Annotated in this window: 49 protein-coding genes and 2 pseudogenes (1 of these 51 cut by a window edge); 29 read left to right on the top strand and 22 right to left on the bottom strand. The window is 69.4% G+C overall.

Annotated elements, in window-relative coordinates:
- Nucleotides 1–77: 77 nt before the first annotated feature.
- The 5 genes from ACK1X7_RS02405 to ACK1X7_RS02385 form a co-directional block, all read right to left on the bottom strand.
- Entirely contained in the window at nt 78–1082 is a 1005-nt protein-coding gene (locus ACK1X7_RS02405) for an endonuclease/exonuclease/phosphatase family protein (RefSeq protein ID WP_390794305.1), read from the bottom strand.
- 161 nt (nt 1083–1243) lie between these two features.
- Nucleotides 1244–2125, bottom strand: a complete 882-nt coding sequence (locus ACK1X7_RS02400; RefSeq protein WP_398159249.1) for a fructosamine kinase family protein — start codon at nt 2123–2125, stop codon at nt 1244–1246.
- A complete protein-coding gene (locus ACK1X7_RS02395; RefSeq protein ID WP_385151121.1) occupies nt 2122–2586 on the bottom strand; it encodes a low molecular weight protein-tyrosine-phosphatase in 465 nt (154 codons plus the stop codon). The genes ACK1X7_RS02400 and ACK1X7_RS02395 overlap by 4 nt, the downstream gene beginning before the upstream one ends.
- A gap of 141 nt (nt 2587–2727) precedes the next feature.
- Nucleotides 2728–3915 carry a GDSL-type esterase/lipase family protein gene (locus tag ACK1X7_RS02390; protein ID WP_385151124.1) on the bottom strand — a complete coding sequence of 396 codons (1188 nt, stop codon included), beginning with the start codon at nt 3913–3915 and terminating at the stop codon, nt 2728–2730.
- Between the two features lie 142 nt (nt 3916–4057).
- On the bottom strand, nt 4058–4627 hold the full coding sequence (locus tag ACK1X7_RS02385; protein ID WP_385151127.1) for a TetR/AcrR family transcriptional regulator: 570 nt from the start codon (nt 4625–4627) through the stop codon (nt 4058–4060).
- A 71-nt stretch (nt 4628–4698) separates the two neighbouring features.
- Between ACK1X7_RS02385 and ACK1X7_RS02380 the strand changes: the two genes are divergently transcribed.
- The gene (locus ACK1X7_RS02380; RefSeq protein ID WP_385151130.1) at nt 4699–5190 is read left to right on the top strand and encodes an FBP domain-containing protein; all 492 of its coding nucleotides are present in this window, start codon (nt 4699–4701) and stop codon (nt 5188–5190) included.
- Between the two features lie 81 nt (nt 5191–5271).
- On the opposite strand, the gene ACK1X7_RS02375 is transcribed toward ACK1X7_RS02380, so the two are convergent.
- The gene (locus ACK1X7_RS02375; RefSeq protein WP_385151133.1) at nt 5272–5694 is read right to left on the bottom strand and encodes a spore-associated protein A; all 423 of its coding nucleotides are present in this window, start codon (nt 5692–5694) and stop codon (nt 5272–5274) included.
- Between the two features lie 518 nt (nt 5695–6212).
- Here ACK1X7_RS02375 and ACK1X7_RS02370 point away from each other — a divergent pair.
- The 3 genes from ACK1X7_RS02370 (at nt 6213) to tpg (ending at nt 9341) form a co-directional block, all read left to right on the top strand.
- Nucleotides 6213–6452: a hypothetical protein gene (locus tag ACK1X7_RS02370; protein WP_014057972.1), complete on the top strand. Its 240-nt coding sequence runs from the start codon at nt 6213–6215 to the stop codon at nt 6450–6452.
- Nucleotides 6453–6573: 121 nt separating this feature from the next.
- Nucleotides 6574–8781 carry a telomere-associated protein Tap gene (tap, locus tag ACK1X7_RS02365; RefSeq protein WP_413114576.1) on the top strand — a complete coding sequence of 736 codons (2208 nt, stop codon included), beginning with the start codon at nt 6574–6576 and terminating at the stop codon, nt 8779–8781.
- 5 nt (nt 8782–8786) lie between these two features.
- Nucleotides 8787–9341 carry a telomere-protecting terminal protein Tpg gene (tpg, locus tag ACK1X7_RS02360; protein WP_385151139.1) on the top strand — a complete coding sequence of 185 codons (555 nt, stop codon included), beginning with the start codon at nt 8787–8789 and terminating at the stop codon, nt 9339–9341.
- Nucleotides 9342–9377: 36 nt separating this feature from the next.
- Here tpg and ACK1X7_RS02355 read toward each other — a convergent pair whose 3' ends face one another.
- Nucleotides 9378–9905: a YceI family protein gene (locus tag ACK1X7_RS02355; RefSeq protein ID WP_385151142.1), complete on the bottom strand. Its 528-nt coding sequence runs from the start codon at nt 9903–9905 to the stop codon at nt 9378–9380.
- Nucleotides 9906–9977: 72 nt separating this feature from the next.
- Entirely contained in the window at nt 9978–10871 is an 894-nt protein-coding gene (locus tag ACK1X7_RS02350) for an NAD(P)-dependent oxidoreductase (RefSeq protein WP_413114575.1), read from the bottom strand.
- 61 nt (nt 10872–10932) lie between these two features.
- Here ACK1X7_RS02350 and ACK1X7_RS02345 point away from each other — a divergent pair, with 61 nt between their 5' ends.
- The 5 genes and pseudogenes from ACK1X7_RS02345 (at nt 10933) to ACK1X7_RS02325 (ending at nt 13633) form a co-directional block, all read left to right on the top strand.
- On the top strand, nt 10933–11283 hold the full coding sequence (locus ACK1X7_RS02345; protein WP_216340756.1) for a winged helix-turn-helix transcriptional regulator: 351 nt from the start codon (nt 10933–10935) through the stop codon (nt 11281–11283).
- A gap of 98 nt (nt 11284–11381) precedes the next feature.
- Entirely contained in the window at nt 11382–11753 is a 372-nt protein-coding gene (locus ACK1X7_RS02340) for a hypothetical protein (RefSeq protein ID WP_398159247.1), read from the top strand.
- Entirely contained in the window at nt 11695–12105 is a 411-nt protein-coding gene (locus ACK1X7_RS02335; RefSeq protein ID WP_413114574.1) for a DUF6924 domain-containing protein, read from the top strand. Before ACK1X7_RS02340 ends, ACK1X7_RS02335 begins: the two co-directional genes overlap by 59 nt.
- A gap of 338 nt (nt 12106–12443) precedes the next feature.
- Nucleotides 12444–12614, top strand: a pseudogene (locus ACK1X7_RS02330) (MFS transporter); the annotation flags it as partial.
- 434 nt (nt 12615–13048) lie between these two features.
- A complete protein-coding gene (locus ACK1X7_RS02325; RefSeq protein ID WP_390794296.1) occupies nt 13049–13633 on the top strand; it encodes a MarR family winged helix-turn-helix transcriptional regulator in 585 nt (194 codons plus the stop codon).
- A 41-nt stretch (nt 13634–13674) separates the two neighbouring features.
- Here ACK1X7_RS02325 and ACK1X7_RS02320 read toward each other — a convergent pair whose 3' ends face one another.
- Both ACK1X7_RS02320 and ACK1X7_RS02315 read right to left on the bottom strand, forming a co-directional pair.
- A complete protein-coding gene (locus tag ACK1X7_RS02320; protein ID WP_385151155.1) occupies nt 13675–14415 on the bottom strand; it encodes a class I SAM-dependent methyltransferase in 741 nt (246 codons plus the stop codon).
- A gap of 66 nt (nt 14416–14481) precedes the next feature.
- The gene (locus ACK1X7_RS02315) at nt 14482–15525 is read right to left on the bottom strand and encodes an alpha/beta hydrolase (protein ID WP_390794295.1); all 1044 of its coding nucleotides are present in this window, start codon (nt 15523–15525) and stop codon (nt 14482–14484) included.
- Nucleotides 15526–15694: 169 nt separating this feature from the next.
- Here ACK1X7_RS02315 and ACK1X7_RS02310 point away from each other — a divergent pair, with 169 nt between their 5' ends.
- The 3 genes from ACK1X7_RS02310 to gap all read left to right on the top strand — a co-directional run bounded on the left by ACK1X7_RS02310 (nt 15695) and on the right by gap (nt 22416).
- On the top strand, nt 15695–20260 hold the full coding sequence (locus ACK1X7_RS02310) for a hypothetical protein (RefSeq protein ID WP_413114573.1): 4566 nt from the start codon (nt 15695–15697) through the stop codon (nt 20258–20260).
- 64 nt (nt 20261–20324) lie between these two features.
- The gene (locus ACK1X7_RS02305; RefSeq protein WP_361510264.1) at nt 20325–21272 is read left to right on the top strand and encodes a GlxA family transcriptional regulator; all 948 of its coding nucleotides are present in this window, start codon (nt 20325–20327) and stop codon (nt 21270–21272) included.
- 145 nt (nt 21273–21417) lie between these two features.
- A complete protein-coding gene (gap, locus tag ACK1X7_RS02300) occupies nt 21418–22416 on the top strand; it encodes a type I glyceraldehyde-3-phosphate dehydrogenase (protein ID WP_385157195.1) in 999 nt (332 codons plus the stop codon).
- A gap of 76 nt (nt 22417–22492) precedes the next feature.
- On the opposite strand, the gene ACK1X7_RS02295 is transcribed toward gap, so the two are convergent.
- Nucleotides 22493–23344 (bottom strand): helix-turn-helix transcriptional regulator, encoded by an 852-nt coding sequence (locus ACK1X7_RS02295; protein ID WP_385157192.1) that lies wholly within the window; start codon nt 23342–23344, stop codon nt 22493–22495.
- A 141-nt stretch (nt 23345–23485) separates the two neighbouring features.
- Between ACK1X7_RS02295 and ACK1X7_RS02290 the strand changes: the two genes are divergently transcribed.
- From ACK1X7_RS02290 to ACK1X7_RS02260, 7 genes are all read left to right on the top strand, one after another.
- Entirely contained in the window at nt 23486–23755 is a 270-nt protein-coding gene (locus tag ACK1X7_RS02290; RefSeq protein ID WP_385157189.1) for an Atu4866 domain-containing protein, read from the top strand.
- A 65-nt stretch (nt 23756–23820) separates the two neighbouring features.
- Nucleotides 23821–25269 (top strand): MFS transporter, encoded by a 1449-nt coding sequence (locus ACK1X7_RS02285; RefSeq protein ID WP_390794293.1) that lies wholly within the window; start codon nt 23821–23823, stop codon nt 25267–25269.
- Between the two features lie 270 nt (nt 25270–25539).
- On the top strand, nt 25540–26709 hold the full coding sequence (locus ACK1X7_RS02280; RefSeq protein ID WP_390794292.1) for an ATP-grasp domain-containing protein: 1170 nt from the start codon (nt 25540–25542) through the stop codon (nt 26707–26709).
- A gap of 256 nt (nt 26710–26965) precedes the next feature.
- Nucleotides 26966–29704 (top strand): alpha/beta fold hydrolase, encoded by a 2739-nt coding sequence (locus ACK1X7_RS02275; protein ID WP_398159243.1) that lies wholly within the window; start codon nt 26966–26968, stop codon nt 29702–29704.
- Between the two features lie 43 nt (nt 29705–29747).
- Nucleotides 29748–30704, top strand: coding sequence for an NAD-dependent epimerase/dehydratase family protein (locus ACK1X7_RS02270; RefSeq protein ID WP_390794290.1), 957 nt, complete (start codon nt 29748–29750; stop codon nt 30702–30704).
- Nucleotides 30705–30726: 22 nt separating this feature from the next.
- Nucleotides 30727–32673 carry an aminotransferase class I/II-fold pyridoxal phosphate-dependent enzyme gene (locus ACK1X7_RS02265; protein WP_413114572.1) on the top strand — a complete coding sequence of 649 codons (1947 nt, stop codon included), beginning with the start codon at nt 30727–30729 and terminating at the stop codon, nt 32671–32673.
- A 31-nt stretch (nt 32674–32704) separates the two neighbouring features.
- Nucleotides 32705–33133: a hypothetical protein gene (locus tag ACK1X7_RS02260; RefSeq protein WP_385157089.1), complete on the top strand. Its 429-nt coding sequence runs from the start codon at nt 32705–32707 to the stop codon at nt 33131–33133.
- 54 nt (nt 33134–33187) lie between these two features.
- Here the strand turns inward: ACK1X7_RS02260 and ACK1X7_RS02255 are convergent, their stop codons facing one another.
- Nucleotides 33188–34969, bottom strand: a complete 1782-nt coding sequence (locus ACK1X7_RS02255; protein ID WP_413114571.1) for a carbamoyltransferase family protein — start codon at nt 34967–34969, stop codon at nt 33188–33190.
- 278 nt (nt 34970–35247) lie between these two features.
- On the opposite strand from ACK1X7_RS02255, the gene ACK1X7_RS02250 reads away from it, so the two are divergent.
- The 3 genes and pseudogenes from ACK1X7_RS02250 to ACK1X7_RS02240 all read left to right on the top strand — a co-directional run bounded on the left by ACK1X7_RS02250 (nt 35248) and on the right by ACK1X7_RS02240 (nt 36618).
- Nucleotides 35248–35748 carry a GNAT family N-acetyltransferase gene (locus tag ACK1X7_RS02250; protein ID WP_385158060.1) on the top strand — a complete coding sequence of 167 codons (501 nt, stop codon included), beginning with the start codon at nt 35248–35250 and terminating at the stop codon, nt 35746–35748.
- A 245-nt stretch (nt 35749–35993) separates the two neighbouring features.
- Nucleotides 35994–36356: pseudogene (locus tag ACK1X7_RS02245) on the top strand (SDR family NAD(P)-dependent oxidoreductase); the annotation flags it as partial.
- Between the two features lie 100 nt (nt 36357–36456).
- The gene (locus ACK1X7_RS02240) at nt 36457–36618 is read left to right on the top strand and encodes a 2Fe-2S iron-sulfur cluster-binding protein (RefSeq protein WP_385158064.1); all 162 of its coding nucleotides are present in this window, start codon (nt 36457–36459) and stop codon (nt 36616–36618) included.
- Nucleotides 36619–37153: 535 nt separating this feature from the next.
- Here ACK1X7_RS02240 and ACK1X7_RS02235 read toward each other — a convergent pair.
- Complete coding sequence (locus ACK1X7_RS02235) at nt 37154–38644, bottom strand: long-chain-fatty-acid--CoA ligase (RefSeq protein ID WP_413114570.1); 1491 nt, start codon at nt 38642–38644, stop codon at nt 37154–37156.
- A gap of 320 nt (nt 38645–38964) precedes the next feature.
- Between ACK1X7_RS02235 and ACK1X7_RS02230 the strand changes: the two genes are divergently transcribed.
- The 7 genes from ACK1X7_RS02230 (at nt 38965) to ACK1X7_RS02200 (ending at nt 47474) form a co-directional block, all read left to right on the top strand.
- A complete protein-coding gene (locus ACK1X7_RS02230) occupies nt 38965–39987 on the top strand; it encodes an AraC family transcriptional regulator (protein WP_390794286.1) in 1023 nt (340 codons plus the stop codon).
- 362 nt (nt 39988–40349) lie between these two features.
- Complete coding sequence (locus ACK1X7_RS02225) at nt 40350–41408, top strand: 3-keto-5-aminohexanoate cleavage protein (protein ID WP_385145955.1); 1059 nt, start codon at nt 40350–40352, stop codon at nt 41406–41408.
- 105 nt (nt 41409–41513) lie between these two features.
- Nucleotides 41514–42485: a quinone oxidoreductase family protein gene (locus ACK1X7_RS02220; RefSeq protein WP_385145957.1), complete on the top strand. Its 972-nt coding sequence runs from the start codon at nt 41514–41516 to the stop codon at nt 42483–42485.
- A gap of 40 nt (nt 42486–42525) precedes the next feature.
- Nucleotides 42526–43446: a TauD/TfdA dioxygenase family protein gene (locus ACK1X7_RS02215; protein ID WP_385145959.1), complete on the top strand. Its 921-nt coding sequence runs from the start codon at nt 42526–42528 to the stop codon at nt 43444–43446.
- Nucleotides 43447–43476: 30 nt separating this feature from the next.
- Nucleotides 43477–44808: an MFS transporter gene (locus ACK1X7_RS02210; RefSeq protein WP_390794285.1), complete on the top strand. Its 1332-nt coding sequence runs from the start codon at nt 43477–43479 to the stop codon at nt 44806–44808.
- A gap of 23 nt (nt 44809–44831) precedes the next feature.
- Nucleotides 44832–45389, top strand: coding sequence for an RBBP9/YdeN family alpha/beta hydrolase (locus ACK1X7_RS02205; protein WP_390794284.1), 558 nt, complete (start codon nt 44832–44834; stop codon nt 45387–45389).
- A gap of 93 nt (nt 45390–45482) precedes the next feature.
- Entirely contained in the window at nt 45483–47474 is a 1992-nt protein-coding gene (locus ACK1X7_RS02200) for an acetoacetate--CoA ligase (protein ID WP_390794283.1), read from the top strand.
- A gap of 84 nt (nt 47475–47558) precedes the next feature.
- On the opposite strand, the gene ACK1X7_RS02195 is transcribed toward ACK1X7_RS02200, so the two are convergent.
- The 9 genes from ACK1X7_RS02195 to ACK1X7_RS02155 form a co-directional block, all read right to left on the bottom strand.
- Nucleotides 47559–48047, bottom strand: a complete 489-nt coding sequence (locus tag ACK1X7_RS02195; RefSeq protein ID WP_385145967.1) for a YeiH family protein — start codon at nt 48045–48047, stop codon at nt 47559–47561.
- Between the two features lie 14 nt (nt 48048–48061).
- On the bottom strand, nt 48062–48406 hold the full coding sequence (locus ACK1X7_RS02190) for a hypothetical protein (protein ID WP_385145969.1): 345 nt from the start codon (nt 48404–48406) through the stop codon (nt 48062–48064).
- A 201-nt stretch (nt 48407–48607) separates the two neighbouring features.
- Nucleotides 48608–49069, bottom strand: a complete 462-nt coding sequence (locus ACK1X7_RS02185) for a MarR family winged helix-turn-helix transcriptional regulator (protein ID WP_385146003.1) — start codon at nt 49067–49069, stop codon at nt 48608–48610.
- 139 nt (nt 49070–49208) lie between these two features.
- Nucleotides 49209–50066 (bottom strand): class I SAM-dependent methyltransferase, encoded by an 858-nt coding sequence (locus ACK1X7_RS02180; RefSeq protein ID WP_413114569.1) that lies wholly within the window; start codon nt 50064–50066, stop codon nt 49209–49211.
- A gap of 11 nt (nt 50067–50077) precedes the next feature.
- A complete protein-coding gene (locus ACK1X7_RS02175) occupies nt 50078–51244 on the bottom strand; it encodes an ATP-grasp domain-containing protein (RefSeq protein WP_413114568.1) in 1167 nt (388 codons plus the stop codon).
- Nucleotides 51245–51428: 184 nt separating this feature from the next.
- The gene (locus ACK1X7_RS02170) at nt 51429–52925 is read right to left on the bottom strand and encodes a purine-cytosine permease family protein (RefSeq protein WP_385145975.1); all 1497 of its coding nucleotides are present in this window, start codon (nt 52923–52925) and stop codon (nt 51429–51431) included.
- Between the two features lie 79 nt (nt 52926–53004).
- A complete protein-coding gene (locus ACK1X7_RS02165; protein WP_390794281.1) occupies nt 53005–53763 on the bottom strand; it encodes an enoyl-CoA hydratase/isomerase family protein in 759 nt (252 codons plus the stop codon).
- Nucleotides 53764–53897: 134 nt separating this feature from the next.
- A complete protein-coding gene (locus tag ACK1X7_RS02160; RefSeq protein ID WP_413114567.1) occupies nt 53898–55070 on the bottom strand; it encodes an acyl-CoA dehydrogenase family protein in 1173 nt (390 codons plus the stop codon).
- A gap of 111 nt (nt 55071–55181) precedes the next feature.
- Nucleotides 55182–56973: the 3' portion of an acetate--CoA ligase family protein gene (locus ACK1X7_RS02155; RefSeq protein WP_385145981.1), read on the bottom strand. 284 nt of this gene lie beyond the right edge of the window; 1792 of the gene's 2076 nt are visible here — the last part of the coding sequence; its start codon lies off the right edge, out of view; it ends in the stop codon at nt 55182–55184.

The raw sequence follows: 56973 nt of genomic DNA, 5'->3' as shown, positions 1-56973 counted from the left end.
CGCGGGTCCTGGGACCGCTCCCGAGGAGGCGCCCGGCCGCCGTCATCCCCTCGGCTGTCACAGCTCGACGGGCGGCTTCAACCCAGCGCGATCCGGGCGGCGATCGGCAGATGGTCGCTGCCGGTGGCGGGCAGGGTGCGAATGTGGCCGACAGCCGCCGAACGGGCCATGACCTGGTCGATCCGGGCCAGCGGAAAGCCCGCGGGGAAGCTGAAGGCGAAACCCCGCTCCGCGACGTTCAGCCGTGAGGTCAGCGGGGACAGCCCACGGTCGTCGACCGTGCCATTGAGGTCGCCCAGCAGGATCAGCCGATCCCGCTTCTCGGCGGCGATGGCCTTGCCCAGCAGGCCGGCGCTCTCGTCACGCCAGGAGGACGCGAGGCCACTCGCCCGTACGCGGACCGACGGCAGATGCGCGACGTACGCCGCGATCTCGCCCCGCGGCGTATGGACCACGGTCCGCAGCCCACGACTCCATGCCTCGGTGATCCCTTGGGGTTTGATGTCCAACGGCCGGGCGTCGGTGAGCCGATGCCTCGACCAGAGTCCGACGGTGCCCCGGACGGCGTGGTACGGGTAGTCCGGGGCGAGGGTCTTCTCGTAGACCGGCAGCGCCCTGGGCACCAGCTCCTCCAGCGCGATGAGATCGGGCCCGGCGTCGGCCAGGGCACGGGCCGTACCCGCCGGGTCGGTGTTCTCATCGCTGACGTTGTGCTGCACCACGACCAGGTCGTGCGGGCCGGGCTTTGCCCCGGGCAGGAGGAGCCCGCCGAAGAGGTACGCCCAGGCCGCGACCGGCAGGAGCAGGGCCACCAGCGCGATGGCCGAACGGCGCAGCAGCGCCAGGCCGAGCAGCACCACGACCACCAGGCCGAGCCACGGCAGAAACGCTTCCAGCAAACTGCCCAGGTGCCCTGTGGAGTTGGGCACCACTCGGTGGAACGCCAGCAGCCCGGCCGACAGCACAGCCAATACGGCGAGCACTCGCCCCCGCGTCCAGGCCGACCCGCCACGAGCCCACCGCGCCACCCGGCGTCCCGCCCGCACTGGCGACGCCGCACCGTCGTCCACCTGCTCCACCATGGCTTTCCATCCGTTGCCTTCCGCACCTCAAGACGGGCCATCAGGCGCATCGGTTTCTGGTGCGGGGCGTGAGATTCCGGTGACGGTGGCCCGCGCGCCTCCTAGGAACGGATCTTGTGCTTTCCCGTCCCTCCTTCAGCCGCTATGCGGAATCGCGCAGGTCACTGAGCCAAGGCCGCCCGGGCCACCGTGAGTGCCTGCCCGGCGTAGCCGCGGCCGAACAGCACCGTGTGCACCAGCAGGGGGAAGAGCTGGTGCAGTCCGATGCGGTCGGCCCAGCCCTCGGCGAGCGGCGCCACGTCCTGGTAGCCGTCCAGCACCTGATCGAGATGCGGGCAGCCGAACAGGTGGAGCATCGCCAGATCGGTCTCCCGGTGGCCACCGTGCGCGGCCGGGTCGATGAGCCACGCTTGCCCGTCGGCGCCCCACAGGACATTGCCGTTCCACAGGTCGCCATGCAGCCGGGCGGGTGGCTCGGCGGGTCCGGCCAGCTCGGGCAGCCGCTCGCACGCGCGCTCGATGACCTCGGCCTCGCCGTGGCGCACCGTGCCGTCGTCGACGGCCCGGCGCAGATAGGGCAGCACCCGGTGTTCGGCGTACCAGCGCGGCCAGTCGGAGCCCGGGACGTTGCGCATCGGGGCCGGCCCGATGTACGCGTCCGTGGGGCCGTCCGGTGGCGGGGCGCCGAACGCGGGCGCGCCGACGGCGTGCAGGACGGCCAGGTCGCGGCCGAATCGGGCCGCTGCCCGGGTGCCTGGTCGGCCGATCGGCACCTGGTCGGTGACCAGCCAGTCCCGGTCGTGGCCGTGCACCACCGGGACGCGGACCGTGCCCGTGTCGGCCAGCCAGCGCAGCCCCGCCGCTTCGGCCGGTGCCGCGCCGGGACCGTCGCCGCGTTTGACCATCACCGTCTGCCCGCCGTCGAGGGTGACTTCGGTGAGCGTTGCGGACAGCGGGCGCCGACCGGTCACCGGGCGGCCGGTGAGGCGGGCCGCCGCGGCGCCGGGGTCCTCGCCGGTCCCGGCCGCCGGACGGGCACTCATGGGCCGAGGCGCTCGCGCACCCAGGTCAGCAGGCCGGGCATCGCGGCTTCGATCATGGTCAGCACCTCGTCGAACCCCTCCGGGCCGCCGTAATACGGGTCGGGCACGTCCAGATCACCGGTCGCGGCCGGGTCGAAGGACCGCAGCACCCTGACCCGGGACGGATCGTCGACCCGTCGGCGCAGCGCCTTCGCATGGCCGTGGTCCATCGCCAGGAACAGGTCGGCGTCGCTGTGCTCGGCGCCGATCTGGGCCGCGACATGCTCGACCGGGTAGCCGTGCCGTGCCAGCAGTTCACCGGCCCGTTCATCGATGGGCTCACCGGCGTGCCAGGGGCCGATGCCGGCGCTGCTGACCCGTACCGCGCCGTCGAGTCCGGCCCGGCGCAGATGCTCGGCGAAGACCAGCGCGGCGGACGGCGACCGGCAGATGTTCCCGCTGCATACAAAGCAGATGTGCACGGCCACCAGCGTAGGGCCTGGCTTCCCGGTGGCGCGGGGGCGCACTGCCCGTCCGGACCGGCCGGACCTGGCCATTGCACCGGCCGGAACCCGGCGCCGTACTGGACGGAATGCGGCGTCGGGCCCTGCCGGAGCCCGGCGTCAGGCGCTGTGGTCCGCGAACGGACCATCGGCGGCGAAGGCCAGCGCCGCGAACCGTTCCCCGATACGGCGGTGAGTGGCGGCGTCCGGGTGCAGCTCGTCGGGCAGCGGCAGCTCGTCGGCATCGGTCTCGCCGTAGAGGTCGAGGCCGTCGAGGTAGTGGAGGTGGGGGTCGTCGGCCGCCCGCTGCTTCACGATCCGGGACAGCTCCTCCCGGATGACGCGCAGCGTCAGCTTCCCCGCGGCGCGTTCGGCGGGGTCGCCGGTGGCCTGGAACCGCAGCTTCCCGGCGCTGAGCGCGGTGACGTCGAAGGCCGCGGGGCCGGGCGTGTCCTCGTGGATGGGGCACAGGATGGCGGAGACGACCAGCAGTGGCGTGGTGGGATGCCCCTCGCGGATCGTGTCGAGGAAGCCGTGCACCGCCGGAGTGAAGGCGCGCAACCGCATCAGGTCGGCGTTGACCAGGTTGATGCCGATCTTGATGCTGATCAGGTCGGCCGGGGTGTCCCGCATCGCGCGGGCGGTGAACGGGTCGAGCAGGGCGCTGCCGCCGAGGCCCAGGTTGATCAGTTCCACGCCGCCGAGGGAGGCGGCGAGCGCGGGCCAGATGCCGGTGGGGCTCGCGGCGTTGGAGCCGTGGCTGATCGAACTGCCGTGGTGGAGCCACACCTTGCGGCCCTGGTCCGGTACGGGCTCGATGGGGGCGTCGGTGCGCAGCGCGACGAGTTCGGTGGTCTCGTTGTGCGGCAGCCAGATCTCGACGGTCTTGACGCCGTCGGGCAGCTCGGTGAAGCGGAGGGTGCCGACCGGGCCGGGGTGGCTCTCGGCGCTCCCGGTGGCCAGGTCGATGGCCAGCGTGTTGCCGCCGCTCACCGAGGACTGCCCGGCCAAGCGGCCGTCGACGAGCAGGTCGTACACGCCGTCCGGACGGGGCGGGGCGCCCGTGTAGACCCGCTTGGTGGGCAGCGTGTCCAGTTCGACGGCGGTGGCCCGGGTCCGGAAGACCAGCCGTACGCCGGAGGGCTGGGCCTCCGCCATGGCGAGTTGCCCGTCGGTGTTCTGGGCACGGGCCCAGGCGGGCAGCCGGTGCGGCAGCACCCCGTGCGCCGTGTGCTCCAGGTCGAGGGCGCCCCGCAGGATGTCCGCGGTGATGGGTGTGGTGATCCAGTCGTGCTCGGTGGTGTGCATGGTTCCAGCCTGTTGATCACAGATATGTGGATGGATGGATGGATGTGGGGGCGAGCGGACGGATGGATCGGTTGGGCCGATGTGCTGATGTGCCGATGTGCCGCGAGGCTGATCGCATCCGGCATGCCGCCGCGCCCCTGAGTCAGGGCGCGGGCCAGTTCCGCAGCAGGGCGTCGAGGGCGTCCAGGGTCCGCGACCAGCTTTCCTCGCTGTCGGGGGCGCTGTGGCTGAATCCGCCCGCCAACTCGAGGCTGACGTAGCCGTGGAAGACGCTGCCCAGCAGCCGGACCGCGTGCGTCTGGTCCGGCTCGGTCAGGTCGTAGCCGCGCAGGATCGCCCGCGTCATCTGTGAGTGCCGGCCACCGGCGCTGGCGGCCGCCGCCTCCGGGTCGAGCCTGAACTGGGCCGCGGCGTAGCGGCCGGGATGCTCGCGGGCGTAGTCACGGTAGACGTTGGCGAAGGCGGTCAGGGCGTCCTTTCCGGCCCGCCCGGCCAGGGCCTCGGCGGCCCGGTCGGCGAGCTCCTCCAGAGCGAGCAGGGCGATCCTGGTCTTGAGGTCCTGGCCGTTCTTCAGGTGCGAGTAGAGACTCGCGACCTTGACGTCGAACCGTCTGGCCAGCTCCGAGACGGTCACCTGGTCGAAGCCGAGCTCGTCGGCCAGCTCCGCTCCCGCCTGGGTCAGCCGTTCCGTGGTCAGTCCTACCCGTCCCATGCCCTTCCTCTCCTTCGACAGAAGCGATTATGCATTTGCCTAACGCCTTTAGGCAAATTAGCCTGCGTTATATGAAGCCGCTGAGTGAGCAAGAGATCCGTGCCGCGTTCGTGAACTGCACCAAGGGCGAGACGAAGCGCCTGTCCGTCCCGCGCGACCTGGCCGACCGGCCCTGGGGTGACCTGGACTACCTCGGCTGGCGAGATCCTCAGGCGCCCGACCGCGCCTACCTGGTCACCGAACTGGACGCCCGCCCGATCGCCGTCGCGCTGCGCTGTCCCGGCCCCGCCTCCTGGCAGGCGCGGCGCAGCATGTGCTCGATGTGTCTGACCGCCCACACGGGCGGCGTCTCCCTGATGGTCGCGCCGAAGGCGGGGAAGGCGAGGCAGCAGGGCAACTCGGTCGGCGCCTACATATGCAGCGACCTCGCCTGCTCGCTGTATGTGCGGGGCAAGAAGGACGCGGGCGCCGGCTCACGGCCCCAGGAGTCGCTCACCCTGGAGGAGAAGATCCAGCGGACCGCGGCGAACGTGGCCGCGTTCCTCGCCAAGGTGACGGCATAGCCCATACCGCCCGGTCGCGGAGCGGTGCCCCGCACGCCATCGCGTACGGGGCACCGGGCTGCGGGGCGCGGACGGTGGGTGTCAGCCGCAGTTGGTCTCGGCCTTCTCGAAGCGCACACCGTCGATCCAGCCCCACCAGTCCACACAGGTGCCTCGTGCGCTCACGTAGATCGGTCCCGCGTAGGAGCGGTAGTTGCCGCTGTCGTAGATGTCGTGGATCTCCGTGTCGCTCCGCGAGAGGTAGATGGACATCGGAACCGGCTCTCCGGCCACGTTCCGGATCGCGACCAGGCAGTTCTTGCCCGTGGCGGAGCTGTAGGTGAGATACGCGGTGCCCTTGTCCCCGACCTCGGTGGAGTTGACGACCGTATAGCCGGAGCCGCAGGCGCCGTTGTACGCGACGCGCGAGGCGGCCGCGGAGGCCCCGGGCGCGGCGGCCATGAGGGCGACCGTGCCGGCGCCGGTCACTGCCGCGATGGCCAAGGCGCGCTTGAGGTGACTCATTGGTTCCCCGTTCGTGTGATGTCGGTGCTGTCGGCTGAAGTGCCGCGGGTTGATTTCCCGGTTGCTACGACCCGCCACCCGGCGCATGAGTTGTCCCCTCGCGCCGTTACGGGTCTGTCCGCACTGTCACCAACGCGTAACGGCGGCAGGGTCCCGCGCCGCTGCCAATCCGTTGGACGGGAGCGGACTGCTCGTACAAGAAACGTGAGCCGAAAAGGGACTGACGGTCACCGAGCGGCCAGTGGAAGGGATATCGAACTTTTTGGAACCTGTGTCCCTGGAGAGGCGTACCACGCATGCCGCCCGTTCACCTCCTCGCGGCCCCTCGTGCTATCGACGCGAGTAGACCGGACATGTGGTGTGGTGTTTTGGTGGAGGGGATGGGGGTGTTTTCTGGTGCTTCTTCGGTGCTTATGCCGGGCGGGCCGTTGTTGCTGGGTGGGGGCGTCCCCGGCGGTTCTGGCGATGGTGTCTCTCTCTTAGACTGTGCCGGTCCCCAAGTTGATCGGAGCACTCCTATGCGTCGCCTTGCCGCCGCCCTTTTGGTAATGACCGCTTTTGCCTCGCTCGCCGGCTGCGCGCAGGATTTCGACCGAGGCCCTGATGGGACGGTCTCCGACAAGGTCAAGGACGGAAAGAAGTTCTACTTGGTCGTCGATCCGGCCAAGGGTGGCGACGAGAAGAAGTTCCGCGTCAGTAAGTACGACTATCACGACTGCAACCGAGGTTCGAAGTACCCCAAGTGTGTTGACGATTAATCAGCTCGTCGTCGCCTCGGCTCCGCACTCCCACCGCGTTCGCGACAGGAGTGATTGAGCGTGCGATGAAGTGTGCGTTACGGAGAGCGATGGGGATAGGGTTTGCCCGGAGGTGAGCCCTGTGCCCGCTGAGGACGAGTTGTTCAGCGCTGTCGACGCGCTGCTGGAGCAGGTCGCCCAGGACGAGCTGCCGGCACCCGCGGAGCGCAAGAGGCTGCGCGAGGCCGCGGGGCTGAGCCAGGCCGGGATCGCCAAGGCGCTGGACATCCGCCGGGAAGCGGTGGGCAACTGGGAATCCGGCAGGACCGAGCCGCGGCAGCCGAAGCGCGCCGCCTACGCCCGGCTCCTGAAGGGCCTGGCCGCCCGCTTCCCCGCCCCCGCCGAGGAGGCATCGGAGACAGCGGCCCCCACCGTCCCCGAGCCGTCCTCTTCCGCCCAGCCCGCGCCGACGCGGACCCCGCCCCCGGGCCAGGGTCATTCCCCCGAGCGGAGCCCTCAGCGGCCCGGGGCGACCGTCACGCGGAACACCACCCGGCGACTCGCCCCGGCCCCGGCGCAGCGGGCCCGCCCGCCCCGGCCGTCCACACCCCGGCGCCCGGACGCGACGGAGCCGGCCGGGACCGCCGCCGCCACCTCCGGCGTGGACCCGCGCTTCGCCAACGGCCCGCTGGCGGTCGTGGATGTCGTGGACGGCCAGGTCTGGGCGTACTGCCCCGGCGGCCTGGTCCTGGACATCCCGGCCAAGTCCCTCCCGTCTCTGGTGGAGTGGAGTCTGACCGAGGCGCGGCTGGGCGCACCGCGGCTGAACCGCAACGGCAGGGACGCCGACCCGGTTCTGGTCCTCACCGACGCCGCCGCGGTGCGCTTCGGCCTCCCGGCCCGGCTGACCGACGAGGAGCGGCGGGCCGGAAGGCTGCCCGAGGGCCATAAGGTCCTCAAGGAACTGGAGCGGGCCGACTGGCGGCTCACCCGGCGTGGGCTCGGCCCGTGGGCCCGGATCTACCGTCCTGCCGAGGGCTCGCGACGCGCCTGCGTCCAGCTCTGCGTCCTGGGCTGGGACGCCCTCGATACGCGCTCCTGGGGCGAGGCCGCGCAGTTGCCGCCCGCCGATCTGGTGCATCTGCTGGGCACCTACGCCGACCGCGTCATGACCCCCTGCGGCTCCACCGCCGTCACCGGCCTGGAGCTGATGACCGCTCTGCACCCGCCCACCCGCGCCGGTGAGCCGGACAGCGGCGGCCGGCGGCACAGCGAGCACAACCCCGGCTCGCTGGGCACCCAGCCGGTGCGGTGCGCGCCGCCCGAGGCCCCGGACGGTCACCCACTCCTGGCACACCTGTCGCGTTTCCATCAGCGCACCCCCGAGGAGGTGCTGGTGGAGGAGGCATACGACTGGGCCCGCCCGCTCACCGACGACGAGTGCGCCAAGCGCTTCGTGGTCGGCATCGACGTCAACATGGCCTTCGCCGCGGCGGCCAACGGCACCGTCTTCGGCCTCGGCGAGCCCGTACACGCCAAGCGGCCGCCGTTCGACCCGAAGATGCCCGGCTCATGGCTGGTGGATCTCTCCCACGTCGCACTGGATCCGCGCCTGCCGAGCCCCTTCACCCCGACCGGGGAGCGGCCGGCGGGGCCCGCCTGGTACGCCACGCCGACGGTCGCCTACGCCGTCGAACTCGGTTACGGCGTCGCCCCCATCGAGGCGTACCTCCGCCCGGACAACGGGCGCTACCTGGACGCCTGGTACTCCCGGCTACGGGACGCCTATATCGCCACGATGGCCGACCTGGGGGTCACCACCGGCATGGGACCGGAGGAGTTCCTGACCGCGATGGACGGCCACCGGCGGGCCGATCCGCAGATGGCGATCGTCCTCTCCGCGATCAAGGCGACCGTCAAGGGCGGCATCGGCAAGCTGCGCGAACGCCCCCGTGGCGGTGGCTGGCGCCCCGGCCAGCCCTGGCCCGCGCTCCAGCGCCCGACCTGGCGGCCCGACATCCGCGCCGCGGTCATCTCCAAGGCGCGGGTCAATATGCACCGCAAGATGCTCAAGACGGCGACCGCCACCGGCCAGTACCCGGTGGCGGTCCTCTCCGACTGCGCCGTCTACCCCTCCGACGGGCCCGGCCCGCTGGACTTCCTGCCCCACAAGGACGGCAAACCGCTGCCGGGCGGCTTCCGGATCGGAGTGAGTCCGGGGATGGTCAAACACGAAGGCACCCAGACCACCCTGTGGGCCGAGGGCGTGCGCGAGGAGCACGGCGACGACCTCAACCTCGCCCGGTACATCAAGGACGGCCACGTCACCGCCCCGGACAACGGAGAGTAGAGACGATGGGCAAGCTCGCGGAGAGCCTGGACAAGGCGGTGGAAGGCACCTTCACCCGCCCCGTCCCCAAGTCGGCCGGTGCGCAGATGCGCTATCTGGTCAGGCAGCTCAAGGGCACCCGGCCGGTGGCCGACCTGCTCGGCATCTCCCAGCGCACCGTCGAGCGCTACGTCAAGGACCAGCTCAAGCGCCCCCGCAAGCCCCTCGCCACCCGCATGGACCGCGAGGTGAGAAAGCGGTGGCAGCCGCAGATCCGCGCCAGGGCCAAGCAACAGGCCGCCACCACCGGCGGCCTCATCCTCGACACCCGCGCCCGCTTCGGCTACACCGCCGCCCCCGGCACCACCGACGACGCCCGGCTGCGCCACATCACCCAGGCGCTGCCGCCGCAGTACGCCGCCCGCCTCTTCGACGCCCAGGAACAGGGCGCCGCCGAACAGCAACTCCTCGACATCGCCGCCGAGGGCCTCCAGGAGATCTACTTCAAGGACCGCGGCCGCCGCGCCCAGGGCCTGCTGGTGGAGTTCACCGACATCGACTACATCGAGGTCGACCTGTAAGGGGCGGAATGATGTGCCCGGGCCGGATCGATGTGCTCAGCGGTCGGCGACGATATCCAAGGTGATCTTCAGGCGGCGAGCCGCCATACCTTTGGCCTTGCTGACACCGAAGGCGTATCGGTCGATGGTGGCGGTGCCGTTGGCGGTGATGCGCTTGCCCTCGCCGACCATGCTGCCGATCGCGACGACTACCGGCTTGGTCACTCCGCAGACCGTCAACTCCCCTCGCAATGAGGCGCCTTGGGCGGATTGAGCCAGGCTCTGGCCCCGGAACTGGATCGTGGGGTGTCGCTCCACGTCCAGGAAGTCGGACGACCTGACGTGGTCGTCGCGCCGCTGAACGCCGGACGCGAAGCTGGCCGCGTCCATCTCGACGTCCACCGACGACGCTTCCGGTGTCTCGGCGATGGTGATCCGGCCCTGCCTGATGCCGAACGTCCCATGGACCGGGAGCAGCCCCAAGGCGCGCGTGGTGAAGCGCACGGTCGAAGCGGCCGGATCGATGACGTAGGTGCCTGCTGCTGGTAAGGACAGTTCCGCGGCGCTGGATATCGACATGTTCATAGCCTCCGTTTGCTGAAGTCCCCCTCGGGTGGACGAGGATCTCGCACACACGGAGGCTGCACCAGACCCCCTTCAACTAACGCTGCGGCCCAGCACCTCGGCGACGCGGATGAACCCGTCCGTACCATGGCCCAGCCCGATGGCACGGCGGGCCATGCCCTCGGCCGCGCGCATCACACCCGCGTCGATGCCATGGCCCTCGGAGGTGTGCACGATATGGGCCATCGACGAGACCGCCGAGGTGATCGGGTTGCCTTCACCGGAGAAGGTGCCGCGGTCCACTTCCTCCGCGGCCTGCTCGAAGAGCGGCGGGAGGATCGCGCCGATGCCCTTGGCGAAGGGCGCCAGCTCCCGGGCGCCGACCCCCTCCGCCCGCGCCACCGCCAGGGCGTGCGCATAGCCCGCCATCGCCGTCCAGAAGATGTCGAGCAGCGCGATGTCGTAGGCCGCCGCCCGGCCGATCTCCTCGCCGAGGTGGGTATGGGTACCGCCCAGCGTGTCCAGTACGGGCCGGTGCTCCTGGTAGAGCTCAGCCGGGCCGCTGTGGATGAACACCGCGGCAGGCGTTCCGATGGTGGTGGTCGGCGTCATGATCGCACCATCGAGATACCGGATGCCGCGCCCGGCCGCCCAGTCCGAGGTGTCCCGGGCCCGGTCCGGAGTGTCCGCGGTCAGGTTCACCACGGTGCGTTCCTTGAGCGCCTCGGCGACCTCGTCGCGCCGCAGGATCGCGTCCGACGCGTCGTAGTTCACCACGCAGACCAGGGTCAACTCGCTTGCGGCGACGGCCTGTTCGGCCGATCGCGCGCCGACCGCCCCGCGCTCGATCAGCTCCCGGTCCCTGCCCGGCGTCCGGTTCCAGACCGTGGTCCGCAGCCCGGCGTCCAGGAACGCACCGGCCAGGGCGCGGCCCATCGGCCCCAGACCGAGCACGGTGACGGCAGACTGTTCGGGGTGTGTAGACATGAAACTTCAACTCCCATACGGATATACGCGTAAGTAATAACTCAAAGGAAATCGAGCGAAGATGACACGCAGTCGTGCTCAGGACACGAATGTCTGCGGAGTGACCGCCGCGATCGCCGTGATCGACGGCAAGTGGAAGACGGCCCTGCTCTGGGCACTGGAGTCCGGACCGCATCGCCCCGGCGAGCTGCGTCGGCGGCTGCCGGGCCTCAGCGAGAAGGTTCTGACTCAGGCGCTCCGTGAGATGGAGACGGACGGGCTGGTGCACCGGGATGTGCACGATGTGCTGCCGCTGAAGACCGTGTACTCCCTGACCGCGTTCGGCCGCGACCTCTCCGAGGCGCTGGCTCCCCTGTCCGATTGGGGCCACCGCCGCCTGGAGAAGCTGGCCGAGGCCCAGTCGGGCCCCTGACGCAACGCTTCCCTCCGTCTCATCCGATCCGGCGGCCCTCCGACCGCCCGCAACAAGATTCGCCCCGCCGTCCGTCGCTGCCAAGTACCCACAAAAAAGTGGGTACGAGCGAACTGGCCGCGCTGAACCTTCCGGTGTTCGCGCGCCACATCACGATGGTCGGCACCGGCAAGGAGCAGCCAGGCCAGTTCGACGTCCCGGTCGGCGTGGGCGGAGCCGTCGTCAGCCCCGGCGACCTGGCCCCGCCGTCTTTCTGCACGGCCTCGGCTCGACGAAGGAGGACTATGTGCCGTGGTCGGGGGCCGGAGGCGTGGAGGCTGCGCCGGTCCCCGCCCGCTCTCGCCGCTCTCGGCCGGAGCGGGACGCTCGGCCGAGCAGCGGAGCCGTTCAACCGAACAGTAGTGTTCTCATGTGAATCAGCTTCCTCACGGCGCGAATGTGCTGTTGGTGCGGACGGACTTCTCCAGTGACGCCGCCTGGGAGCGTCTTGACGCGGTCCTGGCCTCACCGAACGAGGACGGGTTCCTGGCGCATGTCGAACCCGTCGACGATCGCCGGTTCACGGGCATGACCCCTCAGGAGGCGATCGGTCTGCTCCCAGCCGACTACGAGCATCCGCTCCTCGTTCTGGCCGACGGTGAAGCCATGGCCTCGGAGGAGATGCCGCTCCTCGTCATGGACCTGTGGGAAGTACGCGGGCGCTCCATTCGAGTCATCGCCACGGAACTGTGGGGGATCGAGAACAACCTGTCGATCTCGAACATGTACTTCGAGGAGTTCGCCGAATCCGTCGATGAGGATGGAGTGTTCCGGACCTTCTAAGGATCGGCCGCCCCCCCCGCCACGACCGGTGTCACCACACAGATCGACCCGGCCGACACGCGATTCGCAGCCACCGTGCTCGCCGCCTGGGCAGGCCGCTACGTGCTCAGCCCGACCCCACTTGGCGAACGGGCAATCGGGATTAGCTTGGTTGATGTCAAGCAACCAACTCCCGACGGGAGTGATGCTCGGTGGGTTGGACGACCGAGCGGCGCAGGGCCGGAGCCGAGGGGGCCCTGCCGTCCTACGGCGATGGCGGCCCGGGGCCGCGGTACAAGTGGATCGCGCTGTCCAACACCACGCTGGGCGTCCTCATCGCGACGATCAACATCTCGATCATGCTGATCGCGCTCCCGGACATCTTCCGCGGCATCGGCGTGGATCCGCTGCGTCCCGGGAACACCAGCCTGCTGCTGTGGCTGATCATGAGCTACATGGTGGTCACCGCCGTGCTCGTGGTGAGCTTCGGGCGGCTGGGGGACATGTACGGCCGGGTGCGGATGTACAACCTGGTGCTCGGACCGCAGGTGCTCGACCATCTGCCGGCCCACCACGCCGCGTATCTCACCGGGCGCGGCTTCTTCCCGGCGTTGATCTCCCCGCCGTTCTCCCAGGGCCTGTCCGCCGCGTTCGACTTCGCCATCGCGGCCTGTCTGGTGGCCGCCGTGGCATCGCTGCTGCGCGGCGGGCGGTATGTGCACAAGAGCGGGCCGAAGCCGGCTGTCCCGGTGGGGGTGGCCGCCGCCCGGGTCGGCACCGCGGGTGTCAAGGGCACGGCGGACCCCGCGGGTGGCGAGAACGTCGAGGACACTTCCCGCCAACCGGTCACCGCGTCCCGGCAGGCGCCCCCGCCTAAGCCCGGGCCATCGCCATCGCCCCCGCCTCCGTCACCACCTCCGTCGTCATTCGGCGGAGGACCGGGACCACCACCCGAGGAGCCGAGATGACCGCACTCGACCCCACCGCCCCGGGCCCCACCGCCCCGGGCCCTGCCACTCCAGGCGCCAACACCCCGGGTACCGCCACACCGGGTGCCGTGGCCCCGGGCCCCACCGCCCCAGGCCCCACCGTTCCGGAATCGGGGGAGCTGGCCGAACGGCTCCGTACCGCCCTCCAGCATCTGCTCCCCGGCCTGCGGGGCACCCGGGGCGAGCACGGCGATCTCACCCCCAGCCGCCAGGCGGCCCTGGGAGCGCTCGACACCCACGGCCCGATGCGCATCAGCGCCCTCGCGACCCGGCTGGGCATCGCCCTGCCGACCACGTCCCGCATGGTCGATCTGCTCGACGCCTCCGGCTGGATCGAGCGCACCCCCGACCCCGAGGACCGCCGCGCCAGTCTGATCGCCCTCACCGACCCCGGTCGGCAACTCCTCCACACCGTGCGCCACGAGACCGCCGCCCGGCTCGCCGCGCGGATCGAGAAGCTGAGCCCCGAGGAGCAGCGGGCGCTGTACACCGCGCTGCCCGCCCTGGAGTCCCTGGCCGACTCCACCAACCCGTCCACGAGCCCATCCACGAACGCGTAGCACCGCACGACGCGGCGAACGGCCGCGCCCGTTCCCCACGCTCAGTTCGGCGGGATGCGGTAGACGGAGACATGGGAGCGCGACTCGGCGGTGAATTCGCCGCCGGACCAGTCCGCGTGCCTGGTCTCCAGCTCGAATCCGGCGAGCTGAGCCATGAGGTCGAGTTCGGCCGGCCAGATGTACCGGTGCGGGCTGCGGGTCAGCCGTGCCTGCTTGCCGTCGTCGAACCGGAAGTGGTGCGAGACGACGTGCTGGTGCAGTACGTCGTAGGTGTCCAACCCGATGTAGCCGTGCTCGGCTTGCCAGACGGTGGCCGTCTGGCCCGGCGGGAGCTTGCGCAGTTCGGGCACCCAGAGTTCGATCACGAACCTGCCACCGGGCCTGAGATGGCGGGCGGCGTTGCGGAAACACTCCACCTGCTCGGCTTGGGTGAGCAGGTTGGAGATGGTGTTGTAGACGAGATAGACGAGTGTGTACTCCCCGGGAGCCACGGAAGTCGCCATGTCGCCCACGATCACGGGGATCGTCGCTTCGTCTGCCCTGGTGCGCAGTTGACGGATCATCGGAAGCGACAGCTCGATCCCGGTGACCGGGACCCCTCGTTCGGCGAGCGGGACGCCCACCCGGCCGGTGCCGATGGCGAATTCGAGCGCTGCTCCGCCGCCTGCGAGCTCAGTCAGGCGGTTCACGGCCGGCTCCAAGATCTCGGGCGCGAACATCCCCGTGCCGGGCGTGTCATAGCGCTGGGCGGCGTCGACGTCCCAGATCTCCTCCTGGTTCATACCGTCACCATTCACCGCAGGGGTATGCGATGTCCACTGCTTTTGCCCCCTGGGCCCGGGGCTTCCTCAGACCCCCGGCACTGTGCTCCTGGAGTGCGCGAGGAGGCGCCTCAGCCAGCGGGTCCGGGCATCACGCGCGTCTTTGCTGATGGCCGCCTTCGGCGCCAAGCCGTCGAAACCGTGGTAGGCGCCGGGCCATACATGCAGTTCGGCCTGGCCACCGGACTGCCAGATCGCGTTCGCGTACGCCACGTCCTCATCGCGGAACATCTCCGCCGAGCCGACGTCGATGAACGCCGGAGGGAGACCGGATAGGTCCGTGGCGCGGGCAGGCGCCGCGTAGGGCGGCAGGTCCGCCGCGCCGTAGCCGTCACCCAGCAGTGCTTTCCAGGCGGTCTCATGGGAGATGAGATCCCACATCCCGAGGCCCGACATCTGGTGGCTGGAGAACGTGCGCCCGCGGTCGTCGAGCATCGGGCACAGCAGCAACTGCCCCAGGATGCCGGGCCCGCCGCGGTCACGGACCAGCAGGGCGAGGGCCGCGGCGAGCCCGCCGCCGGCGCTCTTCCCGCCGACGATGACGCGGTCCGCGTCGATGCCCAGTTCGGCCGCGTGCCCGGTGGCCCAGAGAAGTCCCGCGTAGCAGTCCTCCAGCGGTCCGGGGTATCGCGTCCGCGGCGCCAGCCGGTACTCGACCGAGATGACGGCCATGTCCAGCGGAAGGGCCCACTCGTGAAGGATCCGCGGCAGCACCGACCATGCGTTGCCCATGATCATCGCGCCGCCGTGCATGTAGTACAGCAGCGGCAGCGGCCCTTCCCGCCCGGCGGGCCGCACGCTCACCAGCGTGACATCGGGGCCGTCCCGCAGCCCTGGAACGGTCAGCTCCGCCACCTCGAAACGGCCATCGGCCCGGAGGTCCTCGGCGGTCGGTCTGGGCCGGGTCGCGGCGTCCCGCTCTTGCCGCGCCGCGAGATTCCCGGGCGTGACCGGCTCTCTTGGCCCATTGCCCAAGGACTCCAGCGCGGCGCTCAGTTCGGGGTCGAAGGGAGGCACAGCCGTCGGCCTCGGGGCGGAAGCGCCCGTACGGGACAGATCCATACCGCGCATCCAAGCATCCGCGGCCGCCCCGCGGTACCGGCCGGACCCCAGGCGCGTCCGGCGACTCGCACTCCCGTCGCGGTTCATCGCCTCCGCTGGTCGCAACCCCCGGGAGTCCGGCGGACGGTAGCATTTCGCCCGCGGGCCGCACCAGGGTCGACCGTGGCCGGGGGGAAACGTGGAGAGCACCGGGCAGCACAGCGACTCGCTTGTCGTGCTGACCGCACTGGACGTGGAGTACGAGGCGGTTCGGGCACATCTGGTCGATCCGCGGCCGCGACTCCACCCGAGCGGCACTCTGTTCGAAGTGGGACGGCTCGACGGTACGCCGTGGCGGGTGGCGCTCGCCGAACTCGGCGACGGCAATCAGGGCGCGGCCGTGCTGACCGAGCGGGCGATCGCGATGTTCCGCCCCCGCGCCGTGGCATTCGTCGGGGTGGCCGGGGCGCTCAAGGGTGATATCGAGCTCGGGGACGTCGTCGTGGCCACGCATGTGTACGCGTACCACGGTGGCAAGGACGAGGACGGCGAGTTCCACTCCCGCCCGAGGGTCTGGCCGGTGCGCCAGGAACTCGACCAGCTCGCTCGCTTCGCCCGCAGGTCCGGTGCCTGGACCGGGCTGCTGCCGGAACGTTCGCCCGGCGCCTCCCGTCCGGCCGTCCACCTCAAGCCCGTGGCCGCCGGGGAGGTCGTCCTCAACTCGGCGAACTCGCCGCTGAGACGGCAACTGCGCCGGAACTACCAGGACGCCGCCGCCATCGAGATGGAGGGCGCGGGCGTGGCGCAGGCCGCCCATCTCAACGCGGCGCTGCCCGCGCTGATCGTCCGTGGCATCAGCGACCGGGCCGACGGGGAGAAGTACGACGCGGATGCCGAGGGCTGGCAGTCCCGCGCGGCGCGCCACGCCGCGGCCTTCGCCTTCTCCGTCCTGCGTGAACTGCCGCCCGGCGGCGGCCAGGCCCCACCCGGGCCGGAAACCCCCATGGACCCGGCACCGGAACGATTCCCGGACGGGCCGTCGGCCCCGCCCCCTGCTCCGCCCTCTGCCCCGTTCCCGCATCCGGATACGGGAACCGCACCGGACGACACCGGCCCGGCCGCACACCGCCAACTCCTGCGCTGGGCACGGAGGTTCTCGGACGACCTGGACCTCGTGGACTCCCCCCGCCCGGAGAGCGGCACCGACTCCCCGCCGCAGCTCAGCGGCGGACTCTACGTACGGCGCGCCGTCCAGGACCGGGTGGTGGAGGCCCTCTACGACGGTGATCCGAAGGCGGTCCTGGTCACCGGGGACGCCGGGAACGGCAAGAGCAGTCTGTTGTGGGGCCTCGCCCGGGATCTCACCGCCCTGGAGGACGCCGAGGTCTTCCTGGTGAACGCCGCCTGGCTGCTGCGCCCCCTGAGCGGGGCCCCCGGAACGCCCATGCTGACCCCCGCGACCGTGGTGTCCGGGGCGACGCACGCCCGGACGCGGGGGCGTACACCGGTCGTGCTCCTGGACACCGCCGATCTGCTGCTGCACGACGACCACCACGAGATGGCGCTGCTCGATCTGTGCGAGGATCTCGCCGCCGCCGCTGTCCGCCTGGTGCTGACCTCGCGGCCGGAGGAGGCGAACCGGCTGCGCACCGGGTTTATCCGGATGTTGCTGGGGCCGTACGACGACAGCGAGATTCCCCACGCCATCCGTGGACACGCCGCGCTCTACTGCCCCGACGCCGTCCCCCGGGACGACGAGGCACGGGTACGGAGGCTGATGGAGCCCGTCGCGCGTGGCCTGCCGGTGCGCGAGGTGTGCAGAAGCCCCCTCCAGTTGCGGCTGCTGTTCGAACTCGCCCGGGACGACGGGGCGTTCCCCAGCGCCGAGATCGACGCCACCGGCCTCTACCGCCGCTACTGGGACCACCGGGTCGTCACCGACCGCCGCCATCACGGCAACCAGAGCGCCACGGCGCCGGAGGACCTCTCCTCGCTCACCGGCGCGATCGCCGTCGTGCTGATGTCGGCCGGCCGGACCGAGCTGTCACGCGAGGAGCTGATCGAGCGGCTCACCTCGGCGCACGGTGGCCCGCGCCCCTCGCGGCCGTACGAACCGGCCCGCGTCCGGTCGTCGCTGGAGCTGCTGATCGACCGGGGTGTGCTGGCCAGGGGAGCCTCGGACGGTATCCACTTCTTCCACCAGACCATGTTCGAGTACGCGGCGGCGCGTGGCCTGCTGCACCGCACCGGGGCGGGAGCGCTGCTGTCGCTGTGCGAGTGGGTCGGGTCCCATCCCCGTGACTTCTTCGTCGGAGCGATCCTCGAACAGCTCCTCATGCTCGCCGCCGGGTCCGAAAGGTATCGCGGCCCGGTACGGGACACCCTGATGCGGATGGCGGCGCACGGGGATGCCGTCATCCTGCACACCGTCGCCGTGGCCGTCGCGGCGCGGAATCCGGCCATGGGCGTGTCCGTCGAGCCGCTGCTCGCGACGGCGCCGCACGGCGTCGCCCGACGGTACGCGGTCCTGGCCCCGACCGTACGTGACACGGACGTCGACGCCCTCCTGCCACGGCTTCGCGGGCTGTGGGAGAGGAAGGAGCCCAGCCTTCAGGAGGCCGTACTCGAAGCGCTGGAACGGCTGGCCGCCCAGAACTCGCTCACCGTCCATGCCGCGCTGGCCGACTGGGGCTGCGTACGGGAGCTGACGGGGCGCCGTACGGGCGGCGCGGGCATCGAGATCCTGCCTCGGCTGCTCGTGCTGACGTCACATATCGATGTGGCATCCGCGCGGAAGGGCCTCCTGGAGATGCTCGACTTCGCCCTGGCCCGAGGGCTGGCGGAGCTGGCATCCGGCGTCATGACCCTATGGGCCCGGCACTGGGAGACACTGGGTTCGCCGGAGTGGGCCACCGCCGTTCAGGAGCGTCTCCAGCGTGTGCGCATCGCGCCGAAGTCGTACGACGTCGGGCTCTTCCAATCGGCCCTGGCAAGGGTGCTGGCCGCGTCGTGGACCCACGACCACGGACTCCCCGGCGACCAAGGACACCTCGGCCGCCACGGACTTCCCGCCGGAGGCGCTCACGGTGCCGACGGCGGTCCGGCCCCCGGCACTCACCCCTGGACGCACCGCCTCGACCATGCCGTGGCGCTGCTCGAGGCGGACGACCACGACACCGCGGGCAACGCCGGACTCATCGCCGCCACAGCGATCCTGGCCACGCTGCCGCCCGGCCACTGGGCCATCGACGCCACCCTCGACCGCTGTCTGGACATCACCGGGCAAGGAGCGCTCCACGCACTGCAACACCGGATGGTCTTCCCCCAGTTGCTCAGCGCCGACTGCGCCGCCGCGCAGAGCCTGGTACACCGGCTCGCGGTCATGCTGAGGGCCCTGCCCTGCCCCGAGAACCAGCCGGTCCCGCCCCCGCAGCGGCGAGCGCTGGTCGCCCGCCGGATCCTCGCCCACCGCGACGTTCCCCCGCACCGCGTCCGGCAGGTCCTGGAACACTCCGGCTGGGATGCCGACTCCGATCTGTGGCTGTCCCGGGACGGCCTGGCGACGCTCCTCCTGCCGGCCGCGCTCGGCGGCCATCCCACCGCGGTGAGCAGGATCGAGAAGGCGACGACCGCTCCCGCGGGCGCCCGGAACCTCGTCCGCCGCTCCCTCCACCGGGCCGTCACGGACTCCGGTGCGCACACCGAGCGCCACATCGGCCTGCTGGTGAACCTGGGGCTCATGGACGCCGACACCGTGCTCCTGGAGGCCCTCACCACCGGCCGGGCCAAGAAGGGCACCGGCCCGCTGCCGCCCCTCGCCCATGAGCGGGTGCTGGGGGCGCTACGCGCCTCGGCCCCGGCCCTCACCGGGCTGATCGCGGACGAAATCGCCGAGGGCCACAGCGGAAAGCGGCAGCGCCAGGCACTCACGCTCTGGGAGTGCTCCGTGTCGGCCGGCACTCTCCCCGCACCCGATCTGACCCAACTCCTGCCGCGGTACGGCACCTTCTCCGACCAGAAGACCCGGGCGGCCTTCCTCGGGCTGGTGGGAACCATCGCCGCGCGCGAACCCGCCCAGTACGCCACGGCACACACCTTCCTCTCGGAGCTGGTGTTCGATGCCACGGGAGACATCCCCAGTCTCGACGACGCGGCGGCCAGTACCCGGAACGCCGCCCGCAAGGCCCTGCTCCACGCCGCCTGCGAGTCCGGCCCCCTCATCCCATCGGCCCTCAGCACCGCCCTCGACCTGGCCTTCGCCCCACCGACCGACGCCGGACTGATCAGCGGGCTCGGCCAACTGGTGCGCCGGCTCGGCGCCGCACACGGCGCGGCACCCGCCGCCGAGCTGCTGATCCGCGTCATCGGCGCGGCCGTGGCCTCCCAGCAGGGCCGCGCCGCGGAGAACCACCTCGCCAAGGCGCTCCGTGGCGCGATGGACAGCATCTTCGACCACGGTTCTCCGGCCGTGTACCGGACGCTGTGGGAGCACCTCAAGGAGCCCGGCCCGGAGCACGACACCGACCACGTGGTCTTTCCCGAGCGGTACGCGCTGGGGCTGGTGAGCTGCGCGGTCCGCCGGTCGTACGCGGCAACCCGCCAGGACCTGGAAGCACTTGTCGCGCATCCGCGGGTGCCACGGCACACCAAGATGTGGATCGGCGACCAGCTCAGCGCCCGGTCGCGGGAACACACCGAGCACGACCTCAGTTGGGTGCTGGACGGCGAGCTGCCCGGGCGGCCAGTGGCAGGATGTTCGCGGTAGTCGTCATCGAGGTCACGGGTGTGAGCGCAGGCCCGTTCGATCGCGGGAGAGCCGAAGGAGTCCGATGAGCCGGAAGAACCACCATGTCGCGGTGCTCGTACTCGAAGGCGCCAAGCCACTCGACGTCGGCATCCCCGCGCAGGTGTTCTCCAACCGGCCGAGCATGCCCTACGAGGTACGGGTGTGCGGTGCCGCGCCCGGACTGGTGACCGGCGGCGACGGCCTCTCGTACCACGTGGCCGAGGGGCTGGACGCGTTCGAGCACGCCGACACCGTCTTCATCCCCGGCTATCGGGAACCGGCGACCACCGAACCGCCGGCCGCGGTCGTCAGCGCGCTCATGGCCGCCCACGAGCGCGGGACCCGTCTCGCGGCCATCTCCACCGGGGCGTTCGCGCTGGCCGCGACGGGCCTGCTCGACGGCAAGCGGGCGACGACCCACTGGCACTACACCAAGGCTCTCGCCGAGCGACATCCGCTGGTGCGGGTGGACGAGAACGTGCTGTTCGTGGACGAGGGCGAGGTGCTCACCTCGGCGGGCGCGGCGTCCGGCATCGACCTGTGCCTGCACCTGGTGCGGCGCGACCACGGCGTCGGGCTCTCCAACCATGTGGCCAGACGGCTGGTGGCGGCGCCCTATCGCAGCGGGGGACAGGCGCAGTACGTCCCCCGGAGTGTGCCCGAGCCGCTCGGCGACGTATTCGCGGGCACCCGGGAGTGGGCCCTGGCGCACCTCGCCGAACCGCTGACCCTCGAAGCGCTCGCCCGCAACGCACGGGTGTCGGCGCGCACCTTCTCGCGGCGGTTCGTGGAGGACACCGGCTACACGCCGATGCAGTGGGTGCTCAGGGCGCGGGTGGACCTGGCGCGCGAGCTGCTCGAACGCACGGATCTGGGCGTGGAGCAGATCGCCGACCGAGTCGGCCTCGGCACCGGCGCGAACCTGCGTCTGCACTTCCACCGCATTCTCGGCACCTCCCCGACGGAGTACCGCCACACCTTCTCGGCCTGAGCTTCCCGAGCGGCGTGCCCGCATACCGAGGGCAGGCGGGATCCTTGCGTGCGGGCTGGCGGGATCCTTGCGTACGGTGGCGTTCGGGCCGCTGTCGGCCCGGTATCCGGATGCCGACGATGGGGGAGGAACGAAAGGAACCTCCATGACCCGCATCGCCGTCAATGGATTCGGCCGCATCGGACGCAACACCCTCCGCGCCCTGCTCGAGCGCGACAGCGACCTCGAAGTGGTCGCCGTCAACGACCTCACCGCCCCCGAGTCCCTCGCGCACCTGCTCAAGTACGACAGCGCGCTCGGCCCCCTCGGCCGCTCCGTCGAGGTCGACGGGACCGACCTCGTGGTCGACGGCCGCCGCATCAAGGTGCTCGCCGAGCGCGAGCCCGCCAACTTGCCGTGGGCCGAACTCGGCGTGGGCCTCGTCCTCGAATCCACCGGCCGCTTCACCTCGGCGGACGCCGCCCGCGCACACCTGCGTGCCGGTGCCCGACGTGTGCTGGTGAGCGCCCCGTCCGCCGGCGCCGATGTCACGCTCGCCTACGGCGTGAACACCGATGCCTACAACCCGGCCGAGCACGTGATCGTCTCGAACGCCTCGTGCACCACGAACGCCCTGGCTCCGCTGGCGTCCGTACTGGACGACCTGGCCGGTATCGAGCACGGCTTCATGACCACGGTGCACGCCTACACCCAGGAGCAGAACCTCCAGGACGGCCCCCACCGCGATCTGCGCCGCGCCCGCGCCGCCGGGGTGAACATCGTGCCCACCACCACCGGGGCCGCCAAGGCCATCGGCCTGGTGCTGCCGAACCTCGACGGCAAGCTGTCGGGCGACTCGATCCGGGTGCCGGTCCCGGTGGGTTCGATCGTGGAGCTGAACACCGCGGTCTCACGGGAGGTCAGCCGCGACGAGGTGCTCGCGGCCTACCGCGCCGCCGCCGACGGCAAGCTCAAGGGCATCCTGGAGTACTCCGACGAGCCGCTCGTCTCCAGCGACATCACACGCCGCCCGGCATCGTCGATCTTCGACGCCGCCCTCACCCGCGTCGAGGGCAAGTACATCAAGGTGGTGGCCTGGTACGACAACGAGTGGGGCTTCTCGAACCGCGTCATCGACACGCTCGAACTGCTCGCGCGCGACTGAACCCGCGGATTGACTGACCGTGAGGGGCCGGCATCGACCGGCCCCTCACCCTTGGGGCATGTGCCCGGCCACGCGTTCAGATACGGTCCGCGCCGCGCGGGGAGGGCCGGGTGCGTGTCGCGTGGATGGAGCCGAGCAGGCGCAGGGCTTCCGCGCTGCTGCCGCCGGGCTCCGCGTGATAGATGACGAGTTGCTGGCCCGGGGCCTCTCGCACGTCGAACGCCTGGTAGCTGAGGGTGAGGGGGCCGACGTCGGGGTGCTGGAACCGCTTGGCCTCCTGGGTCTTGCCGCGCACGGTATGGCTGCCCCACAGGCGGGCGAAGTCCGCACTGTTCTCGGTGAGAGTGTCCACGAGCCCGTGCAGGCGCGGGTTGTCCGGCTCGTAGCCCGCCGCCTGGCGCAGATTCGCCACGGTGGCCTGGGCCGCCCGGTCCCAGTCCTGGTAGAAGGTGCGGCCCGCGGGGTCCGCGAAGGCCATCCGGGCCAGGTTGTCCGCCGGACGGAACGGTGAGTAGAGGGCGTCGGCCAGCGCGTTGGTGGCGAGGATGTCCAGGGTCCGGTCGAGCACCAGGGCAGGCGTGTGGGGATAGCCGTCCATCAGTTGCCGCAACCCGGGGCTGACCTGGTCGGGCACGCGGACGGCGGGGTCGTCGGGCACCGTGCCGGCCAGCCGGTACAGATGGCCCCGGGTGTCGCCGTCGAGGCGCAGCGCACGGCTGAGCGCGTCGAGCACCTGCGCGGAGGGGTGGCGCTCCCGGCCTTGTTCCAGGCGGGTGTAGTAGTCGGCGTTGATACCGGCGAGCACCGCGACCTCCTCGCGGCGCAGCCCGGGAACGCGGCGGGTGCCGTAGCTCGCCATCCCCACCTCTTCGGGCCGCAGCCCCGACCTGCTGCTTCGCAGGAAATCTCCCAGGTCGTTGTCAGCCATGAGCTCAGGCTACGTGGCGCCCGGACCAGGTGCCTGGGTGTGCCGCACCCAGGCGGAAGGCGTCCTGGTTGACCTGTGGGGCACTGCCCAGACTTGGTGGCGCAGGGACAACTCCCAACCCCCACCAACGAGAGGTTTGCCATGACCACGGATTCGGCGGACGCCCCGGATATCGACGTCGTCGGGATGTGGGTCACCGCGGACGGACACATCCGCCAGGAGCTGCGTGCGGACGGCCGCTACGACGAGGCGCGTGGCAGGCGTGCCGGCGCGTACACCGGCAGCTACTCCGTCACGGGCAGCCACATCGATTACGTCGACGACACCGGCTTCACCGCGACGGGCGACGTACGCGACGGCGTGCTCTACCACGAGCACCTGGTGCTGTACCGCGAGCGCCCCGGCTCCTGACGGACCCCGGACGACAGACCACGGGCCCGGCTCGGGCGACCCCCATCGAAAGAGAGAGCAAGAGCATGACGCAGGAGGCCAACGGCCCCCTCTCAGCGCAGGAACTACCGGGCGGCGCAGGCCGGACCGGTGCCCGGCCCGCCGGGCCCGCCGGTGCGACGCCCGGCGCGCTCGCCCTGCTGACGCTGTGCGCCGCCCACTTCATGGACGCCATCGACCTGTCCGACGTGGGTGTCGCCCTTCCCGCCATCCAGGACGACCTGGGTATGTCACCGGCGTCCCTGCAATGGGTGATGTCCGCGTACGCCCTCGGCTACGGCGGATTCCTGCTGCTGGGCGGCAGGGCGGCCGACCTGCTCGGCCGCCGGCGTACCTTCCTGGCGGCCGTCGGTGTGTTCGCGGTGGTCAGCGTGGCGGGGGCGATCGCGCCCAGCGGCGGGCTGCTCATCGTGGCCCGGCTGGTCAAGGGCGTGGCCGCCGGGTTCCTCGCTCCGGCGGCACTGTCCTTGATCACAACCAACTGGCCGGAGGGCTCCGAGCGTGGCAGAGCCCTGGGCTGGTACGCCACCGCGGGCGCCTGCGGATTCGTCGGCGGCCTGGTGCTCGGCGGTGTGCTCACCGAGCTCTCCTGGCGGCTGGTGTTCGCGCTGCCGGTGCCCATCGCCGTGGCCGCGCTCATCGCGGGAAGCCGGCTGCTGCCGCCGGACCCACCGCGGGCCGAACGGGGCAGGGTCGATGTCGCCGGGGCGCTGACCGTCACCGGCGGGCTTCTCCTGTGCGTCTACGCCATCGCACAGGCGCCGGAGCACGGCTGGACCTCGGTGCGCACCATCGCCCTGTTCGCGGCGACAGCCATCCTGCTCGCCCTGTTCGTGCGCATCGAGGCCAGGGCCGGTACGCCCCTGGTGCCCCTGTCCTTCCTCACCCGCCGCCAGAGCGTGGGCGCCAACCTGACGATCTTCGCGATGTGGGGCGCGTACACCTCCTTCGCGTTCCTCGCCACCCTCTATCTACAGAATGTGCTGGGCTGGACACCTCTGGAGACGGCCGGTGCCTTTGTCCCCCTCGGCCTGGTCAACGGCGCGGTGGCGCCCTTCGCGGGGCGTCTCGCGGCCCGGTTCGGCGCCCACCGCATGATCGCGGCCGGAATGCTGCTGCTGGCCGCGTCGTACGCGATGTTCTTCCGGATCGGACCCGACTCCTCCTTCGTCTCCGTGGTCCTGCCCGTCATGGTCCTCAACGGCCTCGGCACCGCTGCCACGTTCCCCGCCCTGAACATGTGTGCCGTCACCGGTGTACCCGACCGCGACCAGGGCCTCGCCGGGGCGCTGCTCAACACCTCCATGCAGATCGGCGGTGCCGTGGTGCTGGCCGTCGTCACCGCGGTGGCCGATGCCGGTCAGCGGGCGAACGCCACGGATCCGCTGGCCGGATACGTCCCGGCCATCGCGGTCATCGTCGGTGGCGTCCTCGCGGGTCTGGCCGCTCTAATTTCTCTATGTAGTGTTATATGAGGAATGACCGGCATGGTGAATGCGTTCCGCGAACACGAATGGAATGAGCAATTCCATTTAACTCCATTGTGTAACTTGTGACTTGCACCACAAGCCCATCCGCAATGGATCACATTTTCGTATCTCTGTGAAACGATGCATCGGTGCTGGCCTCGACGAAGTAGCTCATCGCGAGACAACACCGATCCACGGGACGCCCGAATACATATCGGGCGGCAGTGCGGCAAATAACTTCTTCAAGTTTTGGCTAGCCGTAACGGGGAGGCGCCAATGCCAACGATGATTGTTATCGGATACAGAGACGATCTCGATCAGGCACTGCGGCGCCGAGACGTGGATCCCTGCTATATCGTCCAGGCACCCGCGAGCCCGCCAAAGAGTCGGAGGTCCATTCGGGTCGCCGATATGGAGAACGCCCAGGAAATACTCCGGGCAGTACTCTCCGCGCGCATCGACGATGTGGCAGGCGTGCTGAGCGTCCATGAAATGGGCGTCTTCGGGGCAACCTATCTGCGGCAGCAGTTGAACCTTCCCGGGAACACGGATTCAAAGACGGCCCTCTACTTCCGGGACAAGTATCTCCAGAAGAGCAAGCTGCCGTCTCGGGTGAAGCGAGCGCGCTGCCGGCATGTGTCCATAGGTACGTCGTTCACCGATCTCGCCGATGACCTGGGAGATGTCTTCGTGGTCAAGCCGGCGATCGGAGCCGGTGCTCTCCGTACGAACATCATCCGTTCTCCGGAGGAGTATGCCCAGGCCCTGACGCTGTTCTCCGGTCACTCGGATGTCGAGATCGTCGCCGAGTCCTTCGTGGGCGCCCCCGAGGTCTACCTCGACGGCGTCTGGGAGAACGGAGACCTCCAGTGGTCGTCCATGAGCAGCTACCACACCTCACCGCTCACAGCCGCACAGGGCGGGATCCTGTCCGCGTACGTACTGGACAGAAGGCGGCATTCGCCTTTGTTCCAGCAGGCGGAGACGCTCGCGAGGGAAGCACTCACCAGCCTGAACGCACCTGATTGCGTATTCCATCTGGAAGCGTTCATGGAAGAAGCGGGACTGACCTTCGGCGAATGCGCCATCCGCCTCCCGGGAGCGCTGTCCCCTCAGGTCAATAAGTTGACCTTCGGCGTCGACCTCTTTGACGTCGAAATCAGTCTCGCGCTGGGGGAGGGGGCGGCCGAGGCCCTGCGGGGCCGCAGTGCGCCGGAGCGCTTCTACGGATACATTCTGCTGCGCCGCCCCGACGGCTGCAATTTGACCCAGAGGGATTTCGAGCGCAACTTCCTTTTCGATGAGATCACTTACGATTCATCGCCCGATGCGCCGATCGGTCCGTATGGCCGTGTAGGACAGGCCATCTTATCCGACCCGGATGAGCTGAAACTTCAGAAGACCATCGAGGACATCGTGCGATTCAACGAGGTTGGCTCCATCTGACCTTCCGGCCAGTCCGGAACGAGCCACCGGCCGGGGATAGCCCGGCACCCACGGAATCGCGTCGTCTCGATCACGTGTGCCGCCGGCGCCAAGCTCCGCCCGCCGTCGGCCGCATTCAACCCTGACTCGCCCAGGATCCGCACCCCCGTCGGCGTCAATGTGCGAACCCGACCCCGGTTGCCTTTCCGCGGTGCGGCGCGCCCCAAAGCTCCGCTCGCCATGGTTTTCCGTCCCTTCTGATCGGAGGACTTCCCCCATGCCGGATCAACGTCCTGCCTCGACACTCCCGCGACTGCTTGAGCGGGCGGCATCCGACACGACGCGAGGCGTTGTGTTCATCGGCGGCCCCTTCCTGTCCTACGCGGAGTTGCGGGAGTGCGCCTGCCGGATTGCGCAGGGGCTGCGCGACCGCGGCACCGCCCCGGGCGACCGGGTACTCATCGCGGCCAACGACCCGGAGCCCTTCTTCCGCGCCTTCTGGGGGTGCGTACTCGCCGGTGCCGTGCCGTGCCCGATGGCACCGCCGGCCGACCCCTCCCGGTGGCACGCTCAACTGGAGCACCTGCGCACACTCCTGGGCGACCCGTTGGTGGTCATGTCCAAGACGGCCCACGGGGACCTGCCCGACGTCGGGCTGCGGAGCGTGACGGTCGAGGAGCTGAGTCATGCCGTGGCCGGGCCCGATCAGCACCATGTGGCCGCGCCGGACGATCTCGCCCTGCTGATGCTCACCTCCGGGTCCACCGGATCGAGCAAGGCGGTCAGGCTCACCCACGCCAACCTGCTGGCGGCCCAGGCCGGTAAGGCGGGAGCGCTGGAACTGGGGCCCGACGACACCTCGTTGAACTGGATCTCGGTCGACCACATCGCCGCCATCGAGGCGCATCTGCTGCCGATGTTCAACGGCGCCGGCCAGGTCATGACGACTCCGGCCACGGTGCTGGCGGACCCCGTGGAGTTCCTCCGGCTGCTCACGGCTCATCGGGTGCGAGTGACGTTCACCCCCAACTTCCTGTTCGGGCAGATCAACCAGGCACTCGCCGGGCGGCCCGCCTCGCCGCAGGAGGTGGACCTGTCCCAGGTGCGGCACATCATCTCCGGCGGTGAGGCCACCGTGACCGCCACCGTACGGGCGTTCCTGGACACGCTCTCCCGCTACGGCTTGCGCGACGACGTGATCGTGCCCGCGTTCGGGATGACCGAGACATGTGCGGGCAGCGTGTTCAACCGCGACTTCGCCACCCGTGACCTGGAGACCGAGTTCCCCCCGCTCGGCAGCCCGGTGCGGGGCCTGCGGATTCGCATCACCGACGACGACGGCAAGGTGCTGGCCGCCACCGACCGGCCCGGAACGGCCGAGCCGGGGGAGGTACAGCTCAACGGCCCGATGGTCTCCGACGGCTACTTCGGCGATGACCGGGCCACCGCACAGGCGTTCACCCCCGACGGCTGGTTCCGCACCGGAGACCTGGGCCACCTCGACTCCGAGGGCCGGCTGATGCTGGTCGGCCGCAGCAAGGACTCCATCATCGTCAGCGGTGTCAACTACTACAGCCACGACCTGGAAGCGGCCCTGGACGAGCTGGACGGGGTGAAGCGCGGGCAGGTCGCCGCGTTCCCGATACGACCCGAGGGGGCCGACACCGAACAGCTCGCCATCGCGTTCGTCCCGGCGGGCGGCCTCGTCGACGAGACCGCGGTGTACCGGGCCATCGTGGCGATCCGCAGCTCCACGGTGATGCACTGGGGATTCCGTCCACAGCTCATCCTCCCCGTCACCGAGGACGAGATCCCCCGCGGCAACCTCGGCAAGATCCAGCGGTCGCGGCTGCGCGCGGCCGTCGAGGACGGCAGCCTGGACGAGGCGGCCCGCCGGTCGGACGAGGTGAGCACCCGGTTCCTCGGCGGCCATGTGGCCCCGGACGGCGACGTCGAGACCGCGCTGGCCGCCATCTACGCCCGCGTCCTGGACACCAGGACGGTGTCGTCGACCGCCAGCTTCTTCGACCTGGGCGGAACCTCGCTGGATGTGTTGCGGCTCAAGCTGGAGATCCAGGCCGAGTTCGGCATCGAGGATGTGCCGATGTCCACGCTCCTTCAGGCCCCGGCCGTACGAGCGCTGGCCGGCCGTCTGACCGCCGGACAGGGCGCCACCGGAGATGCCACCTACGATCCGCTGGTGCCACTACAGGTCACCGGAGACGGAACGCCGCTCTTCTGCGTCCACCCCGGCCTGGGGGAGGTGCTGGTGTTCGTCAACCTCGCCAAGTACTTCACCGGCGAGCGGCCGTTCTACGCACTGCGGGCCCGTGGCTTCGGCGAGGGCGAGACCCACTTCGAGTCGTTCGCCGACATGGTCTCCACCTACGTCGAGGCCATCCGGCGGGCGCAGCCCAGCGGCCCGTACGCCGTCGCGGGGTACTCCTACGGCGGGGCGGTGGCGTTCGAGATCGCCAAGCGGTTGGAAGCCGACGGGGACCAGGTCGACTTCGTGGGGGTCTTCAACCTGCCGCCGCGGATCTCCGACCGCATGAACGAGATCACCTTCACCGACGGCGCGATCAACCTGGCGCTGTTCCTCGAGTTGATCGACGCCTCCGACATCGAGCGGCTGACCGCCACCCTCCGACCGCTGCCCGAGGCCGGGCAACTGGCCCATCTGATCGACCACGCGCCCAAGCGGCGCCTGACCGAACTGGACCTCTCCGTCGAACGGTTCACCGCCTGGGTGCACCTCGCGCAGAGCATGGTGCACCTGGGCCGTACCTACGAACCCTCGGGTTCGGTCGGCCAGGTGAAGGTCTTCTACTGCACCCCGCTGCGCGGCACCAAGGAGGAATGGCTGGAGGGCCAGCTCAGCCACTGGGACGAGTTCACCCGCGCCCCCAACACCTACATCGAGGTCGACGGAGAGCACTACACACTGATGAGCCCGCAGCATGTGCAGACCTTCCAGGCGACCTTGCGGCAGGAACTGGCCCGCGCGCTCGGCTGAGACGGGCGAAGGCAACCGCTGACACCACCAGGAGCCGCCGATCATGCAAGGCAAGAAGATTCTCATCACCGGTGGGACCGGACAGGTCGCGAGGCCCGTCGCCGAATCGCTCGCCACCGACAACGAGGTGTGGTGCCTGGGCCGGTTCGGCGACCAAAGCACCCGCAAGGCCCTCGAGGAACGGGGCGCCCACACCGCCGTCTGGGACATGGCCACCGACGGCCTGGAGGGCCTGCCGCGCGACTTCACCCATGTGCTGCACTCGGCAGTGCACCGGGGCGACGGCAAGGACTTCGAGGACACCGCGCGCATCAACGCCGTCGGCACCGCACGGTTGATGACACACTGCGCCGCCGCCGAGTCGTTCCTGTACGTCTCGTCCGGGGTGGTCTACCACCGGGCCGACCGGACCCATCGGTACCGGGAGAGCGATCCGCTGGGCGGGGCGGCGCCGTGGCTGCCGACCTACCCCATCGCCAAGATCACCGCCGAAGGGGTGGTGCGCGGTCTGTCCGAAGCACTCGCTCTGCCGACCGTGATAGCCCGCCTCAACATCGCCTACGGCCCGTACGGCCACGGCGGCGTCCCCATGATCCTCTTCAACCAGATGCGCAAGGGGCAGCCCTGCGCGGTGCCCCGCGAAGGGCAGAACTACTGCGATCTGCTGCACACCGATGACGTCGTCCGTCAGGTACCGCTGTTGTGGGACGTGGCGCAGGCGCCCGCGCGGGTCGTGAACTGGGGCGGTGACGAGGCGGTCGGCATGACCGATCTGCTGGAGTACATGTCCGCGCTCACCGGGGTGCCGGTCCAACTGGACCGCGGCGACTACAGCCGGGAGACGGCCATCTTCGACCACGGCGTCCGCCGCGACCTGATCGGGGACTGCACCGTGGGCTGGAAGGCCGGTATCGCCCGCACCGTGGCCGACTTCTTCGAGGAGTACCGCGACCGCATCGATGACCACCTCGATGCGCACGGAGCCGGGACATCCCAGTGACGACGTGGAGTGGAGAACGAGCATGCGCAGGTCCGTAGATATCGACGCGCTTCAGCAGGTGCTGTCCGCCGCCCTCGGGTCCCACGAGCCGGTGTGCTCCCTGGCCCGACTGGGCCGGGACGCCGACGCGTTCGCCGCCCTGGACCCCGCCGTACTCGAGCGCCCCACCCTGGTGGGCGGCGGGTCCCCGTACCACCCGACCAGCCCCGCCCCCGCCTCCCACACCCTCGACGAGCTGGCCCGCCGCGCCGAAGAGCTGAACGTGGCCCAGATCCTCGTGCCCAACGTGCGCCGCAGCGACGACACCGGCGCGCTGCGGGCGGCCGGTCTCGTGCCGCTCGCCACCGAGAGCGAATGTGTCGTCCGGCTGCCCGGCGAGGTGGACGAGATCCTGCGGGCCCGAGTCGGTGCCGGGCGACTCCACGATCTCCGCCGCCACCACCACGCCGTCTCCTGCGACGTCACCTGGGAGCGGATCCCACTGACCGAGCTCGATGGGAGTCCGTGGGCGAAAGACGCCTTCGTGGAACTCCACCGGCGCCGGACGGAGCTGTACAACGCGGACGCCCTCGCCGCCCTCGCCCACGGTGCGCTGGCGGACCGCACGGAGATGCTCGTGCGCCGTAGCGGGAAGACCGTCGTCCAGGCCGGACTCATCACCACCTCCCACAACGGCCGGGGGCTCTACAACCTCACCCAGGCCATTGCCCACGAGGATCCCGCCGCGCGGCACAACCTCCACCTCGCGACCCTGTACGAGCTGTACCGCCACGCCCGGCGGTCCGGCCTGGAGTGGGTCCACCTCGGCCGGGGGGACGCCCACCACATGCGCCCGCTCGGAGCCGATCTGTTCGTCCCCCTCGACCACTGGCTGCGGGCCCCCGGCCTCGCGGCCCCGGCGGCCGAGGGAGCGGAGCAGGCGGTGTCGGAGTTCGCGGCTGCTCCCGTCACGGGCGTACCGGTCCCGGGCCCGGCCCGTTTCCGCCAGGTGCCGCGCTTCGACACGATCGACCTGTCCAGCAACACCAGTCCGTTCCTGGGCGCCGCGGCCGAGTATCCCCACCTCGATACGGCAGAGCTGGCCGACACCTACCTCGCCACGATCTCGACGCTGCCCGGCCACGCGGGTGTGGACGCGCTGAGCGCGGATCACCTGCTCTTCACCAGCGGCGCGGTCGACGGCGTCATGCTGCTCCTGGCGGCGCTGGCGTCACCCGGCGAGCGCGTCTGCGTCACGCCGCCCACCTTTCCGCTCTACGCCCACTTCGCCCACCTCCTGCGCCTGCCCGTGGTCGAAGTGCCGCTGTGCGGTGACGACTTGTCCCGGCTCGACACCGAGCGCATCCTCGCGGCCGATCCACGGGTGACCATCCTGTGCGACCCCAACAACCCCGTGGGGACCAGGCTCGATCCGGAGCAGGTACACGACCTGCTGGTGAGGGGCCGCGGGCTGGTGGTGATCGACGAAGCCTATGTCGAGTTCAGCGAGAAGCCCTCGTACGCCGGGCTGGTCGAAGAACACGGCAACCTCATCGTGCTCAGGACACTCTCCAAGGCATGGGGACTCGCCTCCGCGCGGTGCGGAATCGCCCTGGCCCGGCCCGGCATCGTCGAAGCACTGCGGCGGGTGCAGGTGCCCTTCGGGTTCACCAATGCCTCCCAGCACGCCGTGCGGGACCGGCTGACCAACGCCCGGCCGGTGCTCGACGGCATTCAGCGCATCCGCGCCGAGCGTGACCGGATGGCCTCGGTGCTCGCCGAACACCCCGCGGTGGACCGGGTGTTCCCCTCGGAGACCAACTTCCTGTTCATCAGACTGCATAAGCACGAGCGCGTCATGGAACGGCTTCGGGACGCGGGGATAGTCGTCGCCGACACCGGGCGCGCGATCCCGGACACCTGCCGCATCACCATCGGTGATCGGCACGCGAACACCGCCCTGCTCGACGCACTCTCCTCCGCCGTGTGAGCCACTTCGTTCAGCCGAAAGGATCCGATTCATGGGTAATGAATCCCGCTCCGAGCTCACCCTGTCGAGCGCCGTAGTGGCCGAAGCGTTTGCCCGCTGGAGTCCGGAACTGCGGAAGGAATTCGACAACAACGCCCATAACGGCTGGATCGGCCAGTCGCTGGTGAAGGAGACCGATTCGCTGCGGATCTGGGAGACCTCCCTTCAGCCCGGCGAGCGGATCCCCGTCCATCGGCATGTGCTGGACTACTTCTGGATAGCGCTCACCAGTGGCCGGGCCCGCCAGCACTCAAGCGATGGAACCACTCATGAGATTTCCTATGTCCGAGGACAGTCTCGGCATTTTTGCTGTCCCGATGGGCGATACCACCTGCATGACCTGAAAAATATCGGCGATGAGGTTCTGTCGTTCCTGACCATCGAGACAAAGGGCGGACCGCACGAGCCCATTCAGCTCTGAAAGGCGTAAGGGGCGGTCGGCCCGCGGGAGGGGGAGTTCCCGCGGGCCGACCGCTCAGCTCTCCTTCTTGGTGACCACGAACCGGTCCATGACCAGGTAGTCGATTTCGGTGGCGAGGAAGCACTCCAGCGCGTCCCGCGGTGAGCAGACGATGGGCTCACCGGCCACGTTGAACGAGGTGTTGAGGAGACAGGGCACATCCGTCCGCGCCGTGAAGGCGCGCAACAGCCGGGCGAGCGCGGGGTTCTGCCCCTCGTTCACCGTCTGGGCCCGCGCCGTCCCGTCCACGTGACAGGCGCCGGGGATCCGCTCCTGGTACTCCTTCCGCACCGGGAAGACGAACGTCATATAGGGGGACGACGTCTTCTTGCCCATCTCGAAGACGCGCGGGGCCTCGGACTCGAGGATGACCGGCGCGAACGGGCGGAAGGGCTCCCGGTGCTTCACCCGGAGATTGATGATGTCCTTGATGTCGGGGAAGGCCGGATTGGCGAGGATGCTGCGGTTGCCCAGGGCCCGCGGCCCGAACTCCGCCCGGCCCTGGAACCAGCCCACGACGTTCTTCCCGGTCAGCAGCTCCGCCGTCCTGTCGGCCACCGAGGCGGCGTCGGGCTCCTCCTGCCACTCGACCCGGTCCGCGTACTCCGCAAGAGTGTCCAGGACCTGCCGCTCGTCATAGGAAGGCCCCAGGTAGGGGGTGGTGACCGCGTCGGCGGGCCGGTTCCCGAGGCCGGCGGCGTACACGGCCGCGCCCATGGCGACCCCCGGATCGCTGGCCCCGAAGCTGACCTCCATACCGGTGAACGGCGACCTCTCCAGCATCTTCGTATTGGCCACGCAGTTGAGCGCCAGACCGCCCTCGAAGAGCAGGGTGTCCAGGCTGGAGGCCGCGGTCAGCGTCCGTAGCTGATGAGCGGTGATGGCCTCCACCATGTGCTGGGCGAGCCCGGCGACCTTGACGCGGAAGTCGAACTGCTCGCGCTTCTCGCTGTCACCGCCGAACAGGCTGTCGAACAGTGCGTAGTAGGCCCCGATGTCCCGGGGGATGGAGATGGTGTACGAGCCGTTCTCGTGCAGCCGCACCACGCGTTCGAGCAGCGGATTGTGGCGCGGCGGCGGGCCGTACGCGGCCAAGCCCATCACCTTGTACTCGTCGTTGTTCGGTACGAACCCCAGGTAGCGGGTGATCCTCCCGAACGCCACCCCGAGCGAGCTGGTCATGGGGACCGCGCTCTCGTCGAACAGGCGGACCACGCCGTTCCGCAGCTCGCCCATGACGGCGGAGAGGGTCTCCGCCCGGCCGTCACTCACCAGGAAGGCGGCGTCGCCCCCGCCGGCCAGGTAGGCGCCGCACATGAGATGGGCCAGATGATGGGGCACCAGGGTGAGCTTGTTTGGGTCCAGCTCGTACCCGGTGCGCTGGACGAAGTCGTTGTACACCGCGTCCCGGCCGAGCATGTCGGCGTAGAGCTCGCCCGTGCTGCGCAGCGCGTCGAACTTGGCCGTGACCGGCAGGTCGGAGTCGCATATCTCCGAAATCATCTGCTCGGCCACGGTCGGTGAAAACCGCCAGGGGAAAGCGAAAACATCCACCTGATCGATGTCGACGCCGGCCGAGTTCAGACACCACGTGATTGCGTTGGCCGGGAAATCGGAGGTCTTCTTGACCCGGCTCAGCCGCTCCTCCTCGACCGCCGCGACCAGCTCGCCGTCGAGCACCAGAGCCGCCGCGGCGTCGTGACCCACCAAGAGATTACGGCCGACACCAGTTGCCCCGTAGAGACGCCCGAAAAGTTCCGCACCTCTGCTGAATCCGTTGTAACCGAGTACGATCACTGGCTCTCAGCCTCCCAAGCACGACAGTAGCGTCTGGAAGAACAGGCTACTGGGCCCGCATACTTGGGGGATAGGTATGATGCACAGGCAGATCGCGGAATTCTTTCCCCGGTCCCGACACCCGGGGAGAATTCCTCACCGAATGTCCCGAGAATCGATATCCGCACGGTGCGCTCCTGGATCTGCGAGGCGGAACAGGCCCGGTTTCCGCATGGCTTGACCCTCGGGCGCGTACGGGCCAGGGCTGAACGCGGCCACAGGTACGTATGCTTTGGGGCATGTTGAGGTTGGAACGGCTCCGGGCGGACCACGCACCTGCTCTGCTGGCCTTCGAGCGCGAGAACCGCGAGTACTTCGCCCGGTCGATCTCCGACCGCGGGGATGCGTACTTCGCGGAGTTCGCCTCCCTTCTCCGTGCCCGACTCGCCGAGCAGGACGCCGGGGTGTGTCACTTCCACGTCGTCATCGACGACCAGGACGAGTTGGTCGGCCGCGTCAATCTCGTGGACGTCGAGGAAGGCGACGCCGAACTCGGCTACCGGATCGGCGAGCGTGCAGCGGGCCGTGGGGTGGCAACCGCCGCGGTGCGAGAAGTGTGCCTCCTGGCCGGCACGGAGTACCGCCTGTCCACCCTCACCGCGGTCACCACCCTCGACAACGTGGCCTCGAAGACCGTGCTCGAACGTAATGGATTCACCGTCGTGGCAGACACCAGTATCAACGGGCGCCCCGGAGCGCGTTACCGCCGTCGGCTCGTTGTGGCGCCCGGGTGGCGTTGACCGGGGGCAAGGGGTCCTGGGTTCACATCCTGTCGTCCCGACGGCGAAGAGGGTCTTCGCAGGTCAACACCTGTGAGGGCGCTCTTTGCCGCGCTCCATTCTCCGGCGTCGAGGTCGAGCGTGCCGCTCACCGACACCTTGACTCGGAAGCCTTCTCCCATGCCGCTGCGGGACCTGGACAAGATCACCGCAGGTCACCACGAACCGGGAAGACCGTGCGGACTGTCCGGGCGGCTGCCGCGGAGATGGACAATCCGCCCCGCAGCAAGCGGTCCCAGTCGCGCAGGAAGCCCTCCGCCGGGCGGCTGGACGACTGGGGCTACCACGTCGCGCTCACCGACCTTGACGCCGAGGCCGCCGCCGAGGTGGCCGCGGAACTCGACCCGGAGGGACGCACGGCCGTAGGGCTCGGGCTGGACATGCGTGACAAGGACGCCTTCGTGACGGTCCGCGACCAACTCGCCGAACGCTGTGGTGCCGTCCACGTACTGGTCAACAACACCGGACAGAGCAAGGCCGAGGAGCTGATGGAGATCAGCCCCGACAGCTTCGGCCAAGTGGTGTCGGCCAACCTCAACGGCGTCTTCTTCGGCTGTCAGGTCTTCGGCGCCGGTTTCGCCGAGCGCGGCTACGGACGCATCGTCAACATCGCCTCGGGAGGAGCATCGCCGAGGTACTGGAGGACAACGGGGTCCCGCTGGAGACCTCCTGCCGCGAAGCATCTGCGGAACCTGTGTCCTGCGGGTCCTCGAAGGCGAACCCGACCACCGCGACCACTGCCTGTCGGCCAAGGAGAAGGCGGCCGGTGACCAGATCGCCGCCTGTGTGTCACGGGCGGCCACACCACGGCTGGTGGTCGAGCTGTGGTGAGCGAGCTTGAACCGAACCAGAAGAGGAGCGGTACTGCTGTGCACCCAAGCCAGGCCGATTTCCCGGAGGCGATGGCCCACCTCCCGGCGGCAGCGAACATCCTGACCACGAACGGTCCGGGCGGTCGCAGCGGCATCACCGTCAGCCCCGTCTGCTCCGTCACCGACGATCCGCCGGCCGTCCTTCGAGCGGATCCGCACCCGTACGGACGGACAGAGCCTCGTCTACTTCAACCGGGCGTTCCACCGCCTCGACGCCACGACGCTGGTACCGGAAGGCACCCCGCCACACCCGGGCACACCGACGCGGTCGACGACGCGCTGCGCCGCTTGGACGACACCGAGCCCGGGATCCGGGCATGGGCGCGGGCCGACGCGGGTGCCGCCCGCGCGGCGGCCGAGCAACGTCGACCCGGCGACGCTGGAGGCTCTCGGCGCCCGCCTGTGCGACCTGCTGGACCGCGGCCGGAGCACATCCGAGGCCGCCTACCGTACGGGCTGGGAGCGATGGGGACCCCGGCCCGGTCCTTGATCGCCTATTGCCTGACGACGATCTCCCGTTTGAGGATCTTGCCGGTTGCCCCCTTGGGGAGCCCGTCGGTGACGGTGACGATCCGCGGGTACTTGTAGGCGGCGACCCGTTGTCTGACGTAATCGCGTATCTGACCGGCCGTGGTTTGTGCACCGTCCCGGAGCGTCACCACGGCGGCCACCTCCTCCCCGTGGATCTCGTGCGGCACGCCGACGACGGCGGCCTCGGCGACGGCGGGGTGTTCGTAGAGCACCTCCTCGATCTCGCGCGGATAGACGTTGTATCCGCCGCGGATGATGAGGTCCTTCTTCCGGTCGACGATGAAGTAGTAGCCATCCTCGTCGACACGGGCGAGATCGCCACTGTGGAACCACCCGTCCCGGATGGCCTCCGCAGTCGCATCCGGACGGTTCCAGTACCCCCTCATCAGGTTTTCGCCGCTGATCGCGATCTCACCGACTTCGCCCGGCCCGACCGTAGTGCCATCGTCCGCGACCAGCATGAACTCGACCCCGCGGATGGGGAGACCGATCGAACCGGCCTTGCGTGGCCGGTCCGGGGGGTTGAACGAAGCGACCGGCGATGTCTCCGAGAGGCCATAGCCCTCCAGTACGGTGACGCCGAATTCTCGTTCGAAGCCGTGCAATACCTCGACCGGCAACGAAGCACCCCCGGAAACGGCCAACTGCATCCGCGAGAGGTCGTAGCCGTCGGGGATCCCCGCGTGAAGCAGGGCCGTGTACATCGTGGGGACACCCAGGAAGACGGTGACCCCGTCACGGGCCATGATCTCCAGCGCCTTGGCCGGCTCGAACCGCGGCAGCAAGGTCAGCGTAGCGCCGGCCGCGACGGCGGTGTTGAGAGCGCAGGTCTGTCCGAAGGCATGGAACATGGGCAGACCGCCGAACAGTACGTCATTCGGCCCGATATGGAGCACTGTCTCGACCGTGGTGGCCGTGTTGGTCATCAGGTTGCGGTGGGTCAGCTCGGCGCCCTTCGGGGTTCCTGTCGTGCCCGAGGTGTACAGGATCACGGCAGTGTCGTCCTCCCTCCGGTCGACGATCTCGTGCATCGGTGCGGTGGCCCGCACGAGATCGTCGAATGCCGCAGGGCCGGTGACCAGACACTCGGCGCCGACCTCAGCCGCGGCAGTCGTGACCTCGTCCGCGAACGGGGCGAACGTCACTACGATGCGGGACCCGGAATCCCGGAGAGCGAAAGCGATTTCGCGGGCCTTCAACAGTGGGTTCATCGGCACCACTACTCCGCCCGCACGAAGGATGCCGTAGTACACGACGGGGAAATGGGTGACGTTGGGCATGACCAGCGCGACGCGATCGCCCGGTCGCATGCCCTTGGCGCGCAACAGCGCGGAGACCCGGGCGCCGGCGGCGTTCAGGTGGGCATAGGTGAACTCGATCTCGCCCTGGCGAATGGCGACTCGGCTCCCGTCGGCCCAAGCGGATTCCGCCAGGAGTACGGCGAGGTTGCTCATACGGTTCCCCTCAGGATTCGGGATGGTGGCGGTCACCGCGGACGGCGGGAGCCCCCACGGCGGGCGGTGTACTGCCTCGCGGTCCGGGGGCGATCCCGCCGCTGCCTCGGCCGTCGGTGATGTGCGGATCGCCCCAGAAGCTCGGCGGCAGGGATCGTGTGTCCGTCAAGTCGGAGGGACCGGCGGCACTGGTCGGCTGGGATACGGAACGTCGGGTGCGGACTCCGGCGCTGGTGTCACGTTAGGGCACAGTCTGACGCACCGCTTGACCTCGCATGACATATGACTTACCAATTGGGGACAACCCCTGGAGCACGCCCATGAAGCCTCTCGTCCGCAACGCGGCGCTGAACAGCTACGTCGAGCTCAGCCGGTCGCTCGGCATCGACCCGCGGGCCCTGATGAAGCGGGTGGGTCTGGACCCCGTCGGCCTCGCGGTCCAGGACAGATGGATCTCCGGTGTGGCCGTGACTCAGCTCCTGGAACTCTCGGCGGCGGCCTCGCGCCGCGAGGACTTCGGCCTGCTCCTGGCCGAGCGCCGTCGCCTCTCCAACCTTGGCCCGATCAGCCTGGTCATACGTGAGGAGCCGGATGTCCGGAGCGCGGTCGAGCTTCTCGTGCGCCACGAGTACATGTACAACGAGATGCTCCACAGCCGGCTCTCCGAGGCGAATGGCCTGGCCACCCTCAAAGTGGCCCTGGAGATGGGTGAGGCCATGTCGACCCGCCAGGCCATGGAGCTGGCCGTGATGGTGTTCCACCAGGTCCTCTGCGGTTTCCTCGGTGCTCGGTGGCAGCCGGTGGCCGTGTGTTTCACACACAGCGCGCCCGCGGACACCGGGACACATCGGCGCGCCTTCGGCCCCGTAGTGGAGTTCGACCGGGAATTCAACGGGATCGTCTTCTACGCCAGTGATCTCAACGTGCCCAACCCCATGTCGGATCCGCTGCTCCACACCTACGCGCGGCAGTATTTCGATGCCATCGCGGTTTCGAGGGACACGACCGTACCGGACCGTGTGTGCGAGCTGATCGAAGTCCTGCTGCCGACCGGGCGCTGTTCGATCGAGCAGGTCGCCGGCAGCCTCGGCGTCGACCGGAGAACCGTTCACCGGCATCTGTCGGCCTCGGGCGAGTCGTTCTCCTCCCTCCTGAACGCGACGCGCACCCAGCTCGCGGAGCAGCTCGTGGCGAACCAGCGCCGCTCGTTGACAGAGATCTCCGGGCTGCTGGGGTTCTCCGCGCCGAGCGCCTTCTCACGGTGGTTCAGCGAACGGTTCGGTTGCAGCCCGAGGGAGTGGCGTCTCCGGCGAACGAGGCAGCAGCATTCGGGCGAGGAGTGACCACCAGGCGATCCGTCACGCCGACTTGAGCCGCGACGCGAGGCCGGGGCGACGCCGGCCGGGGGCGCCGGTCCCCAAGTGATAAGTCGGGTGTCACCGGCGGTAAAGCGGGGTGGCGTAACCGGCCCTTAACGTTGTCTTACCGCAAGGGACACCGCAGACCTCACCAGGACGAGCAGAAACCCTGCTCGCGGTGCCATGCGCCCTGCCGGGCCCCGCTGGTCGTATCCGGGCACCTGGCAAGCCCGGGAATCCCGTCCGCAATCCCGCTTCGATCCTCGCTGTCCTCCTCAGGCCTCGCATCGCAGGCAGTGACGCGTATGGCGTGGCGAGTGAAGACCATCAGACAAAGGAGATGGACCGTGCACTTCTTCGATGACTCCCTGTACCCGGAGAACCAGGAGAAGCTGGTCATCCAGGCCGCGCCCTACGGGCCGGAGTGGCTGCCCGGTGATGCCGATGACCTCCCGCTCACCATGGATGAGCACGTGCAGGCGGCGGTCGACTGCTACAACGCCGGTGCCACGGTTCTGCACATCCATGTGCGCGAGCTGGACGGCCACGGTTCCAAGCGCATGTCCATGTTCAACGAGCTGATGGCCCGGCTGCGCGAGGCCGTGCCGGACATGGTCCTGCAGATCGGCGGGTCGATCTCCTTCGCTCCCGAGGACGAGGGTGGCGACGCCAAGTGGCTCAGCTACGACACCCGCCACATGCTGGCCGACATCACCCCCCATCCGGACCAGGTCACGATCGCGATCAACACCAACCAGATGAACATCGTCGAGCTCTTCGACGACGAGGACATCGAGGGCACCTCGATCTCCAAGCCGGCGTACTACCAGGCATACCGGGACATGGTGGTCGAGGCCGGACCGGAGTTCTACCTCGAGCACCTCAAGCGGCTCCGGGCCAACGGCATCCAGCCGCACTTCCAGCTCGCCAACCTGTCCCAGTTGGAGACCGTGGAGCGGCTGATCCGCAAGGGCAGTTATCACGGCCCGCTGGTGCTCAACTACGTCGCCATCGGCGGCGGGTTCGCCGGCCGGCACCCGGCCGACCTGATCGAGTTCATCCGCCGCGTCCCGGACGGCGCCGTGCTCACCGTCGAGGCGTCCATGCGGGCGGTGGCGCCGATGAACGCGATCGGCATCGCCTTGGGCACGCATGTGCGGGTGGGCAACGAGGACAACCTGTGGCGACACAAGGGCGAGCGGATCTCGTCCGTGGCGCAGGTCGAACAGATGGTCCAGATCGCGAACGCGCTCGGCCGGGAGATCGCCACCGGACAGGAGGCGAAGAGGATCTACAAGCTCCGCGAGTGGTACTCGGACACCGACGAGACCCTGGCCCAGCTCGGCATGGTGCCCAACCGCCGTCCCGGCCAGCGCGGCTCCATGCTGCGCGACATCAAGAACTGACCCAACCCGTTAGCGGCGGTCGCGGAACCCGCACGGTATCCGCCCCGGGCGATTCCGCTCTCGGCCCGTGACCGCCACCCCGTACATGAGTAGACGGAGCAACTTGTGGCACATGCCATTCGCTTCCACGAGACCGGTGGACCGGACGTCCTGAAGTGGGAAGAGGTCACCGTCGGTGACCCGGGCCCGGACGAGGTACGGATCCGGCACGTCGCCGTCGGACTCAACTTCGCCGACACCTACTTCCGTACCGGCCTGTACCCGGCTCCGCTGCCCGCGGGGCTCGGCGTGGAGGCTTCCGGTGTGATCGAGGCAGTGGGCCAGGGCGTCACACATGTCGCCGCAGGCGATCGCGTGACCTACACCGGCAGCCCGCTGGGCGCGTACAGCACGGAGCGGGTCATGCCCGCGGACTCGCTGATCAAGCTGCCGGAGGAGATCAGCCACGAGACCGCCGCGGCGATGACCATGCGCGGCCTCACCTCGTCCTACCTGCTGCGCCGTATCCATCCCTTGAAGTCCGGCGACACCGTACTGCTCCACGCGTCGGCCGGCGGCGTCGGCCTGATCTTCTCCCAGTGGGCCAAGCTGCTCGGCATCACCGTGATCGGCACCGTCTCCAGCGAGGAGAAGGCCGAGATCGCCCGCGCCCACGGCTGCGACCACATCATCTACTACCGCCGCGAGAACGTGGCCGAGCGGGTGCGCGAGCTGACCGGTGGCAAGGGTGTCCCGGTCGTCTTCGACAGCATCGGCAAGGACACCGTCGCCGGATCCATGGCCTCGCTGCAGCGCCGCGGCCTGCTGGTGTGCTTCGGTACGGCCTCCGGTGTCCCGCCGCTCGACGCCATGCAACTGGCCATCCACGGCTCGCTGTTCGTGACCCGGCCCGCGCTGGCCGACTACATCGCCGAACCGGCCGAACGGGCCGCCCTGGCGGGCGAGCTGTTCGGACATGTCGCGGCCGGCCGCATCAAGATCGAGATCAATCAGCGTTACGCCCTCCAGGACGCGGTGCAGGCACATCGCGAAATGGAGGCGGGACGAACTACGGGATCTTCCGTCTTCGTCCTCTGAGCACACCGTGCCCCCCTCAACCATCCCAGGAGTGAGCACCATGCCCCAGACCATCCCCACGGCGAAAGACGACGCGCCGGCCCTGGTGCGCCCGAGCGTCCTCCGCACCTCCCTCACCGTTGAGCCGCTGACCTGCACCATCGGCGCCGAACTCTTCGGCGTGAACCTCGGCGACGCCGCACGCGACGACGATCTGTTCGCCGAGATCAAGAATCTGCTGCTGCAACACAAGGTCTTGTTCGTGCGCGACCAGGACATCACCCGCGCCGAGCACGTTGCCTTCGCCTCGCGCTTCGGCCCGCTGGAGGACCACCCGGTGCTCGGCAGCGACCCGGACAACCCTGGGCTGGTCCGCATCTACAAGGACCTGGACAGCAAGCCCGAGCACTACGAGAACGCGCTCCACTGCGACGCGACCTGGCGGGAGTGTCCGCCCATGGGAGCCGTGCTGCGCTGCGTCGAGGGGCCCGAGGTGGGCGGCGACACGATCTGGGTCAACATGGCCGAGGCATATCGCAGGCTGCCCGAGCAGATCAAGACGCGGATCGCCGACCTGCGCGCACGACACAGCATCGAAGCGACCTTCGGCGCCTGCATGCCGATGGAGCGGCGCCACCATCTGAAGGCCCAGTACCCGGACCCGGAGCACCCGGTGGTGCGTACCCACCCCGAGACCGGCGAGAAGATCCTCTTCGTCAACGCCTTCACCACGCACCTCGTCAACTACCACACGCCCGAGAACGTGCGTTTCGGCCAGGACTACGCGCCCGGGGCGAGCAATCTCCTGAACTACCTGATCAGCCAGGCGGCCGTCCCCGAGTACCAGGTGCGCTGGCGCTGGCAGAACAACAGCTTCGCCATCTGGGACAACCGCTCCACACAGCACTACGCAGTCCAGGACTACTGGCCCGCCGTCCGCAAGATGGAGCGCGCCGGAATCGTTGGCGACCGGACCTTCTGAGCCCCGGCCGACGACCGAAAGGTGACGCCCATGGGACTGCACACGACCGCCATGAAGGCGCCGGAGACGTCTCCCGTCACACCGGCCGTATCCCGCGGCTATGCCTGGCTGGTGTTCGCCCTGAGCTTCGGGCTTCTGCTGTCCGACTACATGTCGCGACAGGTCCTCAACGCCGTCTTTCCTCAACTGAAGGCCGAATGGCTGCTCTCCGACTCCCAGTTGGGGTCGCTCAGCGGCATCGTGGCCCTGATGGTCGGTGTGCTCACCTTCCCCCTGTCGCTCCTCGCGGACCGGTGGGGCAGGGTCAAGAGCCTGCTGATCGCCGCAGTGGTGTGGAGTCTGGCGACTTTGGGCTGCGCCGTTTCCGCCGGCTACGGCCAGATGTTCGTGGGCCGGTTCATCGTGGGCGTCGGAGAGGCGGCCTACGGGAGTGTCGGTATCGCGGTGGTCCTCAGCGTCTTCCCCGTCCGTCTGCGGGCCACGCTCTCCGGTGCGTTCATGGCGGGAGGGTCGTTCGGATCCGTCCTGGGCGTGTCGGTCGGCGGCGTCATAGGCCAGGCGTACGGCTGGCGCTGGGCGTTCGGTGTCGTGGGGGCCCTCGGAGTGGTGCTGGCCGCGGTCTACGGTCTCGTGGTCACCGAGAAGAGACTCGAGCCGGCCGCGATCAAGCACAACGGCCGGTCCGGGGAACGTGCTCCCCTCCGGCCCCAGTTGCGGCGGCTGTTCGCCTCGGTTTCCGTCATCTGTGCCTACCTCGGCAGCGCGGCCCAGATGTTCATCACGATGGCCCTGCTGGCCTGGATGCCCAGTTTCCTCAACCGCTACTACGACATGGCCACCGCGAAGGCCGGACTGGCTGCCGGGGGCTTTGCGCTGATCAGCGGCACTGGAATGATCCTCTGCGGGGTCGTCGCGGACCGCCTCAGCAAGAGGGCCGGGATCCGGAAGTGGACCGTTGCGATCGCCTGTAGCCTCGGGTCGCTCGTTCTGCTGATGACCGCATTCCAGATGCCGACCGGGCCGCCGCAGCTCATAGCGATCGCTGCGGGGACCCTGGTGGTCGGCGGCACTGCAGGCCCGGCGGCTGCCATGGTGGCGGGGCTGACCCCGGTCGGCATCGCGGCGACGGCCATGGCCACACTCACCCTGGCCAACAGTCTGCTCGGGCTTGCCCCGGGGCCCGCGGTGACAGGCATGCTCGCGGACCGCTGGGGTCTGCTCGGCGCGCTGCGGGTGGTACCGCTGGTCGCGCTCGCAGGCAGCGCGGCCTTCGCCATCGGCAGGTTCTCCTACGAAAAAGATCTGCGCCGCATGGGGCTGCTCCCCGACCCGGCGTCCCCGACCCCGGAGTATTCGTCATAAGCATCACCCCATCGCCGACGGTCGTGATCGTCCCCGGGCTGCGCGATCACACGCCGGATCACTGGCAGACCATCCTCGCCGACAAGCTCGGCGACGCCCGTACCGTTCCGCCACTGGAATCGGACAGGCTGAGCCGCGACGCTCAGGTCGCCGCCCTGGAGGGGGAACTGTCGGACATCACTGGCCCGGTTGTTCTGATCGCCCACAGTGCCGGCGTGCTGACCACCGTGCACTGGGCGCAACGGCACCATCGTCCGATCCGGGGTGCGCTGCTGGCGGCGCCGCCGGACTTCGAAACGCCGTTGCCGGAGGGCTACCCCACTCTGGAAACCCTGCGCGAGAACGGCTGGACGCCGACCCCGCGGACACCCCTGCCGTTCCCCAGCATCGCCGCGGCGAGCACGAACGATCCCCTGGCCGCTTTCGAGTGCGTCACCGACCTCGCACGGGCATGGGGCAGCCGCTTGGTGGACGTCGGACCGGTCGGACACCTCAACCCTGCCGCCGGCTACGGCGAATGGCCTCCGGCCGAGGAGTTCGTCCGCGAGCTCGGCCGAGTCTCGCCCGACAAGACCGGCTGACGTCTGACATACGACGGCGCTGCCCTCCGGCTCCCTCCTGCCCGCCCCGGGCGGGAGGGAGCCGCCCGTACGACCCTGCCCATGGAGGCGCTCATGAGCACCGACAACGAACTGCTGTGGTCCCCGAGCCGCTCGATGGCCGAAAGCTCCAACCTCGCTGGTTTCATGCGCTGGCTGAGCCAGTCACGGGGACTCTCCTTCTCCGACTACACGGAGCTGTGGCGATGGAGCACCATCGACCTGCCCGCGTTCTGGTCGGCGGTGTGGGAGTTCTACGGCCTCGACGCCGTCAGCGACTACGACGCGGTGCTGGCCGACCCGTCGATGCCCGGGGCGCGCTGGTTCCCGGGAGCCCGGCTGAACTTCGCCGAGCAATGCCTCGGCCGTGCAACGGACTCACGCCCGGCGCTGATCAGTGTCTCCGAAGGCGGCGTTCCGGCAGAGACGTCGTGGGCGCGGCTCAGGCGCGACGTCGCGGCCGTCGCCGCAACTCTGCGAGAGATGGGCGTGAGGCCCGGTGACTGCGTTGCCGGCTACCTGCCGAACACGTCACACGCCGTCGTCGCGTTGCTGGCCAGTGCCGCTGTGGGCGCGGTGTGGACGGTGTGCTCGCCGGACTTCGGCACGCCCAGCGTGCTCGCGCGGCTGCGGCAGGCGCAGCCGATGGTTCTGGTGGCCGCCGACGGCTACCGCTACGGGGGCAAGGAGTTCGACCGGCGTCCAGAGGTCGCCGAGATCGTGGACGGGCTGCCCACGGTCCGGCATCTGATCGCGGTCGACCACGTCTACCCGTCCTCCACTGCCGCGCCATGGTCGCGGCGACCTGATGTGGTGTCGCACACATGGTCCGCGCTGCTCGGGAACCCGGCGGAACTCGACTTCATGGACGTCCCCTTCGACCACCCACTGTGGGTCCTGTGGTCATCGGGCACCACCGGCGTGCCGAAGGGCATCGTGCAGGGCCACGGCGGCATCGTGGTCGAGCTGCTCAAGGCGCTTGGCCTCGGCGTCGACCTGCGGAGCGACGATCGCTATCTCTTCCACACGTCCACGAGCTGGATGGTGTGGAACTTGATGGTCGCGGGCCTGCTGCACGGGGCCACGATCGTCCTGTACGACGGCAGCCCCACCTATCCCGATGTCAACGGAGTCTGGCGGGTTGCCGAGCGGACAGGTGCGACGATGGTCGGAGTGGGGGCGGCTTACCTGGTCGCGGCGGAGAAGGCGGACGCACACCCGGCAGCGGACTTGGACCTGAGCGCTCTGCGATCCATCCTGCAGACGGGCTCGTCGCTTCCCGCGCGCGCTTGGCGCTGGGTTTACGACCGTCTCGCTCCGGACGCCTGGCTGCAGTCGATCTGTGGCGGGACCGACATCTGTTCGGTCCTCGCCGGAGGCTCTCCGCTGCTGCCGGTGCGGGTCGGCCGGATCCAGTGTCCCGCACTCGGCGTCGCTCTGGACGCATGGGATTCCTCCGGACAGCCGCTGGTCGGGGAGCAAGGGGAACTGGTGGTGACCGCGCCACTTCCCTCGATGCCGTTGCGCTTCGTCGATGACCCCGAGAACCGACGCTATCTGGCGAGTTACTTCGACACCTATCCCGGAGTCTGGCGTCATGGTGACTGGGTCACGGTCGACCCGGACTTGTCGGTCGTGGTGGCGGGACGCTCGGACTCGACACTCAACCGCATGGGCGTGCGGATGGGGTCGGCCGACATTTACGCCGTTGTCGAGCGGCTCCCGCAGATCGCGGACAGTCTCGTCGTCGGTGCTGAACTGCCGGAAGGCCGGTACTTCATGCCGCTTTTCGTCGTCCTCGCCGAAGGGGAGAGCCTCGATGACGCACTCCGGGACACCATCGCGACGTCGATAAGAAGCCGGCTCTCGCCGCGTCACGTTCCGGATGCCGTCGTTGCGATAGCCGCCGTGCCGCGTACCTTGACCGGGAAGAAGCTGGAGGTCCCGGTCAAACGCATCATCCAGGGCGCTAGCGCCGCCGATGTGAGCGCCGAGGGTGCCATCACCCACCCCGAGATGCTCGCTTGGTTCGCGGACTTCACGACCGGGCTCCCCGCCGGGGGCTGACGTCGCGGCGGAGACCGGTATCGCCTGGACGGATACGCGGAGCTCGGTCGCCACGACACGGACGAACTCCCGCAGGACTCCTGCTCACAGGGAACCGGTCAGGAATTGGAGAACGAGGCTGGTGACCGAGACCACCACCCACAGGCAGGCACCGAGGATGAGCGGTCGGGGGCCGGTGCGGCGCAGTGCGGCGAGGTCGGTGGACAGTCCCGTCGCGGTGAGCGCGACGGTGATGAGAAGGACCGACAGCTCGCCGAGTCCGTGGTGGGCGGCAGCCGGGATGAAATCCAGGCTGTTCGCCGTGGTCATCAGCAGGAAGCCGATCAGGAACCCGGGTACCAGCTTGAGCGCCTGAAGCCGGGGACGAGGCGTGGTCTCCACCGCGTCACGGTTGCGGCGTCGCACCAGCCAGGCCAGTCCCAGACAGATGGGGATGATCATGAGGCTGCGGGTGAGTTTCACGACGACCGCGTAGTCCGCCGCGGTCCGGCCGTAGCTGGTGGCGGCGGCGACCACTGAGGACGTGTCGTTGACCGCGGTCCCCGCGAAAAGGCCGAAGCTGCGCTGGCTCATCCCCAGGAGGTTCATCATCGACGCGCCACGGCCGTCGTAGTGCAGTTCCCAGGAGGCCCCACGGCGGGCCGCCTCGCGGCGAGGGCGATGACCGGGGTGATCCCCATACCGCCGACGATGAAGACATGGTGCCCGTGCTCGGCGGAGCGCAGGGCGAAGTGGTTGGCCGAGCCGGATGACCGTGTCGTGGTCCAGGGCGGCCAGATCTTGCACGAGAAGGGTGACGACCTCGGCCCATGCGACGCATCCTGCAACGTGTCGGTGAACGACCCGTCCTCAGCGAGGGTGATGCCGGGTAGTTCGCCGCGCAGGGCGGTTGAGGATGCGCGGGCCGTGACGTCCAGAGGGACGAGAAGCATGTCGGCTTCGTAGGACCGCCTGGCCCATGGGTTCGTCGGCAAGGTGGTCGTTCGTTCTGGGGGATCGTCAGGTCCAGGGCCCCGTAGGACTGGAGGCCGGCGTGCAGAGCGCAGGGCCGGGAACTGCGCGAGGAAGGACGCCATGCACATCTGGCACCGACAACGGTGAGACGTCGTGGTCGCGCTTGACGACAGTCGGCTTCATCGCGTGCCGTGTTCATGCCGTTGTGCGGTCAGTTCGTCCGCAGGGCTCTCCCCGTTGAGCCGTCGCAGCAGGCCGCGCAGGGTTGCCCGGTCCGCGGACGGGAGAGGTGAGAAACACTCTTCCAGGACCTTTTCGCTGACCTGGTGGCCAGCGGCCAGAGTCTGTTCGCCGACGGGCGTGAGGCGATGTTCGATGCGGCGTCCGTGGCCCGGGCTGCGCTCCACCAGTCCCTGGACGGTCAGACGGCCCACGAGCGCTCCGAACGCCTGCTCGCTCTGGAACGTCACGGTGGCCAGCTCGCGTGCCGACGCTCCAGGGCGGCGGCTGATGGCGCGCGACGCGTCCCACTGCGCCAACGTCGTACTGACCTCGCTCAGCGCACTGTCCAGCGCTCGGTGCTGCCGGTGGCACCGGCCGCTCGGTCCTCGTCGTGCACGGAGACGGCGGGCCCGCCACAGCCGTCGGCATCGCCGCACATCTCTCGCGCACCGCGCACACTCTCACGCCCGTGCATCCCGGCTGGGAGGGGACAATGCCTTCGACGCGATGACAGCGGCGGAGAAGGCACGCGGACGGTGTTTCGTCGTTCGGTTGGGCTCAAGTGGTGGCCAGCAACAGGTCCTCTCCGCTGGACGGACGAAGGCCGTCGGCGCGACCCGCGAAGTAGTGCTCGGCCAACGAGGCTCCCGGCACGTGCCGGGCGTCCTTGAAGCCGGATTCACGGGCCAGCGCCAGCATGTCCTGCGGGGTGTAGAAGCTGACGAACGGCGTTCCAGCCGCTTGCGCGCCTTCCTTGCTCGCCCTGAGGCCAGGGCGATCGGCGTCGTCGAGAAGTTCGGCCGGCAGCAGGAAGGTCATGGCGAGCGTCGAGCCGGGTGCGAGTCCGGCGATCTGACGCAGGGTGGCCGCGGTCGCGTCCTTGGTGAGGTACATGGTGACGCCGGTGGAGACGATGACCGCCGGCCGGCCGGGGTCGAAGCCGGCCGCGGTCAGCCGCTCCAACCAGGATTCGCTCGCCTCGAAGTCGACCGGCACCAGGTGCAGCCAGTCGGGGATGCCGTAGCCGAGCTCGACCAGGCGGTGGCGCTTCCACTCCTGGGGGCCGGGCTGGTCGACCTCGAAGAGCTGAAGCCGGGCGGCGATCTCCGGCCTGCGCTGGGCGAAGGTGTCCAGACCGGCTCCCAGGGTGACGTACTGGGTGACGCCACGGTCGGCCTGCTCGGTGACCAGGTCCTCGATAAAACGGGCGCGGGCCACAATGGCCGCCCGGAACCCGCTGGTGGCCCGCGGATCCATGTCGGGGCGGTGGCGCCAGCCGTCGTCGGGGGCCGCCAGCCGCAGGCCGATCTCGTCGTCGAGCACATGCGGCGGCGGGTCGACCTGGACATGCATCGCCCGCCAGAGGGCGACCCGCACGGCGGTGTTGTCCGGCGTCTTGCCCGTCTCGTCTGCCATGGTCTTCTCTCTTATCCGCTGCCGGCTTCGTTGAATCGCACGATGTCCTCGATCGTCTGCTCCAGCTTCCGCTCATCCTCGTCGGATACGATTGCCTGTCCAACGCGGCCATACGGCCCGACCGGGGCATCAGGTGACGAAGAATACTGGATCTCATCGAAAGTGAAGTGGCGTTCGAAGTCTCGCTGCGTCAGATGGCCGCTTTTCGGGCGACGGAGAAGGATGTAGCCGTAGAAGCGATCCGGGTCGCTGCTGTCCAGTGGCTGGGTCAGCTCCTCCCCGAGCGCCAGGCTGATTTCGACGTCGAAGAGATCGACGCCGAATGTCAGCTTGTTGACCTGAGGGGAGAGCGCACCCGGAAGGCGGATGGCGCACTCACCGAAAGTCAGCCCCGACTCCTCCCTGAATGCTTCCAGATGAAACACGCAATCCGGTGTGTCCAGGCTTGTGAGTGCCTGCCTGGCGAGCGTCTCCGCTTGCTGGAACAGTGGCGCATACCGCTTTCTGTCCAATATATGGGCGGCCAGGACGCCGCCCTGTACGGCGCTCAGCGGTGATATGTGATTGCGGCTCATGGAGGACCATTGGAGATCGCCGTTCTTCCAGATGCCGTCTATATAGACTTCCGAGGCGTCCATGAAGGACTCGGCGACGATCTCGACATCCGACTGCTCGGAGAACGGCTGCATGGCCTGCGCGTACTCGTCCGGGGACCGGACGACGCTCGTGCGAAGGGCGCCGGCGCCGGTCGCCGGCTTGACCACGAAGACGTCCCCCAGCTCGTCGGCGAGATCCGTGAAGGATGTGCCGATGGGTATGTATCGGCAGCGTGCTCGCTTGACCTGCGGCGGCAGCTTGCTCTTCTGTAGGTACTTGTCCCGGAAGGAGAGAGTCGCCTTCGAGTCGGTGTTGCCGGGAAGGCCCAACTGCTGCCGCATATAGGCTGCCCCGAAGACGCCCATTTCATGGACGGTCAGCACTCCCACTACATCCTCAAGGTGTGCGGAGAGCGTCGCACGCAATATCTCCTGGGCGTTCTCCATGTCGGCGACACATCTGAAGCGTCGGCCCTCCGGTATGTTCGCCGGTGCCTGCACGATATAGAAGGGGTCCAAGCCCCGGTGCCGCAGTGCCTGGTCCAGGCCGTCCCTGTGTCCGATGACAATCATCGTCGGCATTCTTGTCTCCCCCGGTCACGGCTGGCCTAAGCCTTGAAGAAGTGATGCGCCATATCGTCATCCGATGCCAATACGGGTGGCATCATTTCACAGGGGTGCGGAGATGTTTCCTGTGATGTAAGTCACAGGCAATCTTTGTGGTGAATGGCATGGATCGCCCATTTCTTTTCTTCTCACCGGCGAATCATGTGTGGTGTCCGGCGTCCGCCTGGTGCCCGGCGTGGTCCGGGTCGAGACCGGCGTCGGCGGACGCGATGACGGCACGTTCGGCGTCGATGTCGAGCGAACGGCACAGCACCAGATAGAGCAGGGACGACACGGCGAGTCCGACCAGCATGGTGACGTCGGCGCCCTTGACCCAGTGCGCGAGCGGCCCCTCCGCGTCACCGATCACGGCGAACGGCAGCATCGAGACGAAGCCGACGCCATAGGCGGTGAGCCCGCGCCAGTTCCACCGGCCGTAGATGCCACGCGGGTTGAAGATCTCGCGGATCGAGTAGCGGCCACGCCGCACCACATAGAAGTCGATCAGGTTGACCGCGGTCCACGGTGTGAAGAGGTAGCCCAGGACGATCAGGAAGTCCCCGAAGGTGGTCAGGAAGTCGTCGTTGGCGCTGAAGGCGAGCGCGGTGGAGACCACGCCGATGGCCACCAGTGTGGCGATACGGGTGCCCAGGGTCAGCGGGATCCGCTTCACCGAGTCGATACTGGACAGCAGCGTGAGACTGCCGCCGTAGAAGTTGAGGGTGCCGATGCTGAACAGCGGAATCACCGACAACAGCAGCAGCACCACACCGAACCCGGAAAATAGCTGGTCACCGGCGTTGACCACGGCATCCACCAGGCCCAGCTTCGGGAACAGCCCCGCGGCCACCGCCCCCACCAGCATCATCCACGCGCCACCGAAGCCCGCACCCAGATACGTCCACCAGAACGAGGAGCGCACCCCCACCGTCGGCGGAAGGTAGCGGGAGTAGTCGGAGACGTAGATGGACCACGAGAGCTGGTAGACGGCCGCGTGGAAGAGCTGGATCAGGAAGGGGGCGAGAGTGAAGGCGCTCAGATCGAGCTGGTCCGCGCTGAAGGGGGCGGCCACCACGATGCCCACGGAGAAGACGGCCAGGCCCGCGCCCGTCAGATAGGTCAGCCACCGGGACGCCTTGTGGATGAAGTCATATCCCACGACGGCGAGCACGATGCCGATCACGGCGTAGGCGATATAGCTGACCGACGGGGGAGTGTCCGCCAGGTGCTCCATCGTCGACCCGACCAGCACCTGGTTGAAGGCCGTGTAGCCGATGTACGTCACCAGTGCCACGACCCACACCAGCAGCGCGCCGACGAATCCGAACTGCGGCCGGGACTGGACCATTTGGGGCAGCCCGAGCTGCGGGCCCTGGGTGGAGTGGAAGGCCATGAAGAAGGTGCCCAGAGCATTTCCGAGCACGATGGCGATGGCCGTCCAGATCAGGTTGCCGCCGAGCGCCACACCGATCGCGCCGGTGGCGATGGTGGCGAGATGCGCGTCCCCGGCGAACCAGACGGGGAAGAGGTGCCAGACCTTGCCGTGGCGTTCGGCGAGGGGCACATAGTCGATCGACCGGCTCTCGATGACCGGCCGGTGGCGGGCGGCGCCCGGCGTGTCGGGTGTCGCGGTCTCCTTGGTGGTGCTGACTGCCATACGGGTACTCCTGGGCGCGAGCGTGGATGGGCGTGTGGTTGCGGATCCCCCCTGACGGTCGTGGTCGCGGCGGACCGGTTCAGCCGGTTCGGTTGAGCGCGGCGTACGCGAGCTGCTCCAGCAGCAGCGCCGCCTCGCGCGGGGCATCGGCGGCCGCCGTGATCACCTGCTTGGCGACCGAGACGGCGAGCCGCGGCTGCGCGGCCAGCTCCGCGGCGATCTCCACCGCCTTCTCCCGTACGCTGCCCCCTTCGGCGATCTCGCCGATCAGCCCCCAGGTGTGCGCCTCCCGCGCCCCGAAGCGGCGGCCGCGCAGCACCAGATCGCGGGTGCGGGCCGGTCCGACCTCCCGCACCAGCCGGGTCACCCCGCCGGAGCTGGGCAGAATGCCGATGCCCACCTCGGGCAGGCCGAAGACCGTGTCCGGGTCGGCCACCCGGATGTCCGCGGCCAGCGCCAGTTCCAGGCCGCCGCCGAGGCAGTAGCCCGACAGGGCGGCCACCGTGGGCTGCGGGAGGGCGGCGAACGTCTCGTACACGGCGCCGGACGAGCGGTAGTACTCGGCGATCGCCTCGGGGGTCATCTCGCGCAGCTCGCCGGTGTCCGCCCCGGCCGAGAAGGCGCGCGGCACTCCGGTGACCACCACGGCCCGGCTGGTGCGCACCTCCTGGCTGCGCAGGGCGTCGAGCAGGACGGACTCCAGATGGGTGGAGAGCGCGTTGAGCTTCCGCTCGCGGCGCAGCGTGAGCATGGCGATGTCGTGGTGTGCGCCGGTGCGCTCGATCTCCACGGTGCCGGCGTCCGGGGCGGCCGCGGGCGTTGTGTCGGTGATGGTCATGGCGCTGGGTCTCTCCTGCCTCGCTGCTTGACGGTCGTTGCCGCGCCACATGTGCGAGTGGCGGCGACAGTGGGGTGATCGGCGGCAGGGGCCGTGGGCGTGGCCGTACGGCCCCTGCCGCCGCATGGTGCCGGTCAGCTCCCGGCGGTGAAGGACAGCAGGTCGTCCAGGCCGCGCTTGCCGACCTCGTTGGCGATGACCAGCCGCTGGATCTCGGAGGTGCCCTCCCAGATCCGGTCCACCCGCAGCTCGCGCCACAGCCGCTCGACCGGCATGTCCCGCATATAGCCGCGGCCGCCGAAGATCTGCACACAGCGGTCGACGATCCGGTTGGACGCCTCGGAGGCGGCGAGCTTGGCGGTGGCGGCCTTGGCGTGCAGGGTCTTGCGGTCGCCGCCCTGGTCGAACTCCCAGGCCACCTGGTGGGTGAAGGCGCGGTTGGTGGCGATCTCGGTCACCGAGTCGGCGATCATGCCCTGGATGAGCTGGCGGTTCATCAGCACGTCCCCGCCCTGCTCACGCTCCTTGGCCCAGTCCACGGCCAGTCGCAGCGCGCGCTCGGCGGCGCCGATGGTGCGCGCGGCGATCATCAGCCGCTCCTCGGTGAACCAGTCGCGGGTCAGGTCGTACCCCTCGCCGATCCTGCCGAGGACGGCGTCCTGGCCGATCCGGACGTCCTGGAAGAGGAACTCGGGGTGTTCGTAGACGAAGGTGTGGGTGTAGCGGGGGGTGCGCTTGACGGAGACGCCGGGGGTGTCCTTGTCGACGAGGAACATCGTCGGCTCGTCGTCCGGCCGCACATAGGCGAGGACGATGAGGAAGTCCGCCGCGTCGCCGACGGTCACAAACCACTTCTCACCGCTCAGGACATAGCCGTCGCCGTCCCGGGTGGCCGTGGTGCGGATGCCGGAGGGGTCGGAGCCGGCGTGTTCCTCGGTGATGGCCACCGCGTCGCGGCGGCGGCCCTCGATGTCCGGGACGAGGTAGCGCTCGCGCTGCTCGGGAGTGCAGGCGCTGAGGCAGTTGGCGGGACGCCACACCGCGTCCCACAGGGCGTTGGTGAGCTTGCCCAACTCGTCCTGGACGACGACCTGTTCCAGAATGGTGAGACCCGCGCCGCCCCACTCGGCGGGCATGTTGATGGCTTGCAGGCCATGGGCGAGCACCTCGTCGCGGATGACGGCGTGGGCTTCGGGCGGCAGGCCGTTGTTGGCCTCGCACTCGTCCTCGAACTGCATGATCTTGCCGGTCAGACTGGCGGCACGCTGCTTCAGTTCGGACAGACGGGGGCTGAGGGCGAATTCCACGGTGTTTCCTCCTGTTGATGTGGCGCGAGCGAGTTGCTGTGGCGCGAGCGAGCGCTCTTACGTGTGGGTGTCAGCCGGTGGCTGTCAGCCGTGAATGTCAGCCGTGTGGTGTCAGCCCAGGACGATGCGGGCGTCCAGGCCATGGCATCCGCGCGGCGTGGCGAGCAGCGGGTTGACTTCCAGCTCGGCGATCTCCGGATGGGCCGCCGCCACTTCGGTGATGACGGCGATGGTGCGGGCGAGTGCGTCGAGATCGACGGCGGGGCGGCCACGCACACCGTGCAGCAGGGCCGCGGAGCGCAGCCGGCCCAGAAGCTCACGGGCCTGCCCGGGGGTGAGCGGGGCGAGCGCGAAGGCCACATCGCGCAGCACCTCGGTGGTGACCCCGCCGAGGCCGAGCATGGTAACCGGGCCGAACCGGGGGTCGCGCCGGACACCGACGATCAATTCGACACCGTCGCGCGGATCCGCCATGGCCTCGACGCAGTACCCCGGCGGAGACAGCCGCTCGGCCATGTCGGCGACGGTGGCGCGGACCGCCGGATCGCCCTCCAGCCCGAGCGCGACACCACCGGAATCGGACTTGTGCAGCAGGCCGAGCGCCTTGACCACGACCCTGCCGCCGATCTCGCGGGCCGCCGCCACGGCCTCCTCCACGGTCGTGACCAGGCGTGCCGCCGGGAAGTGCACCCCCGCGATGCGGATCAGCTCGCGTGCGCTCCAGTAGCCGTCGTCCGCCACCGGCGGCAGCGGGTCGGGCAGGGGCCGCAGCGCGGGGTCGGCGGCGGTGCGCCGGGCCAGCATCCCGAGGCTGCGGGCCGCTTCCTCGATGGCACGGAAGACGGGGACACCGCGTCGCTGTAGTTCCTCGGCGGCATCGCTGTAGGGATACATGGTGTGAACGGCCACCGGTTTGCAGCGGTCGCGTACCAGCTCGCCCATCTCCGCGGCGGTCTCGATCTCGGCGGCGGCCAGGGCGGCGCTGTATTCGCCGTAGCCACCGAAGTAGCCGGTGATCAGGACCGAGTCGGTGTCCGGCGCGTCGAGCAGATCGCCCAGCACCCGGGCGAAGGAGGTCACGTCCCGCTCGCCCATGCCCGCCAGGTCCACCGGGTTGCCCACCCCCGCCGACGGCGTCAGATGGCCGCGCAGCAGCCGCGACAGCTCGGGATCGAACTCCGGTACGGACAGCCCGTACCGCTCGGCCAGATCACAGGCGACCGAGCCATGGCCACCGCCGTCGGCGAGCACCGCAACCCTTCGGGCGGGGGCCGCGCCGAACAGATGCAGCGCCTCCAGCAGGCTGGCCATCTGACGGGGGCTGGCCACCCGGTCGATCCCAGCGGCCCGGCAGGCGGCGTCGATCACCGAACTGTCGCTGACCAGCGCCCCGGTGTGCGATTTGGCCCCGCGTACGGACGCCTCGCTGGCGCCGACGGTGAGCAGCACCACGGGCTTGCCCATCGTGGTGGCCTCGGCGGCCGCCGCCACGAACTCGCGGCCGTCGCCGAAGTCCTCGCTGTACACCGCGATCAGCTTGGTCTCCGGGTGCACGGTGTACGCACGGATGAGGTCGGCGACGGTGAGGTCGGCCTGGTTGCCGAGGGAGGCGAAGCGGGAGAAGCCGAGCCCCCGCTCGGCCAGGATCCGGCTGAGTTCCAGGGCCATGTTGCCGCTCTGCGAGATCAGGCCCACCGGGCCGGGCGGCAGTGGATTGGAGGACAGATACAGTTCGCTGCCGCTGTCCAGGACGCCCAGGCAGTTGGGGCCCAGCAGCACGGCACCCGCCTCGCGCACCCGCCGGGCCAGCGCCGTCTGCCGGGCCTCGCCCTCGGTGCCGAGTTCCGCGAAGCCCGCGGTGATGCCGACGATGGCGCGCGCCCCGGCGGCGAGCGCGTCCTCG

The organism is Streptomyces sp. CY-1 (genome assembly GCF_047218265.1).
In the GTDB taxonomy this organism is placed as follows: domain Bacteria; phylum Actinomycetota; class Actinomycetes; order Streptomycetales; family Streptomycetaceae; genus Streptomyces; species Streptomyces niphimycinicus.
This window is presented reverse-complemented; position numbering and strand designations above follow the sequence as displayed.

Excerpts from the sequence above, each read along its gene's own strand:
- ACK1X7_RS02305 (WP_361510264.1), top strand. The coding sequence starts at position 20,325 with ATGAGCCGGAAGAACCACCATGTCGCGGTGCTCGTACTCGAAGGCGCC.
- ACK1X7_RS02250 (WP_385158060.1), top strand. The coding sequence starts at position 35,248 with ATGTTGAGGTTGGAACGGCTCCGGGCGGACCACGCACCTGCTCTGCTG.
- ACK1X7_RS02280 (WP_390794292.1), top strand. The coding sequence starts at position 25,540 with ATGCCAACGATGATTGTTATCGGATACAGAGACGATCTCGATCAGGCA.
- ACK1X7_RS02295 (WP_385157192.1), bottom strand. The coding sequence starts at position 23,344 with ATGGCTGACAACGACCTGGGAGATTTCCTGCGAAGCAGCAGGTCGGGG.
- ACK1X7_RS02270 (WP_390794290.1), top strand. The coding sequence starts at position 29,748 with ATGCAAGGCAAGAAGATTCTCATCACCGGTGGGACCGGACAGGTCGCG.
- ACK1X7_RS02380 (WP_385151130.1), top strand. The coding sequence starts at position 4,699 with ATGAAGCCGCTGAGTGAGCAAGAGATCCGTGCCGCGTTCGTGAACTGC.
- ACK1X7_RS02345 (WP_216340756.1), top strand. The coding sequence starts at position 10,933 with ATGACACGCAGTCGTGCTCAGGACACGAATGTCTGCGGAGTGACCGCC.
- ACK1X7_RS02385 (WP_385151127.1), bottom strand. The coding sequence starts at position 4,627 with ATGGGACGGGTAGGACTGACCACGGAACGGCTGACCCAGGCGGGAGCG.
- ACK1X7_RS02275 (WP_398159243.1), top strand. The coding sequence starts at position 26,966 with ATGCCGGATCAACGTCCTGCCTCGACACTCCCGCGACTGCTTGAGCGG.
- ACK1X7_RS02290 (WP_385157189.1), top strand. The coding sequence starts at position 23,486 with ATGACCACGGATTCGGCGGACGCCCCGGATATCGACGTCGTCGGGATG.
- gap (WP_385157195.1), top strand. The coding sequence starts at position 21,418 with ATGACCCGCATCGCCGTCAATGGATTCGGCCGCATCGGACGCAACACC.
- ACK1X7_RS02235 (WP_413114570.1), bottom strand. The coding sequence starts at position 38,644 with ATGAGCAACCTCGCCGTACTCCTGGCGGAATCCGCTTGGGCCGACGGG.
- ACK1X7_RS02325 (WP_390794296.1), top strand. The coding sequence starts at position 13,049 with ATGACCGCACTCGACCCCACCGCCCCGGGCCCCACCGCCCCGGGCCCT.
- ACK1X7_RS02175 (WP_413114568.1), bottom strand. The coding sequence starts at position 51,244 with ATGCCGACGATGATTGTCATCGGACACAGGGACGGCCTGGACCAGGCA.
- ACK1X7_RS02375 (WP_385151133.1), bottom strand. The coding sequence starts at position 5,694 with ATGAGTCACCTCAAGCGCGCCTTGGCCATCGCGGCAGTGACCGGCGCC.
- ACK1X7_RS02200 (WP_390794283.1), top strand. The coding sequence starts at position 45,483 with ATGAGCACCGACAACGAACTGCTGTGGTCCCCGAGCCGCTCGATGGCC.
- ACK1X7_RS02180 (WP_413114569.1), bottom strand. The coding sequence starts at position 50,066 with ATGGCAGACGAGACGGGCAAGACGCCGGACAACACCGCCGTGCGGGTC.
- ACK1X7_RS02405 (WP_390794305.1), bottom strand. The coding sequence starts at position 1,082 with ATGGTGGAGCAGGTGGACGACGGTGCGGCGTCGCCAGTGCGGGCGGGA.
- ACK1X7_RS02265 (WP_413114572.1), top strand. The coding sequence starts at position 30,727 with ATGCGCAGGTCCGTAGATATCGACGCGCTTCAGCAGGTGCTGTCCGCC.
- ACK1X7_RS02210 (WP_390794285.1), top strand. The coding sequence starts at position 43,477 with ATGGGACTGCACACGACCGCCATGAAGGCGCCGGAGACGTCTCCCGTC.
- ACK1X7_RS02230 (WP_390794286.1), top strand. The coding sequence starts at position 38,965 with ATGAAGCCTCTCGTCCGCAACGCGGCGCTGAACAGCTACGTCGAGCTC.
- tpg (WP_385151139.1), top strand. The coding sequence starts at position 8,787 with ATGGGCAAGCTCGCGGAGAGCCTGGACAAGGCGGTGGAAGGCACCTTC.
- ACK1X7_RS02400 (WP_398159249.1), bottom strand. The coding sequence starts at position 2,125 with ATGAGTGCCCGTCCGGCGGCCGGGACCGGCGAGGACCCCGGCGCCGCG.
- ACK1X7_RS02215 (WP_385145959.1), top strand. The coding sequence starts at position 42,526 with ATGCCCCAGACCATCCCCACGGCGAAAGACGACGCGCCGGCCCTGGTG.
- ACK1X7_RS02190 (WP_385145969.1), bottom strand. The coding sequence starts at position 48,406 with ATGCTTCTCGTCCCTCTGGACGTCACGGCCCGCGCATCCTCAACCGCC.
- ACK1X7_RS02165 (WP_390794281.1), bottom strand. The coding sequence starts at position 53,763 with ATGACCATCACCGACACAACGCCCGCGGCCGCCCCGGACGCCGGCACC.
- ACK1X7_RS02320 (WP_385151155.1), bottom strand. The coding sequence starts at position 14,415 with ATGAACCAGGAGGAGATCTGGGACGTCGACGCCGCCCAGCGCTATGAC.
- ACK1X7_RS02355 (WP_385151142.1), bottom strand. The coding sequence starts at position 9,905 with ATGAACATGTCGATATCCAGCGCCGCGGAACTGTCCTTACCAGCAGCA.
- ACK1X7_RS02285 (WP_390794293.1), top strand. The coding sequence starts at position 23,821 with ATGACGCAGGAGGCCAACGGCCCCCTCTCAGCGCAGGAACTACCGGGC.
- ACK1X7_RS02260 (WP_385157089.1), top strand. The coding sequence starts at position 32,705 with ATGGGTAATGAATCCCGCTCCGAGCTCACCCTGTCGAGCGCCGTAGTG.
- ACK1X7_RS02195 (WP_385145967.1), bottom strand. The coding sequence starts at position 48,047 with ATGAGCCAGCGCAGCTTCGGCCTTTTCGCGGGGACCGCGGTCAACGAC.
- ACK1X7_RS02170 (WP_385145975.1), bottom strand. The coding sequence starts at position 52,925 with ATGGCAGTCAGCACCACCAAGGAGACCGCGACACCCGACACGCCGGGC.
- ACK1X7_RS02370 (WP_014057972.1), top strand. The coding sequence starts at position 6,213 with ATGCGTCGCCTTGCCGCCGCCCTTTTGGTAATGACCGCTTTTGCCTCG.
- ACK1X7_RS02350 (WP_413114575.1), bottom strand. The coding sequence starts at position 10,871 with ATGTCTACACACCCCGAACAGTCTGCCGTCACCGTGCTCGGTCTGGGG.
- ACK1X7_RS02315 (WP_390794295.1), bottom strand. The coding sequence starts at position 15,525 with ATGCGCGGTATGGATCTGTCCCGTACGGGCGCTTCCGCCCCGAGGCCG.
- ACK1X7_RS02390 (WP_385151124.1), bottom strand. The coding sequence starts at position 3,915 with ATGCACACCACCGAGCACGACTGGATCACCACACCCATCACCGCGGAC.